The 57,671-nt window shown below is 72.1% G+C and carries 44 protein-coding genes and 1 pseudogene (2 of these 45 only partly in view); 22 read left to right on the forward strand and 23 right to left on the reverse strand.

The features are described 5' to 3' along the window. The 3 genes from ABEB03_RS04045 to ABEB03_RS04055 all read left to right on the forward strand — a co-directional run. Nucleotides 1–668 carry the 3' portion of a sodium:solute symporter family protein gene (locus ABEB03_RS04045; protein ID WP_345641224.1) on the forward strand. 793 nt of this gene lie to the left of the window's left edge, so 668 of the gene's 1,461 nt are visible here — the last part of the coding sequence; its start codon lies beyond the left edge, outside the window; its stop codon occupies nucleotides 666–668. 103 nt (nucleotides 669–771) lie between these two features. Beyond that, entirely contained in the window at nucleotides 772–1,740 is a 969-nt protein-coding gene (speB, locus tag ABEB03_RS04050) for an agmatinase (protein WP_028803529.1), read from the forward strand. After that, the gene (locus tag ABEB03_RS04055) at nucleotides 1,737–3,422 is read left to right on the forward strand and encodes a thiamine pyrophosphate-binding protein (RefSeq protein ID WP_345641228.1); all 1,686 of its coding nucleotides are present in this window, start codon (nucleotides 1,737–1,739) and stop codon (nucleotides 3,420–3,422) included. The genes speB and ABEB03_RS04055 overlap by 4 nt, the downstream gene beginning before the upstream one ends. Before the next feature lie 69 nt (nucleotides 3,423–3,491). On the opposite strand, the gene ABEB03_RS04060 is transcribed toward ABEB03_RS04055, so the two are convergent. After that, nucleotides 3,492–4,295, reverse strand: a complete 804-nt coding sequence (locus ABEB03_RS04060) for an endonuclease I family protein (protein ID WP_345641231.1) — start codon at nucleotides 4,293–4,295, stop codon at nucleotides 3,492–3,494. Between the two features lie 339 nt (nucleotides 4,296–4,634). Between ABEB03_RS04060 and ABEB03_RS04065 the strand changes: the two genes are divergently transcribed. Both ABEB03_RS04065 and ABEB03_RS04070 read left to right on the forward strand, forming a co-directional pair. Further along, nucleotides 4,635–5,570 carry a serine hydrolase gene (locus tag ABEB03_RS04065; RefSeq protein WP_345641234.1) on the forward strand — a complete coding sequence of 312 codons (936 nt, stop codon included), beginning with the start codon at nucleotides 4,635–4,637 and terminating at the stop codon, nucleotides 5,568–5,570. A gap of 194 nt (nucleotides 5,571–5,764) precedes the next feature. Beyond that, nucleotides 5,765–9,499, forward strand: coding sequence for an ABC transporter ATP-binding protein (locus ABEB03_RS04070; protein ID WP_345641237.1), 3,735 nt, complete (start codon nucleotides 5,765–5,767; stop codon nucleotides 9,497–9,499). A 42-nt stretch (nucleotides 9,500–9,541) separates the two neighbouring features. Here the strand turns inward: ABEB03_RS04070 and ABEB03_RS04075 are convergent, their stop codons facing one another. Further along, a complete protein-coding gene (locus ABEB03_RS04075) occupies nucleotides 9,542–10,018 on the reverse strand; it encodes a hypothetical protein (RefSeq protein ID WP_345641240.1) in 477 nt (158 codons plus the stop codon). A gap of 155 nt (nucleotides 10,019–10,173) precedes the next feature. Between ABEB03_RS04075 and ABEB03_RS04080 the strand changes: the two genes are divergently transcribed. Further along, nucleotides 10,174–10,563: a hypothetical protein gene (locus ABEB03_RS04080; RefSeq protein ID WP_028803535.1), complete on the forward strand. Its 390-nt coding sequence runs from the start codon at nucleotides 10,174–10,176 to the stop codon at nucleotides 10,561–10,563. Nucleotides 10,564–10,655: 92 nt separating this feature from the next. Beyond that, the gene (locus ABEB03_RS04085) at nucleotides 10,656–12,104 is read left to right on the forward strand and encodes a S28 family serine protease (RefSeq protein ID WP_345641243.1); all 1,449 of its coding nucleotides are present in this window, start codon (nucleotides 10,656–10,658) and stop codon (nucleotides 12,102–12,104) included. 28 nt (nucleotides 12,105–12,132) lie between these two features. On the opposite strand, the gene ABEB03_RS04090 is transcribed toward ABEB03_RS04085, so the two are convergent. From ABEB03_RS04090 to ABEB03_RS04100, 3 genes are all read right to left on the reverse strand, one after another. Next, on the reverse strand, nucleotides 12,133–12,771 hold the full coding sequence (locus tag ABEB03_RS04090; RefSeq protein WP_345641246.1) for a hypothetical protein: 639 nt from the start codon (nucleotides 12,769–12,771) through the stop codon (nucleotides 12,133–12,135). A gap of 166 nt (nucleotides 12,772–12,937) precedes the next feature. Beyond that, nucleotides 12,938–14,836 (reverse strand): glycoside hydrolase family 3 protein, encoded by a 1,899-nt coding sequence (locus ABEB03_RS04095; protein ID WP_425589177.1) that lies wholly within the window; start codon nucleotides 14,834–14,836, stop codon nucleotides 12,938–12,940. A gap of 437 nt (nucleotides 14,837–15,273) precedes the next feature. Then, entirely contained in the window at nucleotides 15,274–16,185 is a 912-nt protein-coding gene (locus ABEB03_RS04100) for a LysR family transcriptional regulator (RefSeq protein WP_345641249.1), read from the reverse strand. 87 nt (nucleotides 16,186–16,272) lie between these two features. Here ABEB03_RS04100 and ABEB03_RS04105 point away from each other — a divergent pair, with 87 nt between their 5' ends. Both ABEB03_RS04105 and aroA read left to right on the forward strand, forming a co-directional pair. Next, nucleotides 16,273–17,181 carry an EamA family transporter gene (locus ABEB03_RS04105; RefSeq protein ID WP_345641252.1) on the forward strand — a complete coding sequence of 303 codons (909 nt, stop codon included), beginning with the start codon at nucleotides 16,273–16,275 and terminating at the stop codon, nucleotides 17,179–17,181. 4 nt (nucleotides 17,182–17,185) lie between these two features. Next, nucleotides 17,186–18,421, forward strand: a complete 1,236-nt coding sequence (gene aroA, locus ABEB03_RS04110; RefSeq protein WP_345641255.1) for a 3-phosphoshikimate 1-carboxyvinyltransferase — start codon at nucleotides 17,186–17,188, stop codon at nucleotides 18,419–18,421. Between the two features lie 35 nt (nucleotides 18,422–18,456). On the opposite strand, the gene ABEB03_RS45280 is transcribed toward aroA, so the two are convergent. After that, nucleotides 18,457–20,103 carry a caspase, EACC1-associated type gene (locus ABEB03_RS45280; protein WP_425589178.1) on the reverse strand — a complete coding sequence of 549 codons (1,647 nt, stop codon included), beginning with the start codon at nucleotides 20,101–20,103 and terminating at the stop codon, nucleotides 18,457–18,459. Between the two features lie 206 nt (nucleotides 20,104–20,309). On the opposite strand from ABEB03_RS45280, the gene ABEB03_RS04125 reads away from it, so the two are divergent. Continuing rightward, nucleotides 20,310–20,954, forward strand: coding sequence for a GNAT family N-acetyltransferase (locus ABEB03_RS04125; RefSeq protein WP_345641258.1), 645 nt, complete (start codon nucleotides 20,310–20,312; stop codon nucleotides 20,952–20,954). Between the two features lie 77 nt (nucleotides 20,955–21,031). Here ABEB03_RS04125 and ABEB03_RS04130 read toward each other — a convergent pair whose 3' ends face one another. The 4 genes from ABEB03_RS04130 to ABEB03_RS04145 form a co-directional block, all read right to left on the reverse strand. Next, nucleotides 21,032–21,832, reverse strand: a complete 801-nt coding sequence (locus tag ABEB03_RS04130; RefSeq protein WP_345641261.1) for a sugar phosphate isomerase/epimerase family protein — start codon at nucleotides 21,830–21,832, stop codon at nucleotides 21,032–21,034. 55 nt (nucleotides 21,833–21,887) lie between these two features. Further along, complete coding sequence (locus tag ABEB03_RS04135; RefSeq protein ID WP_345641264.1) at nucleotides 21,888–22,820, reverse strand: bifunctional helix-turn-helix transcriptional regulator/GNAT family N-acetyltransferase; 933 nt, start codon at nucleotides 22,818–22,820, stop codon at nucleotides 21,888–21,890. 422 nt (nucleotides 22,821–23,242) lie between these two features. After that, a complete protein-coding gene (locus tag ABEB03_RS04140; RefSeq protein ID WP_095934487.1) occupies nucleotides 23,243–23,839 on the reverse strand; it encodes a dihydrofolate reductase family protein in 597 nt (198 codons plus the stop codon). 191 nt (nucleotides 23,840–24,030) lie between these two features. Beyond that, nucleotides 24,031–25,080, reverse strand: a complete 1,050-nt coding sequence (locus ABEB03_RS04145) for a LacI family DNA-binding transcriptional regulator (protein ID WP_345641267.1) — start codon at nucleotides 25,078–25,080, stop codon at nucleotides 24,031–24,033. 606 nt (nucleotides 25,081–25,686) lie between these two features. Between ABEB03_RS04145 and ABEB03_RS04150 the strand changes: the two genes are divergently transcribed. From ABEB03_RS04150 to ABEB03_RS04160, 3 genes are read left to right on the forward strand one after another with little or no spacing between them, the layout of a single operon-like run. After that, a complete protein-coding gene (locus ABEB03_RS04150) occupies nucleotides 25,687–26,838 on the forward strand; it encodes a Gfo/Idh/MocA family protein (RefSeq protein WP_345641270.1) in 1,152 nt (383 codons plus the stop codon). Further along, a complete protein-coding gene (locus ABEB03_RS04155) occupies nucleotides 26,835–27,989 on the forward strand; it encodes a dihydrodipicolinate synthase family protein (protein ID WP_345641274.1) in 1,155 nt (384 codons plus the stop codon). Before ABEB03_RS04150 ends, ABEB03_RS04155 begins: the two co-directional genes overlap by 4 nt. Beyond that, complete coding sequence (locus ABEB03_RS04160) at nucleotides 27,986–28,813, forward strand: sugar phosphate isomerase/epimerase family protein (RefSeq protein WP_345641277.1); 828 nt, start codon at nucleotides 27,986–27,988, stop codon at nucleotides 28,811–28,813. The genes ABEB03_RS04155 and ABEB03_RS04160 overlap by 4 nt, the downstream gene beginning before the upstream one ends. A 351-nt stretch (nucleotides 28,814–29,164) precedes the next feature. On the opposite strand, the gene rbsD is transcribed toward ABEB03_RS04160, so the two are convergent. The 5 genes from rbsD to ABEB03_RS04185 all read right to left on the reverse strand — a co-directional run bounded on the left by rbsD (nucleotide 29,165) and on the right by ABEB03_RS04185 (nucleotide 35,147). Continuing rightward, on the reverse strand, nucleotides 29,165–29,554 hold the full coding sequence (gene rbsD, locus ABEB03_RS04165) for a D-ribose pyranase (protein WP_345641280.1): 390 nt from the start codon (nucleotides 29,552–29,554) through the stop codon (nucleotides 29,165–29,167). Beyond that, on the reverse strand, nucleotides 29,551–30,453 hold the full coding sequence (locus ABEB03_RS04170; RefSeq protein WP_345641283.1) for a ribokinase: 903 nt from the start codon (nucleotides 30,451–30,453) through the stop codon (nucleotides 29,551–29,553). Before ABEB03_RS04170 ends, rbsD begins: the two co-directional genes overlap by 4 nt. A gap of 176 nt (nucleotides 30,454–30,629) precedes the next feature. After that, nucleotides 30,630–32,582: an ABC transporter permease/substrate-binding protein gene (locus tag ABEB03_RS04175; RefSeq protein WP_345641286.1), complete on the reverse strand. Its 1,953-nt coding sequence runs from the start codon at nucleotides 32,580–32,582 to the stop codon at nucleotides 30,630–30,632. Then, a complete protein-coding gene (locus ABEB03_RS04180; protein ID WP_345641289.1) occupies nucleotides 32,572–34,134 on the reverse strand; it encodes a sugar ABC transporter ATP-binding protein in 1,563 nt (520 codons plus the stop codon). The genes ABEB03_RS04175 and ABEB03_RS04180 overlap by 11 nt, the downstream gene beginning before the upstream one ends. Next, nucleotides 34,131–35,147 carry a LacI family DNA-binding transcriptional regulator gene (locus ABEB03_RS04185; protein ID WP_345641292.1) on the reverse strand — a complete coding sequence of 339 codons (1,017 nt, stop codon included), beginning with the start codon at nucleotides 35,145–35,147 and terminating at the stop codon, nucleotides 34,131–34,133. Before ABEB03_RS04185 ends, ABEB03_RS04180 begins: the two co-directional genes overlap by 4 nt. Before the next feature lie 278 nt (nucleotides 35,148–35,425). Here ABEB03_RS04185 and recD2 point away from each other — a divergent pair, with 278 nt between their 5' ends. Both recD2 and ABEB03_RS04195 read left to right on the forward strand, forming a co-directional pair. Continuing rightward, a complete protein-coding gene (recD2, locus tag ABEB03_RS04190) occupies nucleotides 35,426–37,678 on the forward strand; it encodes an SF1B family DNA helicase RecD2 (protein ID WP_345641295.1) in 2,253 nt (750 codons plus the stop codon). Between the two features lie 276 nt (nucleotides 37,679–37,954). Beyond that, nucleotides 37,955–39,244: a citrate synthase gene (locus ABEB03_RS04195; protein WP_028803556.1), complete on the forward strand. Its 1,290-nt coding sequence runs from the start codon at nucleotides 37,955–37,957 to the stop codon at nucleotides 39,242–39,244. 672 nt (nucleotides 39,245–39,916) lie between these two features. Here ABEB03_RS04195 and ABEB03_RS04200 read toward each other — a convergent pair. The 4 genes from ABEB03_RS04200 to ABEB03_RS04215 form a co-directional block, all read right to left on the reverse strand. Then, nucleotides 39,917–42,208: a heavy metal translocating P-type ATPase gene (locus ABEB03_RS04200; RefSeq protein WP_345641300.1), complete on the reverse strand. Its 2,292-nt coding sequence runs from the start codon at nucleotides 42,206–42,208 to the stop codon at nucleotides 39,917–39,919. A 110-nt stretch (nucleotides 42,209–42,318) separates the two neighbouring features. Then, nucleotides 42,319–42,558 (reverse strand): heavy-metal-associated domain-containing protein, encoded by a 240-nt coding sequence (locus tag ABEB03_RS04205; RefSeq protein ID WP_345641303.1) that lies wholly within the window; start codon nucleotides 42,556–42,558, stop codon nucleotides 42,319–42,321. A gap of 90 nt (nucleotides 42,559–42,648) precedes the next feature. Then, complete coding sequence (locus ABEB03_RS04210; RefSeq protein ID WP_345641305.1) at nucleotides 42,649–43,599, reverse strand: PrsW family intramembrane metalloprotease; 951 nt, start codon at nucleotides 43,597–43,599, stop codon at nucleotides 42,649–42,651. A gap of 331 nt (nucleotides 43,600–43,930) precedes the next feature. Further along, nucleotides 43,931–44,602, reverse strand: a complete 672-nt coding sequence (locus tag ABEB03_RS04215) for a TetR/AcrR family transcriptional regulator (protein ID WP_345644036.1) — start codon at nucleotides 44,600–44,602, stop codon at nucleotides 43,931–43,933. Nucleotides 44,603–44,774: 172 nt separating this feature from the next. Between ABEB03_RS04215 and ABEB03_RS04220 the strand changes: the two genes are divergently transcribed. Next, nucleotides 44,775–47,294, forward strand: a complete 2,520-nt coding sequence (locus ABEB03_RS04220) for an MMPL family transporter (protein ID WP_345641308.1) — start codon at nucleotides 44,775–44,777, stop codon at nucleotides 47,292–47,294. A gap of 42 nt (nucleotides 47,295–47,336) precedes the next feature. Beyond that, the gene (locus ABEB03_RS04225) at nucleotides 47,337–48,380 is read left to right on the forward strand and encodes a zinc-dependent alcohol dehydrogenase family protein (RefSeq protein WP_345641311.1); all 1,044 of its coding nucleotides are present in this window, start codon (nucleotides 47,337–47,339) and stop codon (nucleotides 48,378–48,380) included. Here ABEB03_RS04225 and ABEB03_RS04230 read toward each other — a convergent pair. The 4 genes and pseudogenes from ABEB03_RS04230 to ABEB03_RS04245 all read right to left on the reverse strand — a co-directional run bounded on the left by ABEB03_RS04230 (nucleotide 48,361) and on the right by ABEB03_RS04245 (nucleotide 51,825). Continuing rightward, the gene (locus ABEB03_RS04230) at nucleotides 48,361–48,954 is read right to left on the reverse strand and encodes a GNAT family N-acetyltransferase (RefSeq protein ID WP_345641314.1); all 594 of its coding nucleotides are present in this window, start codon (nucleotides 48,952–48,954) and stop codon (nucleotides 48,361–48,363) included. The genes ABEB03_RS04225 and ABEB03_RS04230 overlap by 20 nt on opposite strands. A gap of 48 nt (nucleotides 48,955–49,002) precedes the next feature. Beyond that, on the reverse strand, nucleotides 49,003–49,203 hold the full coding sequence (locus tag ABEB03_RS04235; protein ID WP_028803562.1) for a helix-turn-helix transcriptional regulator: 201 nt from the start codon (nucleotides 49,201–49,203) through the stop codon (nucleotides 49,003–49,005). A 582-nt stretch (nucleotides 49,204–49,785) separates the two neighbouring features. Continuing rightward, nucleotides 49,786–50,709, reverse strand: a pseudogene (locus ABEB03_RS04240) (helix-turn-helix domain-containing protein); the annotation flags it as partial. A gap of 162 nt (nucleotides 50,710–50,871) precedes the next feature. Next, the gene (locus tag ABEB03_RS04245; protein ID WP_345641324.1) at nucleotides 50,872–51,825 is read right to left on the reverse strand and encodes a sugar phosphate isomerase/epimerase family protein; all 954 of its coding nucleotides are present in this window, start codon (nucleotides 51,823–51,825) and stop codon (nucleotides 50,872–50,874) included. A 122-nt stretch (nucleotides 51,826–51,947) separates the two neighbouring features. On the opposite strand from ABEB03_RS04245, the gene iolC reads away from it, so the two are divergent. The 5 genes in view from iolC to mmsA are tightly spaced (at most 14 nt apart) and all read left to right on the forward strand, a layout consistent with a single transcriptional unit that may run on beyond the window. Beyond that, nucleotides 51,948–52,898 (forward strand): 5-dehydro-2-deoxygluconokinase, encoded by a 951-nt coding sequence (gene iolC / locus ABEB03_RS04250; protein ID WP_345641327.1) that lies wholly within the window; start codon nucleotides 51,948–51,950, stop codon nucleotides 52,896–52,898. Continuing rightward, entirely contained in the window at nucleotides 52,895–53,890 is a 996-nt protein-coding gene (locus tag ABEB03_RS04255; RefSeq protein ID WP_345641331.1) for a Cgl0159 family (beta/alpha)8-fold protein, read from the forward strand. Before iolC ends, ABEB03_RS04255 begins: the two co-directional genes overlap by 4 nt. Before the next feature lie 7 nt (nucleotides 53,891–53,897). Further along, nucleotides 53,898–54,731, forward strand: coding sequence for a 5-deoxy-glucuronate isomerase (iolB, locus tag ABEB03_RS04260; protein ID WP_345641334.1), 834 nt, complete (start codon nucleotides 53,898–53,900; stop codon nucleotides 54,729–54,731). Continuing rightward, nucleotides 54,728–56,611 (forward strand): 3D-(3,5/4)-trihydroxycyclohexane-1,2-dione acylhydrolase (decyclizing), encoded by a 1,884-nt coding sequence (gene iolD / locus ABEB03_RS04265; protein ID WP_345641337.1) that lies wholly within the window; start codon nucleotides 54,728–54,730, stop codon nucleotides 56,609–56,611. The genes iolB and iolD overlap by 4 nt, the downstream gene beginning before the upstream one ends. Before the next feature lie 14 nt (nucleotides 56,612–56,625). Further along, on the forward strand, nucleotides 56,626–57,671 hold the 5' portion of the coding sequence (gene mmsA / locus ABEB03_RS04270) for a CoA-acylating methylmalonate-semialdehyde dehydrogenase (RefSeq protein WP_345641340.1). Its footprint extends 457 nt past the window's final position; 1,046 of the gene's 1,503 nt are visible here — the first part of the coding sequence; it begins with the start codon at nucleotides 56,626–56,628; the stop codon falls past the right edge of the window.

The raw sequence follows: 57,671 nt of genomic DNA on the forward strand, positions 1-57,671 counted from the left end.
GCCTGGTCTACGCCCTGGCCGGCGCCGTCATCGGCACCGCCGCCAAGGTGATGTACCCCAAGCTGCCCAGCGCCGACACCGCCTTCGCGACCATCGTCAAGGACGAACTCCCCGTCGGTGTGCGCGGACTGGTGCTGGCCGCCGCCCTCGCGGCCGTCATGTCCACCTCCTCCGGTGCCCTCATCGCCTGCGCCACCGTCGCCAACAACGACATCTGGTCGCGGCTGCGCGGTGTCGTGCGGCGGGACGGCGAGGAGCACGACGAGGTCAAGGGCAACCGCGTCTTCATCCTCATCATGGGTGTCGCGGTGATCTGCACGGCCATCGCGCTGAACAACGTCGTCGAGGCGCTGACCGTCGCCTACAACCTGCTCGTCGGCGGCCTGCTCGTGCCGATCCTCGGCGGCCTGCTGTGGAAGCGCGGGACCGCGGCCGGCGCACTGGCGGCCGTCGCCGTCGGCGGCCTCGCGGTCATCGGCCTGATGGCGGGCTACGGCATCCTCGCCAACGAGCCCGTCTACTACGGCCTGCTGTCCTCGCTCTTCGCCTACGTGGTGGTCTCCCTGGCCACCAAGCCGACCGAGGCCGCCGTCCTCGCCGCCTGGCGGGAGCGCCTGGCCGGCCGGGGCGCCGAACCCCAGTCCGAGCCGGTCCCGGCTCACCAGTAGAGTCCTCGCAGTCGTACAAAGAAGTACATAGCCGTGCATACATGTACAGGACTGCGCATAGCTGTAAATACGCGATGACGCGTAAGAGGAAAGGCACTTCACCATGAGCAGCAACGAGACGCCCCGCGGTCCCGTCGACTCGTCCCGCATCCCGCGGTACGCGGGCCCCGCGACCTTCGCCCGGCTGCCGCGCCTCGACGAGGTCGGCACCGCCGACGTCGCCGTGGTCGGCGTGCCGTTCGACTCCGGCGTCTCGTACCGGCCGGGCGCCCGCTTCGGCGGCAACGCGATCCGCGAGGCGTCCCGGCTGCTGCGCCCCTACAACCCCGCGCAGGACGCCTCCCCGTTCGCCCTCGCGCAGGTCGCCGACGCCGGCGACATCGCGGCGAACCCGTTCAACATCAACGAGGCCGTGGAGACCGTCGAGGCCGCCGCGGACGAGATCCTCGGCACCGGCGCCCGCATGATGACCCTGGGCGGCGACCACACCATCGCGCTGCCGCTGCTGCGCTCGGTCGCCAAGAAGCACGGCCCGGTCGCGCTGCTCCACTTCGACGCGCACCTCGACACCTGGGACACGTACTTCGGCGCCGAGTACACGCACGGCACCCCGTTCCGCCGTGCCGTCGAGGAGGGCATCCTCGACACCGAGGCGCTCTCCCACGTCGGCACCCGCGGCCCGCTGTACGGCAAGCAGGACCTCACCGACGACGAGAAGATGGGCTTCGGCATCGTCACCTCGGCCGACATCTACCGCCGCGGCGCGGACGAGGTCGCCGACCAGCTCCGCCAGCGCATCGGCGACCGCCCGCTCTACATCTCCATCGACATCGACTGCCTCGACCCGGCCCACGCCCCGGGCACCGGCACCCCGGAGGCGGGCGGCATGACCTCCCGAGAGCTGCTGGAGATCCTGCGCGGACTGTCCTCCTGCAACCTGGTCTCCGCCGACGTCGTGGAGGTCGCGCCGGCCTACGACCACGCGGAGATCACCGCCGTGGCCGCGTCCCACACGGCGTACGAGCTGACCACCATCATGTCCCGCCAGATCGCGGAGGCCCGGAACAAGTGACCCACGACCACGACCTGGTACTCCGTCCGACGGCGGCACAGACGCAGGCCGCGCTCGACCCGCCCGCCGGCCGCAACGGCGGAGACCTGGTCGTGGAGACCCTCACGGGTCTCGGGGCGACCACCGTCTTCGGACTGCCCGGCCAGCACGCGCTGGGCATGTTCGACGCGCTGAGCCGTTCCTCGCTGCGGTACGTCGGCCTGCGCGTGGAGAACAACGCGGGGTTCGCGGCCGACGCCTACGGCCGGATCACCGGCGAGGCCGCGCCGCTGCTGCTGTCGACCGGCCCGGGGGCGCTGACCTCCCTGGCCGCGCTCCAGGAGGCGGCGGCGGCCTCCGCCCCCGTCCTCGCGATCAGCAGCCAGATCCCCACCGCGGGTCTCGGCGGCGGACGCCACGGCTATCTGCACGAACTCCCCGACCAGCAGGCGTCGTTCCGGGGCATCGTGAAATCGGTCCACACGGTCCGTACGCAGTCGCAGATCCCGTCGGCGATCGCGGCGGCCTGGAAGTCGGCGCTGACCGCTCCGCACGGACCGGTCTGGGTGGAGATCCCGCAGGACGTGCTCCTCGCCGGGACGGACCTGCCGGTGGTGACCGCAGTGGACGCGACCCCCGAGGACCTGGCGCCGCGCCCCGAACTGACCGCGGTGGCGGCCGACCTGCTGTCGAAGGCGGCCCGCCCGGCGATCATCGCGGGCGGGGGAGTGGTCCGTGCGGACGCCGCGGGCAAGCTGCTCCAGCTGGCGGAGCGGCTCCAGGCCCCCGTCGTCACGACCTTCGGCGGCAAGGGCGCCTTCCCCTGGGAGCACCCGCTCTCCCTCCAGTCCTGGCTGGAGGACCGCCACACCACCGACTTCCTGGAGGACGCGGACGTCCTCCTGGTCGTGGGCTCGGGCCTCGGCGAACTCTCCTCGAACTACCACACGTTCAAGCCCCGCGGCCGGGTGATCCAGATCGAGGCCGACCTCGGCAAGCTGGAGTCCAACCACCCCGCGCTCGGTGTCCACGCCGACGCCCGCCTCGCACTCCAGGCCCTGCTGGAGACGGTCGGGGAGCGCACGGACCCGACGGCCGCCGAGCGCGTGCGCGCGGTCCTCGACAAGGTCGCCGAGCGCATCGGCTCCCAGGAACTCGCCCTGGAGCAGCAGGTGCTGGCGTCGGTGCGCCGGGCGCTGCCGGACGACTCCCCGTCGTTCTGGGACATGACGATCCTGGCGTACTGGGCGTGGTCGGCGTTCGACGCGCGCGGCGCGAACACCATGCACTCCGCGCAGGGTGCGGGCGGCCTCGGCTACGGCTTCCCGGCGGCCCTCGGCGCGGCGGTGGCCGACCCCACCCGGCCGGTCCTCGCGGTCTCCGGCGACGGCGGCGCCCTCTACTCGATCGCCGAGCTCGCCGCGGCCCGGCAGCACGACCTGAACGTCACCTGGCTCATCGTCGACGACGGCGGGTACGGCATCCTCCGCGAGTACATGACGGACGCCTTCGGCCGGCCGACCGCGACGGAACTGTCCCGCCCGGACTACGTGGCCCTGGCCGAGTCCTTCGGGGTGCCGGGCGTGCGCACGAGCCCCGAGACCCTGGAGGAGGACCTGGCGAAGGCGCTGGCCACGCCCGGCCCGTCGGTGGTGCTGCTCCCCGCGGTCCTGCGGATGTTCGCGCCGACCCACCTGGGCTGACCGGCCGCGCCGGACGCCGAACGGCGGCGAACTCCCCCATGGAGAGGGGAGTTCGCCGCCGTCGTGCTGCTACCAGATCGCGTCGACCCACTCCGGGTGGTCGATGAACGGGTTGCGGTTGTGCTGGTACGTGTCGTAGATGACCTGGTTGCGCTTCTCCTCGAAGGCGCTCGGCGGGTCCTCGTCGTTCCACTGCTTGAGGACCGACAGCTTGCCGATGTACGGGTTGCTGCCGTTGTTGACCTTCTCGTTGGGCTCCAGGTCGGCGAAGCCGTCGCCCCCGTCGTAGCGGACCGCCATGTAGAGGATCATGCGGGCCACGTCGCCCTTGTCCGCGTCGCGCGGCTCGAAGGAGTCGGAGTCGGTGAGGCTGCCGCCCCCGCCGCTGACCGTGCTGCCGCCGTTGTCGAAGTCCTTGTTGCCGCGGATGCTGTTGACCTGGACGTCCGCGGGGCGCAGGTGGTGCAGGTCGGTGCCGGGTCCGGTCACCTCGCCGAAGTCGCCGTGCGACTTGGCCCACACGTGCTCGCGGTTCCAGTCGCCCGTGTCGCCGCCGTTGAGGGACTTGGCGCGCGAGACGCCGCTGTAGAGCAGGATCACGTTGTTGCTGTTGTTCGGGTCCTGGTCGGTGACCTTCAGCGCGTCCCAGACCGCCGCGTACGAGATCTTGCTCTGGCTGCTGATGATGGTGTGCAGCGAGGACTTGAGGCTCGCACCCGTCTTGCCGACGGCGTTCTTGTAGTACGTGCTGTCGTACGAGGTCGTCGTCGCGCTCGCCGGTCCGGCGGTCGCCGCGGGCAGCGTGAGGCCGACGAGCAGGGCCGAAACGGCCAGTGCCGGCGTCTTCCAGCGGTGCGTGTGCGTCACGGGCATGTGGGGGCCGTCCGATCTACGCGGGTTGATTGAGCGGGCAACCGGAGCGTGACATGGACATGTGTACGAGGTGGTGAAGGCGAGGTGACCGTTGTGTGTCGGAACCTCGCAAGTCGCCTGCTGTGAGGGCCCTTTGGCGCGCCGGCGGCCTCGTCCTTGAGCGCGACGGGGGACCCGCCCGGCAGGGTGGCCCGAGGCCCGCCGGGCGACGTGGCCGGGCGCCGGACAGGAACCACCCCGCGGGGAACGTCCGTACAACTTTCGGCCGGGTGTGTGAGTCAACAGAGGCGAGCGCGCCTCAGGCGCCCTCGTATCGGTTCAAGGGGATGGGAAGCCTCCATGACTCACCGGATATCCCGGGGTGCCCGTGTGCTCGCAGCGAGCCTCGGTGCCGCGGTGGTCGTGCCGTTCGTGGCGTCCGCCGCGCCCGCCGCCGCCGCGACGCCTCAGGTCAGTTGCACATCGGCCAAGGCGGGCCTGGCCGCCAAACTGCAGAGGGACATCACCGCCGCGCTCGCGGGCCGTTCGGGCACCGTCGCCGTCGGTCTCTACGACCGGACCACGAAGACGACGTGCTCGCTGCGTTCGAGCACGGCCTACGACTCCGCCAGCGTCGTCAAGGTGACCGTCCTCGCCACGCTGCTGTGGGACGCCAAGAAGCACAACCGCTATCTCACGCAGCGCGAGGCCGACCTCGCCAAGGCCATGATCACCAAGTCGGACAACAACGCGACCACGAGCCTGTGGAACCAGCTCGGCATGACGAAGATCAAGGGCTTCCTCACGGCGGCGGCCATGACCCAGACCAAGCCGGGCACCGGCGGTTATTGGGGCCTGACCCAGATCACCGTGACGGACGAGCAGAAGCTGCTCAAGCTCGTCACCGCCAAGAACACGGTGCTGAGCGACAACTCCCGGGCGTACATCCTCAAGCTCATGGGCCAGGTCATCTCCTCCCAGCGCTGGGGCACGCCGGCCGGGGCGCCCTCGTCCGTCGCGGTGCACGTCAAGAACGGCTGGCTGTCGCGGTCCACGCACGGCTGGCGGGTGCACAGCGTCGGCACGTTCAACGGCGGCGGCCACGACTACATGATCACCGTGCTCACCCACGGCAACAGCACCATGAACTACGGCGTCACCACCATCCAGAACGTCGCCAAGGTCATCCACAGGGACCTGGTCCCGACGACGTCCACGAGCAGCGCCACCGTCCAGCGGTACGTGCCGACCAGCACGCCCCAGGAGGCGTTCCCGGCGGTGCCGTCCAACGGCTGACCCGCCCCACAGGCCTCGGCGCTCGCGCGTCCGGCTCCTGCGCCCGGCCGGGATTCACCCGGCCGGGCGCATCTCTCTCGTCACCGAGCGTGACTCCGTCGTCGTCCCCGGCCCTGAATTGTTGCGGAGGGATGAAATCCGGTTGTTTCGGCGTTGGTCCTTCCGGCAGATCAGGACGGACGGAAGGCATCGGCGTGGAGACGCAGCGGGGATGGGCACGGCGGCTCGCCGGGTACGCGTGGCGATACCCGAAGGACGTCCTGCTCGCGCTCGGCTCCTCACTCGCGGGCATGGCGGTCCTGGCGCTGGTCCCGCTGATCACCAAGGTGATCATCGACGACGTCGTCGGTGACCACACCCGCGGCATGGCTCCGTGGGCCGGCGCGCTCATCGGCGCCGCCGTCCTCGTCTACGGCCTCACCTACGTCCGCCGTTTCTACGGCGGACGCCTCGCCCTCGACGTCCAGCACGACCTGCGGACCGAGATGTACGAGACGATCACCCGGCTCGACGGACGGCGTCAGGACGAACTGTCCACCGGCCAGGTCGTCGGGCGGGCCACCAGCGACCTCCAGCTGATCCAGGGCCTGCTCTTCATGCTCCCGATGACCATCGGGAACCTGCTGCTGTTCGTGATGTCTCTCGTGATCATGGCCTGGCTGTCCCTGCCGCTGACCCTGGTCGCGCTCGCCGTGGCCCCGGCCCTCTGGTTCATCGCCAAGCGCAGCCGCTCCCGTCTGCACCCCGCCACCTGGTACGCGCAGGCGCAGGCCGCCGCCGTGGCGGGCGTCGTCGACGGCGCCGTCACCGGCGTACGCGTGGTGAAGGGCTTCGGACAGGAGGAACAGGAGACCGGGAAGCTCCGCGAGGTCGGGCGCCGGCTCTTCGCCGGTCGCCTGCGCACCATACGGCTGAACGCCAAGTACACCCCCGCGCTCCAGGCCGTCCCGGCCCTCGGCCAGGTCGCCATGCTCGCGCTGGGCGGCTGGCTCGCCGTGCGCGGACAGATCACCCTCGGCACCTTCGTCGCGTTCTCCTCCTACCTCGCCCAGCTCGTCGGACCCGTGCGGATGCTCGCCGTCGTGCTGACGGTCGGGCAGCAGGCCCGCGCCGGTGCCGAGCGCGTGCTGGAACTGATCGACACCCGGCCCTCCATCCAGGAGGGCACCAAGACGCTGCCCGCCGACGCGCCCGCGAGCGTCGAGTTCGACGACGTGTCCTTCGGCTACGACAAGGGGCGGCCGGTCCTCGACGGGCTCAGCTTCGAGATCCGGCCGGGCGAGACCCTCGCCGTCGTCGGCTCCTCGGGGTCGGGCAAGTCGACGGTGTCGCTGCTCATGCCCCGCTTCTACGACGTGACGCACGGCGCCGTCCTCATCGGCGGGCACGACGTCCGCGAGCTGACGACCGAGTCGCTGCGCGCCGCGATCGGGCTCGTCCCCGAGGACTCCTTCCTCTTCTCCGACACCGTGCGCGCCAACATCGCGTACGGCCGCCCCGAGGCCACCCAGGACGAGATCGAGACGGCCGCGCGTGCCGCCCAGGCCGACCGGTTCATCGCCGAGCTGCCCGAGGGGTACGACACCAAGGTCGGCGAGCACGGCCTCACGCTCTCCGGCGGCCAGCGCCAGCGGGTCGCACTGGCCCGCGCCATCCTGACCGACCCCCGCCTGCTGGTCCTCGACGACGCCACGTCCGCCGTCGACGCCCGTGTCGAGCACGAGATCCACGAGGCGCTCAAGCAGGTCATGGAGGGCCGCACGACACTCCTGATCGCGCACCGGCGCTCCACCCTCAACCTCGCCGACCGCATCGCCGTGCTCGACGCCGGGCGCCTCGCCGACATCGGCACCCACGAGGAGCTCCAGGACCGCTCCCCGCTCTACCGGCGGCTGCTCACCGACCCGGACGAGCTCGGCGGGGTCTCGCCCGGCCACGAACTGCCGTCCGTCCCGCCGGAGGACACCTCCGTACGGGAGGAGCTGGACGCCGAGTTCGACGCCGAGCGTGGCGTCACCCCGCACCTGTGGACCGGCGACCGTGAGCCCAAGGACGACGCGCTCACCGGCATGCCCGCCACCCCCGAGCTCCTCGCCCAGGTGGAGGCCCTGCCGCCCGCCGTGGACGCCCCGCACGTCGACGAGGCCCGCGCCGTCACCCCCGAGGACTCCTACGGTCTGCGGCGGCTGCTGCGCGGCTTCGGGACGCCCCTCCTGGTGAGCCTCGGGCTCGTCGCCGTCGACGCGGGCATGGGCCTGCTGCTGCCCGTGCTGATCCGGCACGGCATCGACGAGGGCGTGACCCGCATGGCCCTCGGCGCGGTGTGGGCGGCGGCCGGCCTCGGACTGGTCACCGTGCTCGTCCAGTGGGCGGCCCAGATCGGCGAGACCCGGATGACGGGACGGACCGGCGAGCGCGTCCTGTACACGCTGCGCCTGAAGATCTTCGCGCAGCTCCAGCGCCTGGGGCTCGACTACTACGAGCGGGAGCTGACGGGCCGGATCATGACCCGCATGACGACCGACGTGGACGCCCTGTCGACGTTCCTCCAGACGGGCCTGGTCACCGCGTTCGTCTCGGTCGTCACCTTCTTCGGCATCATGGGCGTGCTGCTGGTGATCGACGTGCAGCTGGCGCTGGTCGTCTTCGTGACGCTGCCGCCGCTGATCGTCGCCACGTTCTTCTTCCGCCGGGCGAGCGTGAAGGCGTACGAACTCGCCCGCGAGCGCGTGTCGGTGGTCAACGCCGACCTCCAGGAGTCGGTGTCCGGACTGCTGATCCTCCAGGCCTTCCGGCGCGAGGGCTCCGGCGGGCGGCGGTTCGCCGAGCGCAGCGACAGCTACCGCCAGGCGCGGATCCGCGGGCAGCGGCTGATATCCGTGTACTTCCCGTTCGTGCAGCTGCTGTCGTCGGTCGCGGCGGCGGCCGTGCTGATCGTGGGCGCCCACCGGGTGGACGCGGGCACACTGACGACCGGCGCCCTGGTCGCCTATCTCCTCTACATCGACCTGTTCTTCGCGCCCGTCCAGCAGCTCTCCCAGGTCTTCGACGGCTACCAGCAGGCCACCGTCTCGCTCGGCCGTATCCAGGAGCTGCTGCGGGAGCCGACGTCGACGAAGACCGCCGACGCGCCGATGGAGGTGCGCTCGCTGCGCGGCGAGATCGCCTTCCAGGACGTCGACTTCGCCTACAACGCCGCCGACGGAAAGGACGCGGAGGAAGCCCTCAGCGGGGTGTCGCTGCGCATACCGGCCGGGCAGACCGTCGCCTTCGTCGGTGAGACCGGCGCCGGCAAGTCGACGCTGGTGAAGCTGGTCGCGCGGTTCTACGACCCGACGGGCGGGCAGGTCACCGTCGACGGCACCGACCTGCGGGCCCTCGACATCACCGCGTACCGTCACCGGCTCGGCGTGGTCCCGCAGGAGGCGTACCTCTTCCAGGGCACGGTCCGCGACGCCATCGCGTACGGTCGCCCGGACGCCGCCGACGCCGAGGTGGAGGCAGCCGCCCGCGCGGTCGGCGCGCACGACATGATCGCCACCCTGGAGGGCGGCTATCTGCACGAGGTCGCCGAGCGCGGCCGCAACCTGTCCGCCGGGCAGCGCCAGCTGATCGCGCTGGCCCGTGCCGAGCTGGTCGATCCGGACGTCCTGCTGCTCGACGAGGCCACCGCCGCGCTGGACCTGGCGACGGAGGCCCTCGTCAACCAGGCGACCGACCGGCTCGCAGGGCGCCGCACCACTCTGGTCGTCGCCCACCGGCTGACGACCGCCGCCCGCGCGGACCGGGTCGTCGTGATGGACCACGGCCGGGTCGTCGAGGACGGCACGCACGACGAACTGCTGCGGCAGGACGGCCGCTACGCCGAGCTGTGGCGGACGTTCGTGGGGGCGCCGGAGCCGGAGGAACCCGTGGGATCCACCGCCTGACGCCCCCGGCGGCGGGTGCCGGGGGCCGTCCGGTGCCCCGCGTCAGGACCTGGGCCTGATGTCGGAGATCTTCTTCGTGGCGAGGTCGGACTGCACCGTCAGATAGGTGTAGGTCGGGTGCTGGGCGGACCCCCAGGTCAGGCGGACCGTCGACCAGGTGTGGCCCATGCCGCTGTCCCCGGGCGTGACCTTCCAGGCGCGCGGCACGTCCTGGGCGCGCAGGACGCCGTCCGCGTGTTCGCGGTGCTCCCAGCCGGCCAGGCGCGAGCGGAGGCCCGAGGTCAGGTAGAAGCCGCGCAACTGGCTGTCGAGGCGGCCGGATCCGGAGTCGGTCACCGCGTCGATGTACGCGCCGTAGAAGTCGGCCACCCGGTCGTAGGCGGGGCCGTTGCCGCCACTGCGCGCCGGTGGCGCGGCGGTGGAACTGGCGACTGCGGGCACGGAGGCGCCGGCCGTGGCGAGGAGGGCCGCCGCGACGAGTGCGCGCGTGGTGGTACGAGAGGGCTTCATGCCGGTCATGGAGTACCGCCTTTCGTTTTCCGACCAGTTGGACCTCGGGTAAACGGGCACGGTTGCCCCAAACTCGGAAAAAACCTCTCATGGGCGAACGCAACCATCCGCCGTACGTCGTGCGTCCGTACACCAGTACGCTGATTGCTGCGGGAGGGACGACAGTGGACAGTGGTGCGATACGCCGACGGCTGGCGATCGGTATGGCCGTGCTGACCGCCTCCGGTCTGTTCGCCCTCGCGAGCCCCGGCAGCGCGCAGGCCGCCACCTCCTACTGCGCCGGACGCAAGGTCCGCACCCTGCCCTTCTCGACCGGTTCGGTACAGGTCTACAAGCGCGGCGGCTACGTCTGCGCCGTCACCTTCCCCAAGACGCAGGGCGGCCGCAGGACGATGTCCGTCAGCGTGCAGGCGCGCGGCAACCGGCCCGTGGTCGACTCCGGCCACTTCGCCCACCACGCGGGCCCGGTGACCGTGCACGCCGGCCACCGCTGCGTCCGGATCAAGGGCTCGGTGGGCTCGGGCTCGGTGAACTCGGGCTGGATTCTGTGCTGAGTCGCTGACGCATTGACGCAAGCACCCCTGGTGTCACGGGAGTTGCTCCGCTAGGTTCCGGCGGACATCTGCGTAATCCCAGGGGAGGGTGCATGCGCAAGGCGCTCAGATGGCTGCTGGCGCTCACGGTGCTCATAGGCACGCTGAGCACGGCCGGGGCGGCCACCGCCGCCCAGCCGGAGGCCACCGGCACCAGCGGCACGACCAGCGAGGACATCAAGGACCGGCTGCTCGCGATACCGGGCATGAGCCTCATCCAGGAGAAGCCCTACACCGGCTACCGGTACTTCGTCCTCAACTACACCCAGCCGGTGGACCACCGGCACCCGTCCAAGGGCACGTTCCAGCAGCGGATCACCGTGCTGCACAAGGACACCGCGCGCCCGACGGTCTTCTACACCGGCGGCTACAACGTCTCCACCACGCCCAGCCGCCGTGAGCCGACCCAGATCGTGGACGGCAACCAGGTCTCCATGGAGTACCGCTTCTTCACCCCGTCCCGTCCGGCCCCGGCCGACTGGTCCAAGCTCGACATCTGGCAGGCGGCCAGCGACCAGCACCGCATCTTCCAGGCGCTGAAGCCGATCTACGGCAAGAAGTGGATCTCCACGGGCGGCTCCAAGGGCGGTATGACCGCCACGTACTACGAGCGGTTCTACCCGCGCGACATGGACGGCGTGGTCGCGTACGTCGCACCCAACGACGTCGTCAACCAGGAGGACTCCGCCTACGACCGCTTCTTCGCGGGTGTCGGCACCAAGGAGTGCCGGGACAGGCTGAACGCCGTGCAGCGCGAGGCGCTGGTGCGCCGGGAGCCACTGGAGAAGAAGTACGCGGCCTACGCCGCCGACAACGGCTACACGTTCACCACCGTCGGCAGCCTCGACCGGGCGTACGAGGCGGTCGTGCTCGACTACGTGTGGGGCTTTTGGCAGTACAGCCTGCTGTCCGACTGCGACGCGATCCCCGCGGACGCCGCGCACGCCAGCGACGACGACATCTGGAACTCCGTCGACACGATCTCCGGCTTCTCGTTCTACACCGACCAGGGCCTGGAGCCGTACACCCCGTACTACTACCAGGCGGGCACCCAGCTCGGCGCGCCCACGATCCACTTCCCGCACATCGAGAAGAAGTACCTCCGGTACGGCTACCAGCCGCCGCGCAACTTCGTGCCGCGGTCCATCCCGATGAAGTTCCAGCCGTCGGCGATGCGCGACGTGGACACCTGGGTCCGCCACAACGCCCACCACATGCTGTTCGTCTACGGCCAGAACGACCCGTGGGGAGCCGAGCGCTTCCGGCTCGGTTCCGGCGCGCGCGACTCCTACGTCTTCACGGCACCGGGCCTGAACCACGGTGCCAACGTCGCCGGTCTCGTGGCCGACGAGAAGGCGCTCGCGACCGCGCGCATCCTGGAATGGGCGGGCGTGGCTTCCAGCACGGTCCTGTCGGACCCGTCGGCCGCGAAGCCGCTGGCCGCGTTCGACGCGAAGCTGGACCGGCGTGACGTGGAGCGGGAGCCCGCCCTGCGTCCGTGACCCGCGCCGCGTGGGCTGTGTCCGTCCGCTACACGGGGCGGGCGCAGCCCACCGGCCTGTCGCCGCCGAGCTGCACGTACAGCTCCGTGGACGCCGGGCACTTCGCCCGGGTGGTGACCGCCGACGTGACCTTGTACTCCGGGGGGTTCTTGCCCTTGCCGTCGCAGGCCGTCTCACGGACCTGCCCGGTGCCCGCGCCGTAGACGCAGTCGCCGACGACGGTGCGGGGACCTCCGCCGCCTCCCGGGTCACCGGGGTGCGGGGGTTCGAGCTTGCGCATGCAGGCGTAGCCCTGGGGGATGGCGCCGTCGCCGTCCTCGTCGGAGGAGGGCCGCGTCTCGCTGATGTGCAGGACGAAGTCGGTGGTCGCGGGGCAGGACGGCCCGTCCGCCACCTTGCCGTCGTAGCGGGCGACCACCCGAGCCGCCGCCCGTTCGCTGGAGCACGGCACCTCGGTGAAGCTGGTCGTGCCGAAGGAACTGCACTCGTCGCGGGCGAGGAACTCCGCCCCGTAGCCGGACGGCCGCTTCGACGCCGCGGCCGTGCCGGGCGTGTCCTGCGCGGAGCCGGAGTTGGTCCAGCGCTGGCAGCCGCAGAGCACGGCCAGGGCCAGCACGAGCGCGCACACCGCCCCGATGGAACCCCGACCCGACCCGCTGGCTCGCATGGCTTCCCCCCCCGATACCCCCGTCCAGCGTGACCCGCTGCAGCGGGCACACGCCAGACGTGCGGGGGCCTTTGCGCCAGTTGGGGGCGGGGCGCAGGTGGTACGGCGTAGCCGTCGTACGACGGATGGACCGGGTGTACGACAGCGGGTGTCCGACCCGATGACCCTAGAAGCGCAACCCGTAGCCGATCGGATAGAGCTCCTTCGTCGGATCGTCCGCCCGCTGGACCGGCACCGGCAGTTCACCCCGCGGACGCACCCGCCCGGCGATCACCCGTGCGGCGGCGCGCAGTTCGACGTCCGTCCAGGAGTAGGCGGCCAGACACGCGCCCACACCCGGGAGCTGGGCGACGTCGTACGGGTTGCGGATCGCGACGGCGATCACCGGGACGCCGGTGGCGACCAGCTGGTCGACGAGCGTCTTCTGACTGCCGGCCGCCGTCACGTTGTAGGTGCCGACGACCACCGCGTCCGCGTCCTTCGCCGCAGCGACCGCCTTGGCGATCGTCGCCGACGAGGGTGCCGTGCCGGTGGACAGGGCCGTCGCCGTGAAGCCCAGTTCGGTGAGGGCGCCCGCGAGGACCGTGGTGGGTGGTCCGTCCGACAGGGACGGCGAAGCCGGGTCCGCTCCCACGACCAGCACCTTCGGAGTGCGCCTGCGTGACAGCGGCAGCAGACCCTCCTTGTTCACCAGCAGAGTGGTGGTGCGCTCGGCGATCCGGTCGGCCTCCTTCAGGTGCGCCGGGATGCCCACCACGCGGTCGACACCGGCGTCGCTGACGTACGGGTCGGACAGCAGGCCCAGCTTCGACTTCAGCCGCAGGATGCGCAGGATCGACTCGTCGAGGCGCGCCTCGGTCAGCTCGCCGCCGCGCACGGCGTTCAGGACCGCGTTCCAGGCCACCTCCATCGAGGGCGGGTTGAGGAGCTGGTCGACGCCCGCCTTGAGCGCGAGGACCGGCACCCGGTCGTCGCCGTACTTCGTCCGGACGCCCTCCATGCCGAGCGCGTCCGTCACCACGACCCCGTCGTAGCCGAGTTCCTCACGCAGGATGCCGGTGAGGATCGGGTGCGAGAGCGTGGCGGGATCGCCCGCCGGGTCGAGCGCCGGGACCATGATGTGCGCGGTCATGATGGAGTCGATGCCGGCCCGGATCGCCGCGCGGAACGGCACGGCGTCCAGCGTCTCCCACACCTCGCGGCTGTGCGTGATGACCGGGAAGCCGAAGTGGCTGTCCACCGCGGTGTCGCCGTGGCCGGGGAAGTGCTTGGCCGTGGCCGCGACACCCGAGCTCTGGTACCCCTTCACCTCGGCGGCCACCAGGCCGGCCACCGCGTCCGGGTCGGCGCCGAAGGACCGTACGCCGATGACGGGGTTGGCCGGGTTGACGTTCACGTCGGACACCGGGGAGTAGTCCTGGCGGATGCCGATGGCGTGCAGTTCGGCGCCGCCGATGCGTCCCACCGTGCGCGCGTCGGACCGCGATCCGCCCGCGCCCAGCGCCATCGCGCCCGGGAACAGCGTCGCGGGCTTGCCCACACGTGCCACTATCCCGTGCTCCTGGTCGGTGGACACGAGGAGGGGCAGCCCGCCCGGTTGGTCCAGCGAGGCCTTCTGGAGGCCGTTGGAGAGCGCCGCGATCTGGTGCGGATCACGGGTGTTGTGCGCCCACGCGAAGTAGATGATCCCGCCGACGCGGTACTTGGCGATCAGCTCGGCGGCCGTCCGGATGCCGAGTTCCTTGAGGTTGGCGTCGATGTCGGCCTGGTCGGGCGCGGTGGCCGAGTGGCCGTACACCCGCGAGACGAAGACCTGTCCGACCTTCTCCTCCAGCGTCATACGGGAGATCAGGGCGCGGAGTTGCCGGTCGTCGTGCCGGCCCGCCGGGGCGGTCGTGCCGGCGGCCTGGGCGGCGGACGCGGTGGTGCCGGTGGCCAGGGCGCCGGTGACGCCCGCCGTCGCGGCGAGAACGGTACGCCGGGACGGTCTCGGCGTACCCGACCGCTCCGACGGTCTGTACGGGTCGTTCGGTCTTGCGGTGCTTCCCGTGCTGGAGTCGCGCACGTGCGCCCCTTCCCTCGTGAAGGAAACTTCCGAGGAGCCACGATTATCCGGAAAGTTTCTTCCAGTCAAGAGTGTGCACAGTAACCCGGGTTGGGGCCGCCACCGGCGCAGTTGGAGGGGGGCGCGCCGGTGGCGGCGTGCTGTCGGCCGCAGGCGGCGGAGAGGGTGGTCAGCGATCGCAGCCAGCAGCGAGGCCGACACCGCACTGCGGAGACTCGTCCGGCAGCACGCACATGGGACGAAGGCCGTACCTCCCGGGTTCCCCACTTCGCCCCCCACCCCCGGAAGTCGTGACACGGGTGCCCCAGGAGCCGAATGAGCCCACCGAAGGGGGTGCCGACGTCCGCCGGGCGGCAGGCCCGTGGACCGGACGGGGCGTCAGCAAGGTGCCCCGCCATGGGCAGAGGGCGGGACGGCGGCTCCGACGGGCCGTGGAATCAGGCGTGCTCCGAGACCAGAGGCCAGTGCGCCTGAAGCGTCCGCACCGTCTCCGCGATGGCCGGCCGCCGCGCCGCCCCCGCCCGCCACAGCGCGTACAGCCGCCGTACGGGCATCGGATCCAGCGGCACCTCCACGACCCCTTCCGGCAGGGCCCCGCGCCCGAGCCGCGGAATGAGCGCCACACCGAGCCCGGCGGCGACGAGCGCGACCAGCGTCGGGTTCTCGTCGGCCTGGTGCACGATGTCCGGCTCGCACCCCGCCGCCCGCAGCGTCCGCACCAGCCAGTCGTGGCACACCCGCCCCGGCGGCTGGCAGATCCACCGCTCGCCCGCGAGGTCCTCGCGCCGCACGGCGGCCCGCCCGGCGAACGGATGCCCCGCGGGGACGAGCAGGTCGCACAGGTCGTCCCCGATCACCGCCTGCTCCACCCCGGCCGGGGCGGGCAGCGGCGCGATGTCCCAGTCGTGCGCGACGGCCAGGTCCACCGCGCCCTTGGCGACCAGGTCGATGGACAGGTGCGGGTCGACCTCCGACAGCCGGGTGTCCAGCGCCGGATGCCGGACCGCGAGATCCGCCAGCACGCCCGGCATCAGTCCGCGCGCCGCCGAGGCGAACGCGGCCACGGTCAGCCGCCCCGCGGGCAGCCCCCGCCGCTCCTCCAGCTCGGTCTCGGCCCGTTCGACGAGCGCCATCAACTCCTGCGCGGTGGCGGCGAGTCGCTCGGCCTGCTCGGTGAGCCGCACACCGCGCCCCTGCCGCTCCAGGAGCACGGTCCTGGTCTCCCGCTCCAGCTTCGCGATCTGCTGGGACACCGCCGACGGGGTGTATCCGAGCGCTGCCGCGGCGGCGCCGACCGTGCCGTGCACGGAGACGGCGTGCAGGGCGCGCAGGCGTTGCAGATCGAGCACGGCCCGTCCCTTTCATTAGGAATGCTTCATCCCATCATGCAGCAGACTTTGCTGGTGCTTAACGGTCGGCCGGGTGATCCTCGACCCATGCGACCCGCCCACATCTGCCTCGCCGTCCTCGTCGCCGCCGTCTGGGGCGTCAACTTCACGGTCATCGAGGTCGGCCTCGACCACTTCCCGCCCCTCCTCTTCTCGGCGCTCCGCTTCCTGGTGGCGGCCCTGCCCGCGGTGTTCTTCGTGGGCCGGCCCAAGGTCGCCTGGAAGTGGATCGTGTCGGTGGGACTGGTGCTGGGCGTGGCGAAGTTCGGGCTGCTGTTCATCGGGATGGACGCGGGCATGCCGGCGGGGCTGTCCTCCCTCGTCCTGCAGATCCAGGCCGTCTTCACGGCGCTGATCGCCTTCGCGGCGCTCGGCGAACGCCCCACCCGCGTACGGCTGGCGGGCATGGCGGTGGCACTGTGCGGGGTGGGCCTTGCCGCCCTGGACGAGGGCGCGTCCGGCCCCCTCGGCGCCTTCGCCCTGGTCGTCGCCGCCGCGGCCTGCTGGGGCCTGTCCAACGTCCTCACCCGCAAGGCGTCCCCGCCCGACTCGCTCAACTTCATGGTGTGGGTGAGCACCGTCCCCGTCCTGCCGCTGCTCGGCCTGTCGCTGCTGACGGAGGGCCCGTCCCGGGACCTCGACGCGCTGCGCGCCCTGGACCCGCAGGGTGCGGCCGTCATCGTCTACGTCGCCTGGATCACCACGGTCTTCGGCTTCGGCGCGTGGGGCCGGCTGCTGCACCGGTACCCCGCCTCCACGGTGGCCCCCTTCTCGCTCCTCGTGCCGGTCTTCGGGATGTCCTCGGCCGCGCTCCTCCTGGGCGAGCCGGTCGGCCCGCTGCGGTGGGGTGCGGCGGCGCTGCTGGTCGCAGGCGTCGCGCTGACCTCGTTCGCGGCGCCGGCGCGGGTCCATCTGGCGGACGTTCCAGCGCAGGAGCGGGCGCGGGAGCCAGCATGAGGGCATGGCCGTCGTCGACATCCCCGGTTCCAAGTCCATCACCGCCCGCGCCCTCTTCCTGGCGGCGGCCGCCGACGGGGTCACCACCCTCGTGCGCCCGCTCCGCTCGGACGACACGGAGGGCTTCGCGGAGGGGCTGACCCGGCTCGGCTACCGCGTCGGACGGGCCCCGGAGGCCTGGCACGTGGACGGCCGCCCGCAGGGTCCCGCCGTCCCCGAGGCCGACGTCCACTGCCGGGACGGCGCGACCACCGCCCGCTTCCTGCCGACACTGGCGGCGGCCGGACACGGCAGGTACCGCTTCGACGCGTCGGCCCAGATGCGCCGCCGACCGCTGCTCCCGCTCACCCGGGCGCTGCGCGACCTGGGGGTGGACCTGCGGCACGAGGAGACCGAGGGCCACCATCCGCTGCGCATCGCGGCGGCCGGGGTGGCGGGCGGCGACGTGACCCTGGACGCGGGCCAGTCCTCGCAGTACCTGACGGCGCTGCTCCTGCTGGGCCCGCTGACCCGCGAGGGCCTGCGGATCGAGGTCACCGACCTGGTGTCGGCGCCGTACGTGGACATCACCGTCGCGATGATGCGCGCCTTCGGGGCGGACGTGCGCCGGGACGGCGACGTCTTCACCGTGCCGCCGGGCGGCTACCGCGCCACCACCTACGCCGTCGAGCCGGACGCCTCCACCGCGAGCTACTTCTTCGCGGCGGCCGCGCTCACCGGCGGCGAGGTCACCGTGAGGGGCCTCGGCGAGGAGGCGCTCCAGGGCGATCTGCGGTTCGTGGACGTACTGCGCCGCATGGGCGCGCGGGTGGACGTCGGCCGTGACGCCACCACGGTGTCGGGCACCGGGCGGCTGGCAGGGGTCACGGTGAACATGCGCGACATCTCCGACACGATGCCGACACTGGCCGCGATCGCCCCCTTCGCCTCCGGACCGGTGCGCATCGAGGCCGTCGCCAACACCCGGGTGAAGGAGTGCGACCGCCTCGAAGCCTGCGCGGAGAACCTGCGGCGGCTGGGCGTCCAGGCGCGGACCGGCCCCGACTGGATCGAGATCCACCCCGGCACCCCCGCTCCGGCCGAGATCAGGACGTACGGGGACCATCGCGTCGTCATGTCGTTCGCCGTCACCTCGCTGCGCACCGCCGGGATCACGTTCGACGACCCGGAGTGCGTCCGCAAGACGTTCCCTGCCTTCCACGACGCGTTCGCGCGGCTGCGCGCGGCACTGCCGGCCTGACGCCTCGGTCCGCGGCGCCGTCCGACCCCCGGGATTCAGCCGCGGATCTCGACACGCGCCAGGAGCGCGCCGCGGCCGCCGCCCTGCAGGTGCGTCACCCCCTGGCTCGGGAGCCGCAGGGTCCGGCCGTCCGGGAAGCCCTGGGGGAGGGCGACCGTCTTCCGGCCGTCCAGGGTGTCCACGGTGAGCTTGCCGCCCGTCGTCGCCAGGGCGCGGGAGACGGTCACGGTGCGGTGCAGGTCGTCGCCCACACGCCGGAAGACGGGGTGGGGGAGTTCCACGATCTCGACGTACAGGTCGGCCGGCTCGCCTCCGCCGGGACCGACCTCTCCCTGGCCGGCGAACTTGATCCGGGTGCCGTTGTCGACGCCCGCCGGGATCCGCACGGTGAGCGTGCGCCGGGAGCGGACCCTGCCGTCGCCGTGGCAGGCGGGACAGGGCGTGGGCAGGACCGTGCCGTAGCCCTCGCACGTCCGGCAGACGCGGGAGTCGGCGGCCTGGCCGAAGAAGCTCCGTCGCGGCCCGGTCTCGCCGCGGCCCCCGCAGGTGTCGCACCGGACGTGCCGGGTCCCCGGTGCCGTCCCCTCGCCCGAGCAGGCCGAGCACACCACGGCCGTGTCCAGCTGGAGTTCCCTGTCGACCCCGAACGCGGTCTCCTCCAGCGGGAGTTCGAGCCGGATCAGCGCGTCGGAGCCGCGGCGTCTGCGCGACCGGCGGCGGTCGGCCGTCCGTGTCCCGCTCCGTTTCCCCGCTTCGTCCGAGGCGAAGAACCGGTCCATGATCTCCGCCAGGTCCGCCTGCTCAGAGGACGCGGTCCCGGTCGTGGACGGAGCCCCGGACACGGGCGCCCCGGAGGCGTCCGGTGCGGGCGGCGGCGCGGCGAAGGCGTCCTGCGCGGGCGGTGTGCGCGGCATGGGCGGGATGCGGGTGTCCCCGGCGCGCGCCGTCCGCGCGATCGTCACCTGGTACTCCAGGTCGGCCCACATCCGCGGGGTCTGCTTCACCCCCGCGCCGCGCAGGGACTCGTACACGTAGTCGTACAGCTCGGTGACCGTGATCCGGCCGTCGCCGTTCAGGTCCGCCGCTCCGGTGCCCAGACCGTGGATCAGCGCGCCCGTGAACAGGGAGGGCTGGGGCGTCATGGACTCGACACGCTTGCCCTCCCACGCGTACTCGGTGCGGCTGGTCGCGGTCAGCACGACACGGCCGTGGCCGCCGAGTTCGTCGCGCAGGTGGACCTGGTCGTCCGCCGACTTCGCGCCGTGCAGGAAGGCGCCGCTGTAGCAGCAGTCGAGGAGTACGACGACCGTGCGGGCGCGGCAGCGTTCCATGCGGTCGCGCAGGAAGGCGGCCGGGACGGCGCTGGAGGCGGGCAGGTCGCGGTCCGTGTCGCGCGCGGCGAAGTACAGGCGCCCGTCGTCGTCCTTGATGCCGTGACAGGACACGTGCAGCAGGAGCAGGTCGTCGCGGCTGCGGTCCATGAAGAAGCGGTCCACCGCGCGCATCACCCGACTCGCCGACGCGTCCCTGACCTGATCGGTCCGGAAGTCGCCGATGCGGGGGTCGGACAGCACGCCGGCGAGGCCCGCGCAGTCCTGTGCGGGTGAGCGCAGTGCGTGGAACCTGCCGTCGTCGTACGCCCCGGTCGCGATCAGGAGGGCGTCCCTGCGGCCTGCGCCCATCTCGTCCCCCGTTTCCGAACTGCGCCCATTCTAGGGGTGAACACCCCTTCAGGACGCGGGAGTCGACCGAGGTCCCGTGGGGCACGCCGGTCCGCCCGGTTATTCCGTTCGACGGGTCCGGAGGCGTAGGGGAGACTCTGCGGGGCCGCGGCGAGCCGTTCGCCGGGCCGGCCGCGCGGCCGTGCGGGACGAAGGGGTGCCGGGCGTTGGGCTTTCATCTGGAGGGGCCGGTTCTCGAAGGCGCGCTCGTGCGTTTGGAGCCGCTCGGTCACGGTCACACCGCCGACCTCGTCGCGGCGGCGGAGGAGCAGCGCGACTCGTACGCGTTCACCTGGGTGCCCAGGGCCGCGGAGGTCGGCGACTACATCGACGCACAGCTCGCGCGTGCCGCCGACGGACGGCTCGCCCCCTACGCCCAGGTGTCCGTCGCCACCGGGCGCGCGGTCGGCGCGACCTCCTACTGGGAGCCGCGCTGCTGGCGCTCGGACGACCGGCTCGACGCGATCGAGGTCGGATTCACCTGGCTGGCCGCGTCCGCGCAGGGCACGGGCGTGAACGCCGAGGCCAAGCTGCTGCTGTTCCGGCACGCCTTCGAAGTGTGGGACGTCTCCCGCGTCGACCTGAAGACCGACGCGCGCAACAGCCGTTCCCGCGCGGCGATCGAGAGCGTCGGCGCCCGCTTCGAGGGAGTCCTGCGCAACTGGTCTCGCTCCTGGGCCCCGGGCGAGGACGGCCGGCTGCGGGACTCCGCGATCTACTCGATCACGGCCGACGAGTGGCCCGTATGCCGCGACCGGCTGGCGGAGCGGGTGCGCAGGGCGGTCCTGGCGGCCGGGGAGACCGTGGCGTAGCCGTACGCCGCGTCGCCGTACCGGCGGACGTGCCGGGGAGCGTCGGACGCGGCGGGGAGCCGGCGGGACCGCCGCTCTCAGGCGGAGTCGTTCAGCAGCCGGGCCAGGTGCTCACGGCCCGCGGTCAGCAGGTCCGGCAGCGGGGCCGCGCCCTCGTACCAGCGCTTCTCGTACTCCCAGCACAGCCAGCCGTCCCAGCCCCGGCGGGACAGCAGTTCCACGCACTCGGCGAGCGGCAGGGCGCCCGCGCCGAGCGGGAGCGGGGTGCTGTCCTCGGCCGACGCGATGTCCTTGACCTGGACATATCCGAGGTACGGGGACAGTGCCGCGTAGCTGTCCGCGGGCTGTTCGCAGCCGAGCCAGGTGTGCATCACGTCCCACAGCGCGCCCACCTGTCGGTGGCCGACCGGTCCGAGGATCCGGATCACGTCGGCTCCCGTGCGGTGCGAGTCGTGGGTCTCCAGGAGGATGCGGACACCGGCGTCGGCGGCGTGCTCCGCGGCCGTGCCGAGGCGACGGGCCGCCGTCGCGTCCCACTCGCCCGGATCCTGGTCCGCGTCGCCGCCCGGGAAGACGCGCACGAACGGCGCGCCCAGGTCGCGGGCCAGGTCGACCAGCTCGCGGATCTCCGCCAGTACGGGGGCGTCGTCGCCCGGCGCCGCCACCCGCGCGTACCCCGCGAGGCCCAGGATCTCGATGCCGAGGGACTTGAACGCGGCCGCCACGTCGGCCCGTTCGGCCGCGGTGAGGCCCGGGTGCACGGGCTCCTCGGGATGGGCGCGCAGTTCCACGCCGTGGTAGCCGTGCGCGGCGGCGAGCCGCACGACGTCGGGGACCGGGAGCCCGGGTACGCCCAGGGTGGAGAACGCCAGTTTCATGGGGCGGACCCTACGGGCTGGTGCTGCCTCGAGGAAGGCGGCCGTCGAGTCCCGGTCATTCGTGTCCGCCGTGCAGGTCCCGGCGCCAGTCCTGGCCGACGAGGTCCGCCCCGAAGGAGCGGTGGGGCTTCTCGGAGACCAGGACGAAGCCGTGGCGCTGGTAGAGCCGGCGGGCGGCGGACAGGACGTCGTTGGTCCACAGGACGAGCTCGCGGTAGCCGACACCGCGGGCGAAGTCGACGCAGGCGCCGACGAGCCGGTCCCCGATGCCGAGTCCGCGCGCGTCGGGCTCGACGAGCAGGAGGCGGAGCCGGGCCGTGCCGGGCGCGTCGTCCCGGACGCACATCACGCAGCCGACGGGCCGTCCGTCGAGCTCGGCGATCCATACGCGTTCCAGGTGCGGGTCGTGGTCCCCCGCGAAGTCGGCGACGATCCGCGCGACGAGGCTCTCGTAGTCGGTGTTCCAGCCGTACTCGGCCGCGTACAGCGCGGCGTTGCGCTGCACGATCCAGCCGAGGTCGCCGGGGCCCGGCTCACGCAGGACGACGTCCTCGGGGCCGGGGGAGCGGCCGTCCCCCAGGATCGTGCGCACCGTGCGCATCGCTTCGGCGAGCCGCGGCCGGTCGGCGGGCGGCACGGTCGCGAGCAGCGTGCCGACCGTCTCCCGGGCCCGCTCGTCGAGCAGGCCGGCGGCGTCCCGGCCGCGCGTGGTGAGGGTGATGCGGCGGCGGCGCGGATCCGTCTCGGAGGGCGCGCGCTCGACCAGCCCGTCCTGCTCGAACTTGTTGAGGATGCGGCTCAGATAGCCGGAGTCCAGCGAGAGCTCGGTACGCAGGTCGGCGGCGTCGGCGCCCTGGGAGTGGGCGAGCTCGTAGAGCACCCGGGACTCCGTGAGCGTGTACGGCGCGTAGAGGTGGCGGCCGTAGTCGAGCGCGCCGATGACGTTCGTGTAGAAGCGGTTGAAGGAGCGGATGTCCTGCACGGTCATGGTGGGCTCCGCGAGGTCTGTTCTGGGCGGTCCCTGGAGGATCGGCCCCCGGATGACTGACTCAGTCAGAGATGTCGACGCTCCGAGCATAGGCCGGACCCGCGCGCACCGCCTACCCCCGGGGCCCTCGGCCTCGGCCCTGCCACCGTGCACCGCTCGCCGCCGGGGCCCTCGTCCCCAGCCGGGCCGCCGGATACCGTCCGCCCCGGGAGTGTCCTTCCGCCGTGGTCGGGCCACCTGGACCGCTCACCCCTCGGGCCCTCGGCCTCGGCCGGATGGCGTCCGTCCCCGGGAGTGTCCTTCCGCCGTGGTCGGGCCACCGTGCACCGCTCGCCCCCGGAGCCTGCTACGGCCGGGCCGCCGTGCCCTCGGCGGCCCCGCCCCCTCGGCCGGGGTGGCGCACTCCGCCCCCCGGCGTGCCCTCACGCCTCGTCGGCCGGCCGGTACACGCACACTTCCACGCCGGTCTTGCCCGTGGCGGAGGAGACCAGTTCGAGCGGGCGCTTCACCCCGTCGACGGGGAAGATCGACTTGCCGCCGCCGAGGATCACCGGCATCCGGATGAGCTGGAGCTCGTCGACCAGACCCTCGCTCAGCAGGGTCCGTACGAGGGTGGGGCTGCCCATCATCGCCAGGTCCCCGCCCTCGGCCGCGCGAAGCTCCCGGACGCGGGCGACGGCCTGGTCGCCGGGGATCAGCGTGGTGTTGTTCCAGGTGAGGTCGGACTCGTCGAGCGTGCCGGACACCACGTACTTCGGGAGGGAGTTCATCCGGTCGGCGAACGGGTCGCCCGCGCGCTCGGGCCACGCCGCGGCCATCGTCTGCCAGGTGCGGCGCCCGAAGAGGAGCGCCTCGGCCTTGCCGAGCCCCTCGGCGAAGGCGCCGCCCACGACCTCCGGGTCGAAGTAGGGGTGGGACCAGCCGCCGTGCGCGAAGCCGCCGTCGGTGTCCTCCTCGGGGCCGCCGGGCGCCTGCACGACACCGTCGAGGCTGATGAAGGCGCTGATCACGATACGCATGGGAGGTGCTCCTCTTCGTCGTTCTTCGTCGTTCTTCATCGTTCGTTCCGTTACGGCAATGAAGACCGCGGTGCCGCCGAGAACTCATCGCTCCGCGCACCGCGTTCTGGAACGGGCCCCTCGCGGGGCGCCGGCCCCGTGGTCCGCGTGCGCTCCGAGCCCCGCGGCACCTCCGCGCACCCGGGGGTGCCTCAGGCCCGCGGCGCCCCCGTGGACCCGCGGACCATCAACTCCCCGCGCACCGTGGCGATCCCGCCCGGCGGCGGCTCCTCGCGCCCCATGGCGATCCGACCGGCTCGGGCGCCCGCCTCGGTCAGGGGGAGCCGCACGGTGGTGAGCGCGGGCACCGCGTCGATGCTGAACGGCAGGTCGTCGAAGCCCGCGACGGACACGTCGTCGGGAATGCGCAGACCGGAGTCGCGCAGCGCGGCACAGGCGCCGAGCGCGACCGTGTCGTTGGCGGCGACGACGGCCGTCAAGGACGGGTCGCGGCGCAGCAGTTCGAGGGTCGCCTCGTATCCCGAGCGGCGGTCGTAGCGGCCGTGCACGGTCCGCCGCGGATCGTCCTCGACGCCGTGCGCGGCCAGTGCGGCGCGGTGGCCCTCCAGCCGGTGCCGGGTGGTCGTGCGTTCCTCCGGGCCCGCGATGTAGCCGAGCCGCCGGTGTCCGAGGCCGATCAGATGCTCGGTGAGCTCCCGGCCGCCGCCCCGGTTGTCGAAGGTGAGCGCGATCGCGTCGGGGGCCTCGGGCGCGGGTGGGCGTCCGCAGAGGACGACCCGGGTGCCCGCCTCGGCCAGCCGGCGCAGCTTCGCGGAGACGGCCGCCGCGTGCGTGGCGTCCTCGATCGCGCCGCCGGTGAGGACGACGGCGGCGGCGCGCTGGCGCTGCAGGAGTGTGAGGTAGGTGAGCTCGCGCTCGGGGGAGCCGCCGGTGTTGCACACGACGCCCAGCCGCTCGCCGCCGGCGCGTCCGCCGGGTCCGCCGATCTCGGACTGGATCGCGGCCGCCATGATCCCGAAGAAGGGGTCGGCGATGTCGTTGACCAGGATGCCGACGAGGTCGGAGGTCGCCGCCGCGAGCGAGCTCGCGGGTCCGTTCAGTACGTAGTCAAGCTCGTCCACCGCGCGCAGTACCCGTTCGCGTGTGGACGCCGCGACGGGATAGTTCCCGTTCAGCACCCGGGACACGGTCGCGGGCGAGACCTGTGCGCGGGCCGCCACGTCCGCCAGGGTCACGGTCATCTCGTCGTCCTCCGGTCACGCATCTCGTTGTCCTCGTTCTCAGGGGTTCTCAGGGGTTCTCAGGAACGCGGACGCGCGTCATGCGGTCCGTGCCCATGCCCCAGCCCTACACCGCCGACCGCGGCAACCCGCACCGCAGCCGTACGCCGCCGACCGCGGCAATCCGCACCGCAGCCGTACACCGGGCAACCGCACCGCCGTACGCCCCGACGACGACGCCCGCCGTAACGGCATACGCCCGCACGCCGTGCGGCCGTCGGGCCGTCCGTCGTGCCGCCGTACGTCATTCCGTCGCACGCCGTGCGGCCGTCCGGCCGTACCTCGTGCGGCGGTCCCGGCCGCACGCCGTGCGGCCGTGCCCGTGGGCAGCCGCAAGGTCCCAGGTCCGTGGCCCGGACCGGTCACGCACGGCTGTCACGTGCGGGTACATCCGACCGTGCCCATGGCCTCCACGTCCAGCCGTCCGGAGGGTCGAACATCTCCTCGCCCGCGTGGTCTTGTCCGATCGGCCCGGCAGAGGCTAGCTTCTCTCTGGATAGAAAGCGCTTGCTGTTCTGCTCACCAGTAGGGCGTGACGGCGCGGAAATCGCGTACGAAGGGAATGACGTGACACGCAAGACGGTGCGGATCGCCATGAACGGCGTGACGGGACGCATGGGCTACCGCCAGCACCTCGTCCGCTCGATTCTCGCCCTGCGCGACCAGGGCGGCCTCGACCTCGGGGACGGCACCGTGCTGTGGCCCGAACCCGTCCTCGTGGGCCGCCGCGAGCACGCCCTGCGGGCCCTCGCCGAGCAGCACGGCCTCGAGCACTGGTCGACGGACCTGGACTCCGTCCTCGCCGACCCGGCGACCGACATCTACTTCGACGCTCAGGTCACCTCCGCCCGCGAGGAGGCCATCCGCAAGGCCGTCGCCGCCGGCAAGCACATCTACACCGAGAAGCCCACCGCCACCGGCCTCGACGGCGCCCTCGAACTGGCCCGGCTCGCCCACGAGAAGGGCGTCAAGCACGGCGTCGTCCAGGACAAGCTCTTCCTCCCCGGCCTGCTGAAGCTGAAGCGGCTCATCGACGGCGGCTTCTTCGGGCGGATCCTGTCCGTCCGCGGCGAGTTCGGCTACTGGGTCTTCGAGGGCGACTGGCAGAGCGCCCAGCGCCCCTCCTGGAACTACCGCGCGGAGGACGGCGGCGGCATCGTCGTCGACATGTTCCCGCACTGGGAGTACGTCCTGCACGAGCTGTTCGGCCGGGTGACCTCCGTGCAGGCGCTCACCGCCACCCACGTCCCGCAGCGCTGGGACGAGCAGGACAAGCCGTACGACGCCACAGCCGACGACGCCGCGTACGGCATCTTCGAGCTGGAGGGCGGCGCCGTCGCCCAGATCAACTCGTCCTGGGCCGTGCGCGTCAACCGCGACGAGCTCGTCGAGTTCCAGGTCGACGGCACCGAGGGCTCCGCCGTCGCGGGGCTGCGCAACTGCCGCGTCCAGCACCGGTCCGCGACCCCCAAGCCGGTCTGGAACCCGGACATCCCCGCCACCTACTCCTTCCGCGACCAATGGCAGGAGGTCCCCGACAACACGGAGTTCGACAACGGCTTCAAGGCCCAGTGGGAGCTCTTCCTCAAGCACGTCTACGCCGGGACGCCCTACCACTGGGACCTGCTCGCCGGCGCCCGCGGCGTCCAGCTCGCCGAGCTGGGTCTGAAGTCCTCGGCCGAGGGCCGCCGCCTCGACGTGCCGGAGATCTCCCTGTGACCCTCCGACTCCCGGACGCGGCCGGCCGGCTGAGGACGTACCGGCCGCGCACCGAGCCGCTCACCGTCACCACCGGGGCGCCGCTCGCCTCCCGCACGGTCTACTCGGCCGCGCACGTCGTCGCCGACCCGTACGCCGACGTCTCGCCCGACTCGCCCGCCGCGATCGACTGGGACGCCACCCTCGCCTTCCGGCGCCACCTGTGGTCGCACGGCCTCGGTGTCGCCGAGGCCATGGACACCGCGCAGCGCGGGATGGGCCTGGACTGGGCGGGCGCGGCCGAACTCGTCCGCCGCAGCGCCGCGGAGGCCCGCGCCGTCGGCGGCCGGATCGCTTGCGGAGTGGGCACGGACCAGCTGACGGGCCCGGCCTCCCTGGCGGAGATCCGCACGGCCTACGAGGAACAGCTCGCCGTGGCCGAGGAGGCGGGCGGCCGGGCGATCCTCATGGCGTCCCGGGCGCTGGCCGCGACCGCCGCCGGACCCGAGGACTACCTGGAGGTCTACGGCCATCTGCTCCGGCAGGCCGCCGAGCCGGTGATCCTGCACTGGCTGGGCCCGATGTTCGACCCGGCCCTGGAGGGCTACTGGGGCTCGTCCGACCTCGACGCCGCGACCGCCACCTTCCTGGAGGTCATCGCCGCCCACCCGGACAAGGTCGACGGCATCAAAGTCTCGCTGCTGGACGCGCGGCGGGAGGTCGACCTGCGCCGCCGCCTCCCGCACGGCGTCCGCTGCTACACCGGCGACGACTTCAACTACCCGGAGCTGATCGCGGGAGACGAGCGGGGCTTCAGCCACGCGCTGCTCGGCATCTTCGACCCGCTGGGCCCGCTCGCCGCGCAGGCGGTACGGGTCCTGGACACCGGCGACGTCAAGGGCTTCCGCGAACTCCTCGACCCCACGGTCGAGTTGTCCCGCCACCTGTTCCAGGCACCGACGCGCTTCTACAAGACGGGTGTGGTGTTCCTGGCCTGGCTGGCCGGCCACCAGGAGCACTTCACCATGGTGGGCGGACTCCAGTCGGCCCGCTCGCTGCCGCACTTCGCCCGTGCCTACGAACTGGCCGACGGACTCGGCCTGTTCCCGAACCCGGAGCTCGCCGAGGCGCGGATGAAGTCCCTGCTGGCCCTGTACGGAGTGACCCCATGAGCCTCGCCCGTTTCTCCATCAACCAGATGACGGTCAAGCAGCTGTCCCTGCCGGAACTCGTCGACGCCTGCCGGGAACTGGGCGTCTTGGGCGTCGGCCTGTGGCGCGAGCCCGTCCGGGCCCACGGACTGAAGGCCACGGCCGCGCTCGTCCGCGACGCGGGCCTGACGGTGACGACACTGTGCCGCGGCGGCTTCCTCACCGCGACCGACCCGGCCGAGCTCGCGCGGGCCCTGGACGACAACCGGGCCGCGGTCGACGAGGCGGCGACGCTCGGCACGGACACCCTGGTGCTGGTGTCCGGCGGTCTGCCGGCCGGCTCCAAGGACCTGCACGGCGCGCGGGAGCGCATCGCCGACGCCCTCGGCGAACTGGGCCCGTACGCCGCCGCCCGTGGCGTGCGCCTGGCCGTCGAACCGCTGCACCCCATGTACGCGGCGGACCGCTGTGTGGTGTCGACCCTCGCCCAGGCCCTCGACCTCGCGGAGCGCTTCCCCGCCGAGCAGGTCGGCGTCACGGTCGACACGTACCACCTCTGGTGGGACGACACGGCACCCGCCCAGATCGCCCGCGCGGGTGCCTCCGGCCGCATCCACTCCTTCCAGCTGGCCGACTGGACCACCCCGCTGCCGGAGGGCGTCCTCAACGGCCGCGGCCAGATCGGCGACGGCGCGATCGACATGCGCGAGTGGCGGTCCTACGTCGAGAAGGCCGGGTACGACGGCCCGATCGAGGTCGAGCTCTTCAACGACGCGCTGTGGGCGCGGGACGGGCGGGAGGTGCTGGCCGAGACCGCGGAGCGGTTCCTCACCCACGCCGTCTGAGGCGCCCGGCGCCCGGAACAGGCCATCGGAAAAAAATCTTGGAAAGCCCGTGCAACCCTCCCCATACCTCGCGGGTCGTACTTGGCATCAGGACTTCTGGAGGGGGGATCTGGGGGGATCCGCGGGGGTTCTGATACGGAGGGGAAAGCCGAGGGGCCCGGTCGACGGACCGGGCCCCTCGAAGTCTTCCGGCACGTCTTCCCGCGCATTTTCCGGGACCGATGTCCGCGCCCGCCGGCCCCGGCAGGCCCCCGCGGTCGGCGCCGGTGCGGCGCGCGCCCACGGTCCGCCGCAGCGCCCGTACATGCCGCCGCAGCGCCCGTACGTGCCGCCGGACGCCGCAGGACCGGCCTAGAAGAAGACCCCGCAGTGCAGCAGCACGTTCGCGTAGGGCCGCGCCTCGCCGGTGCGGACGATCAGCTTCGCGCCCGCCGACAGCGCCTTGAGCTCCTCGTGCGACACGAGTTCGAGGGCGGGGAAGTGCCCCGTGAGCAGCCGCGTCGCCGCCGGGTTGGCCTCGCGGACCTCGCGCGCGGCCGTCGCGCCCTCGATCACCAGCTCGTCCAGCAGACCTTCCAGGACCTCGGCGAAGGACGGCACTCCGGCCCGGAACGCGAGGTCGACGAGGAGCGGGCCGGCGGGCACGGGCATCCCCGCGTCGCACACCAGGACCCCGTCGCCGTGGCCCAGCCCGGCGAGCGCGCCCGCGAGATGACGGTTCAGGATTCCGGCCTTCTTCACAGCGCCGCGACCTCCTCGGCGGTGGGGAAGGACTCCTGCGCCCCCGGCCGGGTGACGGCGGCGGCGCCGACCCGGGCGGCGTACCCGGCCGCCTGTGCCAGCGACTCGCCGAGGCCCAGCCGCCAGGCCAGCGCCGCGGTGAACGCGTCGCCCGCACCCGTGGTGTCCACGGCCGCCACCGGCACGGACGGTACCCGGACCCGGGCGCCGGCGCGCTCGGCGACCAGCGCGCCCCGGGCGCCCAGCGTGATGACCACCGAACGCGGGCCGAGGGCCAGCAGGGCCTCCGCCCAGTCCTCGGGACGCTCCCCGAGCTCCGTGCCGGCGATCACCCGCGCCTCGTGCTCGTTCACGATCAGCGGGTCGCAGGCCGCGAGCACCTCGGCGGGCAGGGCCTGCGGGGGCGAGGGGTTCAGCACGAAACGACCGCCGTCCGCGAGATGCCGTACGGCCTCCGCGACCGACTCCAGCGGTACCTCCAGCTGTGCCGACACCACCCGGGAGGCCTGGAACAGGCTTCCCGCCGCGCGCACGTCCTCGGGCGTCAGTCGCCCGTTGGCGCCGGGCGAGACCACGATGCTGTTGTCCCCGGACGGGTCCACCGTGATCAGCGCGACGCCGGTGGGCGCCCCGCCGACCAGCACGCCGACGGTGTCGACGCCGGCCTCGCGCTGCGAGTCGAGCAGCAGCCGGCCGTGCGCGTCGTCGCCGACCCGGGCCAGCAGGGCGGTACGGGCGCCGAGGCGGGCGGCGGCGACCGCCTGGTTGGCGCCCTTGCCGCCCGGGTGGACGACGAGGTCGGAGCCGAGCACCGTCTCGCCTGCCGCGGGTCGCCGCTCGACCCCGATCACCAGGTCGGCGTTGGCCGATCCGACGACCAGAAGGTCGTAGTCGTACATGAACTGTCTCCCTGCTTGGGTGGGTCGGGCGGCGGTGCGGCATGGCGCCGACCGCCGTCAGATGGGCCGGGGCGGTGTCCCCGGGGGTTCCCGCACATGTCCGGGCGGGCTGCCCGGGGGACGGGGTGTACGGGAGGCCGGTGCGGCCTCCCGTACACCCGCCGTCCGTGGCCGGGTCAGCCGCCGAAGCCGGCCACGTTCTCCTTCGTGACCACCTTCACCGGCACCTTCACCGTCTCCTCGACCTTCTTGCCCTCGGCGGCCTTCAGGGCGTTCTCCACCGCGATCCGGCCGAGCTCCTTGGGCTGCTGGGCGACGGACGCGTACAGCGTGCCCGCCTGGACCGCCTTGAGACCGTCGGGGGTGCCGTCGAAGCCGATGACCGACACCGACTTGCCCGCCTTGGAACCGAGCGCCTTGATCGCGCCGAGCGCCATCTCGTCGTTCTCGGCGAAGACGCCCTGGACGTCGGGGTGGGCCTGGAGCAGGTTCGTCATGACGTCGAGGCCCTTGGTGCGGTCGAAGTCGGCGGGCTGCCGGGCGACGACCTGGATGCCGGGGTAGGCCTTGAGGCCCTCGGCGAAGCCCGCGCCGCGCTCACGGCTCGCGGATGTGCCGGCCAGACCCTGAAGGATCACGATCTTGCCCTTGCCGCCCAGCTTCTCGGCCAGCGCCTCGGCGCCCAGCTTGCCGCCCTCGACGTTGTCGGAGGCCACCAGCGCCGCCGTGTCCGCCTTGTTCACACCCCGGTCGACGCCGACGACGGGGATGTCGGCCTTGTTCGCCGAACGGACCGCCGGGCCCGCCGCGTCCGAGTCCACCGGGTTGACGATGATCGAACCGACGCCGGAACTGGTGAAGTTCTGGAGCTGGTTGGCCTGCTGCGAGGCGTCGTTCTGGGCGTCCGTGACGGTCAGGTCCGCGCCGAGCTTCTTCGCCTCCTGCTGCGCACCCGCCTTGATCTGGACGAAGAAGGGGTTGTTCAGGGTGGACAGCGACAGGCCCACCTTCTGCGTCGTCGACGAGGACGAACCGGTGTGCAGGAAGGACATCGCGCCGACGACGGCCGCCGCGACCACCGCGGCGATGACGTACGTCGCCGCCTGCTTGCCCTTGCCGCCCGGGGTGCCCGCCCCGGCGGCGACCGGAGTCGCCCCGGCCTTGCGCCGCACCGTGTCGAGCAGCACCGCCAGCGCGATCACCACACCGATGACGACCTGCTGCCAGAAGGCCGACACGGACAGGAGGTTGAGGCCGTTGCGCAGCACCGCCAGGATCAGCGCGCCGATCAGCGTGCCGGACGCCTTGCCCGTGCCGCCGGCCAGCGAGGCGCCGCCGATGACGACCGCGGCGATCGCGTCGAGCTCGTAGCCCTGCGCGGCCTGCGGCTGCGCGGAGGAGAGCCGGGAGGCGAGCACGATGCCCGCGGCGGCCGCGAAGAGTCCGGACAGGGCGTAGATGGCGAGCTTCTGCTTCTTCACACGCAGCCCGGACAGGCGCGCGGCCTCCTCGTTGCCGCCGATCGCGTACATGGAGCGGCCGATGTAGGTGCGGCCCAGGATCACCGCGGTGATCAGGCCCATCACGACCATCACCAGGACCGGGACGGGCAGCCAGCCGCCCAGGGTGTCACCGAGGTGCGAGATCGAGTCGGGGAACGGGATCGGGCTGCCCTGCGAGATCACCAGGGAGAGTCCGCGGCCCACCGAGAGCATGGCGAGCGTCGCGATGAACGGCGGCAGCTTCCCGTACGAGATCAGCACGCCGTTGACCAGGCCGCAGGCGATGCCCGTGGCGATCGCGAGGATCACCGCGATCCAGACCGGTACGCCCTGTGAGGTCGCCGTCCAGGCGAGGACGGTGGCGGAGAGCGCCGCGACCGAACCGACCGACAGGTCGATGCCCGCCGAGACGATGACGAAGGTGACACCGAAGGCGAGGATGGCCGTCACGGCCGCCTGGACGCCGATGTTGAGCAGGTTGTCCGTCGTCAGGAAGTCGCCGGACAGCGCCGACATCGCGATGACGAGGACGATGAGCGCGGTGAGCGCTCCGTTGTCGAGCAGGAGGCGGCGGACCGCCGAGGCGCCGCTGGCGCGCGATGTGCTCGTTTGCGTGTCAGTGGCCACGGGAGCCCTCCACAGCGGTTTCGGAGTCGGAGTCGGTAGTCGGAGTGCTGACGGCGAGCGCCATCACGGAGTCCTGCGTGGCCTCGTCGGCGGACAGTTCGCCCGCGATCCGGCCCTGCGCCATCACGAGGACGCGGTCGCTCATCCCGAGGACCTCGGGAAGGTCGCTGGAGATCATCAGGACGGCGGCACCGGCGGCGGTCAGTTCGTTGACGAGCTGGTAGATCTCGACCTTGGCGCCGACGTCGATGCCGCGGGTCGGCTCGTCGAGGATCAGCACCCTGGTCTCGGCGAGCAGCCACTTGCCGATGACGACCTTCTGCTGGTTGCCGCCGGAGAGGGTGCGCACATGCTGGCCGAGGCCCGCCATCCGGACACCGAGCTGTTCGGCGATCCGGGCGGCAGCGGTCCGCTGGCCCTTGAGGTCGACGAGCCCGCCGTGCGTGGCGGCGCGCAGGGTGACCAGGCCGAGGTTCTCCTCGACGGAGGCGTCGAGGACGAGGCCCTGGCCCTTGCGGTCCTCGGGGACGAGCCCGATGCCGGCCTCCATGGCGGCGTTCACGTCGTGCCGGCGCAACGCGGCCCCGGCGACCTTCACGGCGCCCTTGTCGTACGGGTCGGCGCCGAAGACGGCGCGCGCGACCTCGGTGCGGCCCGCGCCCACCAGGCCCGCGATGCCGACGACCTCACCGGCCCGCACCTCGAAGCTCACGTCGTGGAAGACACCGTCCCGGGTGAGCCCCTCGACGGTGAGCAGCGCGCCGTCGGCCGCCGCTCCGTCGCCGTCCCCGGACGCGGGGCGCACCCTCGGGTACTGCTGCTCGATGGAACGGCCCACCATCAGGCGTACGAGTTCGTCCTCGGGCGTGGACGCGGGCACCTGGCCCACGCTCTTGCCGTCACGGATCACCGTGACCCTGTCTCCCAGGGCGGCGATCTCCTCCAGGTGGTGGGTGATGAAGACGATGCCGACGCCGTCCTCGCGCAGGGCACGCACGATCGCGAAGAGCTTCTCGACCTCCTCGGAGGTGAGCACGGCGGTCGGCTCGTCCATGATCAGGACGCGGGCCCGCAGGCTCAGCGCCTTGGCGATCTCGACCATCTGGAGGCGGGCGATGCCCAGTTCGCGCACTCGTGCGCGGGGGGACACGTTCACGCCGACACGCCGGAGCAGCTCCGCGGCGTCCGCCTCCATCGCCTTGCGGTCGATCATCCCGAAGCGGCGCGGCTGCCGGCCCAGGAAGATGTTCTCGGCGACCGTGAGGTCGGGGACCAGGTTGAACTCCTGGTAGATGGTGGCGATCCCGAGGCGCTCGGAGTCCTGCGCCCCATGGATGCGGACCTCCTCGCCGTCGACGAGGACCCGCCCGGCATCGGGGTGGTAGGCGCCGGAGAGCATCTTGATGAGCGTGCTCTTGCCGGCGCCGTTCTCGCCGAGCAGCACGTGCACCTCGCCGCGGCGCAGGTCGAAGTCCACGCTGTCGAGTGCGACCACACCCGGGAACGTCTTGCGGATCCCTTCGATGCGCAGCAACTCGTCCTGGTTGCTCACGACTCGCTCCTGTTCGTTGCGGGGGACTCGCCGCACGAGCGGCGTACGACGAGCCGGGCGGGGAGGGTGACGGACTGTGGGGGCCGCCCCTCGATGCGGTCGACCAGGGCGCGTACGGCGGCCCGCCCCAGGTCTCCCGTCGGCTGCGCGATCGCCGTGATCGGCGGATCGGTGTGCACGAACCACGGGATGTCGTCGAACGCGGCGAGCGCGATGTCCTCGGGGACCCGCATCCCGCGCGCGCGGACGGCGTCCAGCGCGCCGAGCGCCATCAGGTTGTCGGCGGCGAAGACGACCTCGGGCGGCTCGGGCAGGTCGAGGAAGCCCTCGGTGACCCGCCGTCCGCTCTCGGCCTGGAAGTCGCCCTGCCCTATGTAGGCCTCCGGCAGCGGGAGTCCGTGCTCGGCGAGGGCCTCCCGGAAGGCGTGGACGCGCTCGCTGCCGGTGGTGGTGGCCGCGGGTCCCGCGATGATCGCGAGCCTGCGGTGTCCCAGCGCGTGCAGATGCGCCACGAGGTCCCGGACGGCCGAGCGGCCGTCCGCCCGTACGACGGGCACCTCGACGCCGGCGATCCAGCGGTCCACGAAGACCATCGGCGTCCCCGTGCGCGCGGCGTCCAGCATGCCGGGGGAGCCGCCGTCGGTGGGGGAGACCAGGAGTCCGTCGATGCGCCGGTCCAGCAGGGTCCGTACGTGGTGGTCCTGGAGGTCGGGCCGCTCGTCGGCGTTGCCGATGATGACGCTGTAGCCGAGGGCGCGGGCCTCCTCCTCGACGGACCGGGCCAGTTCGGTGAAGTACGGGTTGAGCACGTCGCTGATGACCAGGCCGAGGGTGCGCGTCTGGTCGGTGCGCAGTGAGCGGGCGACGGCGTTCGGGCGGTAGCCCAGGTTCTGTACGGCGGCCATCACGCGGGTGCGTGCCTCCGCGCTGACCGACGGATGGTCGTTCAGGACGCGCGAGACCGTGGCGACGGATACGCCGGCCTCGGCGGCCACGTCCTTGATGCTCGCCATCGCCGCTCCACCTCCTCGTGGAATCGATTACACGAGGGATTGGAAACGATTACACGCGTGGATACAACCCCCTGAGACCGGATCGTGATGCACGGAACACCGGCCCTGCACACCGCCGGCCAGGTGCTTCACGGGGCGGGACGTGATGCGCTCCCCGCACCACTGAGCCCGCCGTTCCCCGGTCCCTGGCCCCTGGTCCCCGGTCCTGTTCCCTGGTCCGCGGTTCCCGTCCCCGGGCACGCCCCACCCCTGTCACACCGCACCGGTACGGTCGGACCATGGCGCAGCAGGCGGGGAACCCATCGGCCGAGAGGCGGCTCGCCGTGCTCGAAGGCGTACTGGAACGCATCACGTACGCCAACGAGGAGAACGGCTACACGGTCGCCCGGGTCGACACCGGCCGGGGCGCCGGCGACCTGCTCACGGTCGTCGGCTCGCTCCTCGGCGCCCAGGTCGGGGAGTCGCTGCGCATGGAGGGCCGTTGGGGCTCCCACCCGCAGTACGGCAAGCAGTTCACGGTGGAGAACTACACGACGGTCCTGCCCGCCACCGTCCAGGGCATCCGCCGCTATCTGGGATCGGGCCTGGTCAAGGGCATCGGGCCGGTCTTCGCCGACCGCATCACCCAGCACTTCGGCCTGGACACCCTCCAGATCATCGAGGAGGAGCCGAAGCGGCTCATCGAGGTCCCGGGCCTGGGCCCCAAGCGGACCAGGAAGATCGCCGACGCCTGGGAGGAGCAGAAGGCGATCAAGGAGGTCATGCTCTTCCTCCAGAGCGTCGAGGTGTCCACCTCGGTCGCGGTCCGGATCTACAAGAAGTACGGCGACGCGTCGATCTCCGTCGTCAAGAACCAGCCGTACCGCCTGGCGGCCGACGTCTGGGGAATCGGCTTCCTCACCGCCGACAAGATCGCCCAGTCCGTCGGCATCCCGCACGACAGTCCGGAGCGCGTCAAGGCGGGCCTCCAGTACGCGTTGTCGCAGTCCACCGACCAGGGCCACTGCTATCTGCCCGAGGAACGGCTGATCGCCGACGCGGTGAAGCTCCTCCAGGTGGACACCGGCCTGGTCATCGAGTGCCTGGCCGAGCTGGCGGCACCGGCCGAGGACGGCGAGGACCCCGGTGTCGTCCGGGAGAAGGTGCCGGGCCCCGACGGCGGCGAACCGGTGACGGCGGTCTATCTGGTCCCCTTCCACCGTGCCGAACTCTCCCTGTCCGCCCAGTTGTTGCGCCTCCTGCGGGCCGGCCAGGACCGGATGCCGGCCTTCGGCGACGTGGCCTGGGACCGGGCGCTGGCCTGGCTGAAGGGGCGTACGGGCGCGGAGTTGGCCCCCGAGCAGGAGGCCGCCGTGCGGCTGGCGCTCACCGAGAAGGTCGCTGTGCTGACCGGCGGCCCCGGCTGCGGCAAGTCGTTCACGGTCCGCTCCATCGTGGAACTGGCCCGCGCCAAGCGGGCGAAGGTCCTCCTGGCCGCGCCCACGGGCCGTGCCGCCAAGCGCCTCGCGGAGCTCACCGGCGCCGAGGCCTCCACCGTGCACCGCCTCCTGGAACTCAAGCCGGGCGGCGACGCGGCCTACGACAAGGACCGTCCGCTGGACGCCGACCTGGTCGTCGTGGACGAGGCCTCCATGCTCGACCTGCTGCTGGCCAACAAGCTGGTCAAGGCTGTTCCGCCGGGCGCCCACCTGCTGTTCGTGGGCGACGTCGACCAGTTGCCCAGCGTCGGCGCGGGCGAGGTGCTGCGCGACCTGCTCGCCGACGGCAGCCCCGTCCCCGCGGTCCGTCTCACCCGCGTCTTCCGCCAGGCCCAGCAGTCCGGGGTGGTGACCAACGCCCACCGGATCAACTCCGGCCTGCACCCGGTCACCGACGGCATGAAGGACTTCTTCCTCTTCGTCGAGGACGACACCGAGGAGGCCGGCCGGCTCACGGTGGACGTGGCCGCACGACGGATTCCGGCCAAGTTCGGATTGGACCCGCGCCGGGACGTGCAGGTGCTGGCGCCCATGCACCGGGGCCCCGCGGGCGCGGGCCACCTCAACGGCCTGCTCCAGCAGGCGATCACACCCGGCCGCCCCGACCTCGCCGAGAAGCGCTTCGGCGGACGCGTCTTCCGCGTCGGCGACAAGGTCACCCAGATCCGCAACAACTACGAGAAGGGCGAGAATGGCGTCTTCAACGGCACCGTGGGGGTCGTCACCTCGCTCGACCCGGTCGACCAGCGGCTCACGGTCCTGACCGACGAGGACGAGGAGGTGCCCTACGAATTCGACGAACTCGACGAACTGGCCCACGCGTACGCCGTGACCATCCACCGCTCCCAGGGCAGCGAATACCCGGCGGTGGTGATCCCGGTCACCACGGGTGCGTGGATGATGCTCCAGCGCAATCTGCTCTACACCGCCGTCACGCGCGCCAAGAGACTGGTCGTCCTCGTCGGCTCGCGCAAGGCCATGGGGCAGGCGGTGCGCACGGTGTCGGCGGGGCGCCGGTGCACGGCCCTCGATCACCGGCTCGCCCAGCACTGAGACCGCCTGAAGCCCGTGCGCGCGCGACCATGGAGAGGCCCCTGCCGTCGCCTGGACGGCCCCCGTCACGAAAAATGATCGATCAAACGAGTCGTAAAGGTCACAGAGCACTTCCGGAACCGGCGCGAGGGGAGGCAGGATGTGCAGGTTGGCGGCACTGAGTGCCGCCAATAGGCCCAATGGTCGACCCCGAGTGCACTCTCCAGGGCCAAATGGGGGATGGTAGAGACAGTCAGGGCACCTCGAAGAAGAGGCACAACGTCGGTGAGGGATGACGTGAGCGACAACTCTGTAGTACTGCGGTACGGCGATGGCGAGTACACCTACCCGGTGATCGACAGCACCGTCGGCGACAAGGGCTTCGACATCGGAAAGCTCCGGGCCCAGACCGGGCTGGTGACGCTGGACAGCGGTTACGGGAACACCGCCGCCTACAAATCCGCGATCACCTACCTCGACGGTGAGCAGGGCATCCTCCGGTACCGCGGCTACCCGATCGAGCAGCTGGCCGAGCGCTCCACCTTCCTTGAGGTGGCGTACCTGCTGATCAACGGCGAGCTGCCGAACATCGACGAGCTCTCCACCTTCAAGAACGAGATCACGCAGCACACCCTGCTGCACGAGGACGTCAAGAACTTCTACAAGGGCTTCCCCCGGGACGCCCACCCGATGGCGATGCTGTCCTCGGTCGTCTCGGCGCTGTCCACCTTCTACCAGGACAGCCACAACCCGTTCGACGAGAAGCAGCGCAACCTCTCCACGATCCGCCTGCTCGCCAAGCTTCCGACGATCGCGGCGTACGCGTACAAGAAGTCGATCGGCCACCCCTTCGTCTACCCGCGCAACGACCTCGGGTACGTCGAGAACTTCCTGCGCATGACCTTCTCGGTCCCCGCGCAGGAGTACGACCTCGACCCGGTCGTCGTCTCCGCGCTCGACAAGCTGCTGATCCTGCACGCGGACCACGAGCAGAACTGTTCGACCTCCACCGTGCGCCTGGTGGGCTCCTCGCAGGCGAACATGTTCGCCTCGATCTCCGCCGGCATCTCCGCCCTGTGGGGCCCGCTGCACGGCGGTGCCAACCAGTCCGTCCTGGAGATGCTGGAGGGCATCCAGGCCTCCGGCGGCGACGTCGACTCCTTCATCCGCAAGGTGAAGAACAAGGAGGACGGCGTCCGCCTGATGGGCTTCGGCCACCGCGTCTACAAGAACTTCGACCCCCGGGCGAAGATCATCAAGGCGGCCGCGCACGACGTCCTCTCCGCGCTCGGCAAGTCCGACGAACTGCTGGACATCGCGCTCAAGCTGGAGGAGCACGCGCTCTCCGACGACTACTTCGTCTCGCGCAGCCTCTACCCGAACGTCGACTTCTACACCGGCCTGATCTACCGCGCCATGGGCTTCCCGACCGAGATGTTCACGGTCCTGTTCGCCCTCGGCCGCCTCCCGGGCTGGATCGCCCAGTGGCACGAGATGATCAAGGAGCCGGGTTCCCGCATCGGCCGCCCGCGCCAGATCTACACGGGCGTGGTCGAGCGCGACTTCGTCCCGGTCGAGGCCCGCTGAGCCGCTGACGAGCGACGCGTGACGGCCGGGGGCCCGCCTCCCGGTCGCCGTGACGGTCCCGGAGCCCGAGCCGAAGGGCGCACCGGAGGTGTTCCACACCTGCCGGGGCGCCCTTGAGCCGTTTCCGCCTGAACCGGAAGCGCTCCGCGGGCGAACCGGCCCCGGACAGACGGAAAGCGCCCTGCTGCCGGTCCCCCCACGGGCCGGCAGTCAGGGCGCTTTCCTTGTCCCGGTGCGGATTCCCCCCACGGGATCCGGCCGGGCGTCTGTGGGACAGCGCCTGAATCGCTGCGAGCAAAACGAGCAAAACCATCGGTACTGCGGTGCGTACCGCCTTGCGGTGCGATCTGCCGGGACCCGCACGACGGGAGGGCCGCTCAAAGCTCCCCGGTGTACGCGCCCCGGCACCGCAATTTCCGGGAACGTCCCCCAAGACATCCCCAGATGTCAGTCACGCCCCCCAAGACGCTTCTGACATCGCCAACTTAGACTCACGAACCCCTTCGATGGTTACGTTCACATCACTGTGATCTGCGTCTCTTGCATATGTCCCGAAGATGCGCAAGAGCCCCGGTACGTCAATGGGTGCCCAAGCGTAAGGAAGATGCGCGAGCCTTGTGAAGAGCTTATGTGAGGCTGCGGTTGGACTCTAGGGGGACTCTTACTCCGTCGTCATGAGAATGTCCTGAGCCGAAGACTGTTCGTCACCACGAACACCGAGGAGAAGGCCATCGCCGCCCCCGCGATCATCGGGTTCAGCAGTCCGGCGGCGGCCAGCGGCAGCGCCGCCACGTTGTACCCGAAGGCCCAGAACAGATTCCCCTTGATCGTCGACAGGGTCCGCCGTGCCAGCCGGATCGCGTCCGCGGCCACCCGCAGGTCCCCGCGCACGAGCGTCAGATCGCTCGCCTCGATCGCGGCGTCCGTGCCCGTGCCCATCGCGAGCCCGAGATCGGCGGTGGCGAGCGCCGCCGCGTCGTTGACCCCGTCGCCGACCATCGCGACGGTCCGGCCCTCGCGGCGCAGGCGCTCCACCACGGCGACCTTGTCCTGCGGCAGGACCTCGGCGATCACGTCCTCGGAGCCGATGCCGACGGCGCGTGCCACGGCCTGCGCGACCGCTCGGTTGTCACCGGTGAGGAGCACCGGCCTCAGCCCCAGGGCCCGCAGTTCGCGCACGGCCTCGGCGCTGGTCTCCTTGATCGCGTCGGCGACGGTCAGGACGCCGACCGCCACGCCGTCCCGGGTGACCACCACGGCGGTACGGCCCTCCGCCTCGGCGGCGTCCTTCGCACGGGCCAGCCCGTCCGGGAGCGGGTGCCCGTCGACGGCGGGCGCGTCGGGCAGGAGCCGGCCCACCGTGACCTCGTGACCCTGCACGTGCCCGCGCACTCCGCGGCCGGGCACGTTCTCGAACCGCTCGACCGGGGGAAGCGCTCCGGTGCGGTCCTGGGCGCCTGCCGCGATCGCCTGGGCGATCGGGTGCTCGGAGGCGTGTTCCAGGGCTCCGGCGAGCCGCAGGACGTCCTCCTCGGTGTCTCCCGCGACGACGTGGACCTCCTGGAGCCGCATTCTTCCCGTCGTCACCGTGCCGGTCTTGTCCAGGACGACCGTGTCGACGCGCCGGGTGGACTCCAGGACCTCGGGTCCCTTGATGAGGATGCCGAGCTGGGCGCCGCGCCCCGTGCCGACCATCAGGGCGGTCGGCGTGGCCAGGCCCAGCGCGCACGGGCAGGCGATGATCAGGACCGCGACGGCCGCGGTGAACGCGGCGACCGTGTCGCCGGTGACGCCGAGCCAGGCCCCGAAGGTGCCGACCGCGATCAGCAGCACGACGGGCACGAAGACGCCGGAGATCCGGTCGGCGAGGCGCTGCACCTCTGCCTTGCCGTTCTGCGCGTCCTCGACGAGCCGTGCCATCCGTGCGAGCTGGGTGTCCGCGCCGACCCGGGTCGCCTCGACGACGAGCCGGCCGCCCGCGTTGACCGTCGCGCCGGTCACCTCGTCCCCGACGGTGGCGTCCACCGGCACCGACTCGCCCGTCAGCATGGACGCGTCGACGGCCGAGGAGCCCTCCACGACCGTGCCGTCGGTGGCGATCTTCTCGCCGGGCCGTACGACGAAACGGTCGCCGACCTGGAGCTGTCCGACGGGGACGCGGACCTCGTGGCCGCCCCGCAGTACGGCCACGTCCTTCGCGCCGAGCTCCAGCAGGGCCCGCAGCGCCGCTCCGGCGCGCCGCTTGGAGCGGGCCTCCAGATAGCGGCCCAGCAGGATGAAGGCGATGACGCCGGCGGCGACCTCCAGGTAGAGCGTCGACGCGCCGTCCGTGCGGGAGACGGTGAACTCGAAGCCGTGCCGCATCCCCGGCATCCCGGCGTCGCCGAAGAACAGGGCCCACAGGGACCAGCCGAACGCGGCGAGGGTGCCGACCGAGACCAGCGTGTCCATCGTGGCGGCGCCGTGCCGGGCGTTCGTCGCCGCGGCCCGGTGGAAGGGCAGCCCGCCCCAGACCACGACGGGCGCGGCCAGCGTCAGCGAGAGCCACTGCCAGTTGTCGAACTGAAGGGCCGGGATCATCGACAGCAGGACGACGGGCAGGGCGAGCAGGGCGGAGACGAGCAGGCGTCCGCGCAGGGCGGCCAGCTCGGGGTCGTCGCCGGAATCCGCCGTCCGCGCCCGGTCGCCGTCCCCGGGGAGGTCCTCGGGGAGCGGGGGCGGCGGGGGTTCCTCCGCCGTGTACCCCGTCTTCACCACGGTGGCGATCAGATCCGCGACGTGTACCCCCTCGGGGTATGAGACCTTCGCCTTCTCCGTCGCGTAGTTGACGGTGGCGCTCACGCCGTCCATGCGGTTGAGCTTCTTCTCGATGCGGGCCGCGCAGGAGGCGCAGGTCATGCCGCCGATGGTGAGTTCGACTTCCGAGGTCGTGGCTATCGGTGTCGCAGCGGTGGTGCTCGTCACGTCCGTACTCCAGGGAGCGGACCGGGCCGCACGGAGCCAGTATCAGCTGGTCGGTACGGCCCGGTGGGGAGAGTTGCGTTTCAGAGTCGCGGGCAGGGTCCCGGCGCGGGTCAGGCCGGGCCGACGAGCTCGAAGCCGGCCTCGTCCACCGCGGCGCGGACGTCGGCCTCGGCGAGCGGGGCCGCGGAGACGACGGTGACCTCGCCGGTCGAGGCGACGGCCTTCACCGAGGTGACGCCTGCGATCCCGGAGATCTCGCCGCCGACCGAGCCTTCACAGTGTCCGCAGCTCATTCCGCTCACCTTGTAGACGGCGGTGACGGAACCCGGGGTTTCGGTCTGGGCGGTCATGTCGTTCTCCTCGTCTGGACCTGTGTGGTGTGCGTGTGCGGAGGGGGTCCTGTTGGGCCAGGTTCCCTCGATACTCACCACACTATACCCCTAGGGGGTATTTCTCCAAGCAGGTGCGCGGCGCGCCAGGGAACGCACCCAGGCGATTCCGGCGAGCGCGACGAGGACCAGGCCGCCGACCGAGAAGAGTGTGAAGAGGTGTCTCTGTTCGTCGGTGGACCACGGCAGGTGCCCCTGGGTGAACAAGGTCCGGTCCAGTCCCCTGGCGGTCAGCCGGGCCACCAGCCAGAGGGCGATGCCGTGCGTCGAGTCCCACAGTGCGTGCAGCAGGGCCGCCCCGGCCCAGGCGGCGACCACCGGCGAGGCGGGCCGGAAGCGCCCGTTCGGGCGGCGGCAGGCCAGTAGTGCGGCGCCGGTGACGGCCGTCCACAGGCCGTGTCCGAACGGGGTGAGCACCCCGCGAAGGATCTCGGTCTCCAGCAGTGCGCGCAGATCGATGCCCTGGAGCGAGACGGTGGCGTTGAAGGCGTAGCCCGCGCTCTCCAGGGCGGCGAAGCCGAACCCGACGCTCGCGCCCAGCACCAGGCCCGCTCGCGGCCCGCGCACGCGGGGGTGGCGGTGCAGCACGAACACCAGCGCGGCGAGCTTCGCCGCCTCCTCGATCAGCCCGGCGCCCACGTACATCCCCCACGAGGGGTGCAGCAGGTGGCGCTCCGTCATCGACGCGCCCACGACGCCGAGGGTCCCGCCGGTCAGGAAGCAGCCCAGGATCAGATGGACGCCCAGGTCGCGGCCGTGTCGCTGGTACGCCCAGAGCACGAACGCGACCGGGGTGAGGAAGCTGCCGAGCAGGATCAGGGTCGGCAGCAGGGCGGTGTCCCGTGTCGCGTACGTGACGGTCGCCGTCAGCGCCCAGAGCGCGAGCCCCACCGCCAGACAGTGCCGCCAGAGGCCGGGGCGCGGGCGGGGGTACGGCAGCGGGGGCTGTGAGGGGCCTGGAATGCGGGCCCGGCGCGCGCCGGGCGGCTGATTCTCGGTCACGGCTCATCCCTCGGGCTCGGGCAGTCTGATCCGACGTCAGTGCGATCCGATGCGGCGCGCGATGGGGGGCCGGGGGCCGATCTCCGCCGCGGCGCGCATCGATTCGATGAGTCGATTTGTCCGAACCTTATGGGAAATGCTCCCTATGTCGCAGGCCGGAACGCTCATTCTGATCACGGGCGTCGCGGCACCCGCTCCGTCGCCGGCGGTGGGCTTCGGCGGGGCGAGCGCGTGGCGGGGACCGGTCGGCCGGTCCGTGAGAGGCGTGGTGAGGGCGGTCGGCCGGCCGCTGAAGGGGGCGTGGTGAGGGCCGGCGGCCGGGATCGGTCCGTCAGCGGAGTGGGGGCGCGGCGAGGTCGGGGGCCGGTGCGGCACCGTCGCGCGTCAGGGGTTCGAGGTAGCGGAAGAGGGCGTTCTTCAGCTCCTGGACGTAGGCGCCGCGCTCGGCCTCCTCGTGGGCGAGGACCAGCTCCAGGCCGGCCTTGTACATGCCCAGGCACATCTGCGCCGTGCGCGTGACGTCGGCGTCCGGCGCGCCGGGCAGGAACGAACGGATCAGACCTTCGATCCGCGCGACCAGCGTCTGGTGCAGGGCGTCGTGCTCCTCCGTGATGCGGCCGGGGACGTCGGGACCGTGCATCAGGGCGAAGAACACCGGGTGTTCGCAGTTGAAGGCGATGAAGCGGTCCACGGCGGCGCCGACGGCCTGCTCCAGCGGTGTCGCCGGGTCGACCGGCGCGAGGGCCTCGCCGTACGTCTCGCGCATCTCGTGCATGAGCCGGTCGCCCAGCTCGATCGCGATGGCCTCCTTGTTCGGGAAGAACTGGTACAGCGTGCCCGGCGAGACGCCCGCCTCGCGTGCGATGGCGTTGGTGCTCGCGGCCGTGTAGCCGGTCGTGCAGAAGACGGCGGCGGCGGCCTCCAGCAGCTGGGCGATGCGGCGCTCGCCACGGGCCTGCCGGCGGCGCGGCCTCTCGTCGCCGGCCTGCTGCTTCTCGGGCATCTCGGGCACGAGTTATCCCCAGCTCTCCGAACGCGATTGACAAACGCGAGTGCTCGCTCGCATTCTGGTGAAACGCGAGCGATCTCTCGTGTTTGCCAGTCTATGGCAATGGTCGATCCATGCTGCCTGCTCGTCCGCAGGCAGCGGGTCACGGTGAAGGGGACACCGCACGATGACCGACGTCAAGAGCGCAGGTGAGGACCGCGGGAGGGGCGGCGACGACCGGGCGCCGAGCGTCGGTGCAAGCGGCGCCGACCCGGCCGACGCGAGCCGCGGGGACGACGGCGGGGACGGGGCGGGTCGCCGTGACGACGGCGGGGACGCGCTGAGCGGGGGCGGCGGCGACCGCGGGGCCGGAGCCGACGACGCATCGACGGCCGGCGCAGGTGACGGCACGTCGAAGACCGGTGCGGGTGACGGCGTACGGATCGGCGGCTGGACCCGGTTCGTGACCGCACGCCCCCGGCTCTCCCTGCTCGTCGCACTGCTGCTCACCGCGCTCGCCGTGGTCGCCGGCAGCGACGTCGCCGACCGGCTGGGCAGCGGAGGCTGGGAGGACCCGGCCGCGCAGTCGACGTACGCGACCAAGGCGCTGGAGCGGGAGTTCCCCGCCTCGCAGCCCAATCTGCTGCTCCTCGTCGACGCGGGCGGCGCCTCGGTCGACGACCCCGCGGTCGCCGCGGAGGCGAAGCGGCTCGCGGCACGGCTGGCCACCGAGCGGGGCGTCACCGGCGTCGGCTCCTACTGGCAGTCCGGTTCCCCCGCGCTGAAGGCGAAGGACGGGCACGAGGCGCTGGTCGCCGCGCGGATCACGGGCGACGAGAAGACGGCGGGCGAGACCCTGGACCGCCTCGCCCCCTCGTACCGCGGGAAGCACGGCCCGATCGAGATCGAGGTCGGCGGACCCGTGGCCGTACGGCACGAGATGCAGACGACCATCCGTGAGGACCTCACCCGGGCCGAGCTGATCGCCCTGCCCGTGACCCTCGTGCTGCTGGTGATGGTCTTCGGCAGCGCGGTCGCGGCCCTCCTGCCGCTCGGCGTCGGCATCATCGCGATCCTCGGCACGAACGCGGTGCTGCGCGGCCTCACCGAGTTCACCGACGTCTCCGTCTTCGCGATGAACCTCACCACGGCGCTGGGGCTCGGCCTCGCGATCGACTACGCCCTGTTCATCGTCCGCAGGTTCCGTGAGGAGCTGGCCGCCGGTTCCGTGCCGCTGGCGGCCGTCGCCACGACCCTGCGCACCGCGGGCCGTACGGTGCTGTTCTCGGCCCTCACCGTCGCCGTGTCGCTGGCCGCGATGCTGCTCTTCCCGCAGTACTTCCTGCGCTCCTTCGCCTACTCGGGCATCGCCGTGGTGCTGCTGGCCGCGGGCGCGGCCCTGATCCTGCTGCCCGCGGCGCTGATCCTGCTCGGGGCCCGGGTGAATTCCCTGGACCTGCGGCGCCTGTTCCGCCGGGGCGAGCGGCGGACGACCGGAGGCGGAGCCGCCTGGGGACGCATGGCCTCTCTCGTGATGCGCCGGGCCCCGCTCTTCGCGGTGGCCACCACGGTCGGCCTGATCGTGCTCGGACTGCCCTTCCTGGGCGTGAAGTTCGGCACGGCGGACGACCGGCAGCTGCCCTCGGACGCCGAGTCCCATGTCGTCCAGCAGCACATCCGCGACGGGTTCCCCGGCAGCCCCGGCGGCGGCCTGGAGATCCTCGCCGAAGGACCGGCGACCGAGACCCAGTACGCGCAGTACAAGGCCCGGATCGCCGCGCTGCCCGAAGTGCTCCGCGTGGACGGACCCCTGGTGCAGGGCGACTCGGCGTACTTCACGGTGCTGCCGAAGGGCGAGGCCGTGGACGAGGAGGCACAGCACCTGGTCGGTGAACTCCGGTCGGCGGACGCGCCGTTCGACACGTCGGTCACGGGCACCGCCGCCGTCCTGGTCGACTCCAAGCACGCGATAGCCGAGCGGCTTCCCTGGGCCGCGGCGTTCATCGCCGTCGTCACCCTGTTCCTGGTCTTCCTGCTGACCGGCAGCGTGCTCATCCCCGTCCAGGCGGTCCTGCTCAACGCGCTCAGCCTGACGGCGATGTTCGGCGCCGTGGTCTGGGTCTTCCAGGACGGCCATCTCTCCGGACTGCTCGACTTCACCAGCCCGGGTTCCATCGAGACGACCCTCCCGGTGCTCATGTTCTGCGTCGCCTTCGGCCTCTCGATGGACTACGGAGTCTTCCTCCTGTCCCGCATCAAGGAGGAGTACGACCACACCGGCGACCACCGGGAGGCGGTCCGCTTCGGCCTCCAGCGCACCGGCGGTCTGATCACCGCGGCGGCGGTCATCCTCGCGGTGGTGATGGTCGCCATCGGCACCTCGCGGGTGACCAACACCAAGATGCTCGGTCTGGGCATCGCCCTCGCGGTGCTGATGGACGCGATGGTCGTCCGCAGCCTGCTGGTTCCGGCGGTCATGCGCCTCACGGGCCGCGCCACCTGGTGGGCGCCGGGACCGCTGCGGCGGTTCCACGACCGGTTCGGACTCAGCGAGGGCGGGTCCCCCGCGGAGCCCGCACTGGACGGGGACGGACACACCCGCCGGGCCGACCCGGAGGAGGACGCCGGGCGCCGGGGCGGCGAAGAGGAGCAGGGGAGCGAGGAGCAGGAGGGCCGGGACCGGGACAAGGTCGAGGCGCGCGGCTAGCGTTCGCTGCGGAAGCTGATCTCCGGGCGGAGGGCGAGACGGATGCGGGCAGTGGTGTTCGAGCGGTACGAGGAACCGGCCGAGGTACGCGAGGTCGCGGACCCGGCGCCCGCGGAGCACGGGGTCGTGGTGCGCGTCGAGGCCACCGGGCTGTGCCGGAGCGACTGGCACGGCTGGATGGGCCACGATCCCGACATCACCCTGCCGCACGTGCCGGGCCACGAACTCGCCGGAGTCGTCGAGGCGGTGGGTGCCCGGGTGACCGGCTGGCGTGCCGGCGACCGGGTCACCGTTCCGTTCGTGTGCGCCTGCGGAAGCTGCCCTTCGTGCGCGGCGGGCGACCAGCAGGTGTGCGAGCGCCAGACCCAGCCGGGCTTCACGCACTGGGGCTCCTTCGCCGAGTACGTGGCACTCGACCACGCCGAGGTGAACCTGGTCGCGGTGCCGGACGAGCTGTCCTTCGCGACGGCCGCCTCGCTGGGCTGCCGGTTCGCCACGGCCTACCGCGCGGTGGTCGCGCAGGGCCGGGTGGCGGCAGGGGAGTGGGTCGCCGTGCACGGCTGCGGGGGCGTCGGCCTGTCGGCGGTGATGATCGCGGCGGCGTCGGGGGCGCGGGTCGTGGCCGTCGACGTGTCGCCCGCGGCGCTGGACCTGGCACGGAAGTTCGGGGCGGCGGAGTGCGTGGACGGGTCCCGGACCGGGGATGTCGCCGAGGCCGTCCGGGAACTGACCGGCGGTGGCGCCCACCTGTCGCTGGACGCCCTCGGCTCCGAGGCCACCTGCGCGGCCTCGGTGCACGGGCTGCGCCGCCGCGGCCGGCACGTCCAGGTCGGTCTGCTGCCCTCGCCGACCGGTGCCACCCCGGTCCCGATGGCCCGCGTGATCGGCCTGGAACTGGAAGTGCTGGGCAGCCACGGGATGGCCGCGCACGCCTACCCCGGCATGCTGGAGCTGGTCCGCGCGGGTGTGCTGCGGCCCGACCTCCTGGTCACCTCGACGATCCCGCTGGACGCGGCGCCGTCCGCGCTGGCGGCGATGGGCACGGCACCGGGGTCGGGGGTGACGGTCATCGAGCCGTGGAGCTGACCCGGCCCTCCGGGTGGCCTTTGTGGGCGGCCCACTCGTGGTCGAGGATCGCCATGAGCACCTCGTCGACCCATTCACCGTCACGCAGCGCGGCCTCGCGCAGGACGCCCTCGACCACGAAACCGACCTTCTCGTACACGCGCCGGGCACGGTGGTTGTTGCCGTAGACGCCCAAGGAGATCCGGTGCAGGCCGAGTTGTTCGAAGCCGTGGCCGACGATGAGACGGACCGCCTCGGTGCCAAGGCCCCGGTCCCGGCCGCGGGGTCCGATGAGTGTGCGGAAGGAGCAGCTGCGCTGGACGGGGTCCCACTCGTTGAGGACGACCTCGCCGACGAGTTCGCCGGTGGCGGGGTCGGTCACCGCGAGGTCGAGTCGGTCGGGCTGGGTGGCGCGGGCGCCGTAGACGGCCCGCAGGTGTTCCAGGGTGAAGAGGGTGCCCGGCTGCGACGGGAAGGTGAAGCGAATGACGTCGGGGTCGTCGAGGATCTCCAGGATCGCCTCCGCGTCGTCCGCGGTGAACGGGCGCAGCACGGTCTTCTCGCCGGTGAGGACGGGTTTCATGGAGAAGTTCATGCGAAGAAGGGTGCCCCACCCGGAGGTGGGGCAGCCGGGCGGGGCGGCTCAGTCGTCTCGGCGGCCCCGGTTTCCCGGGCGGGAGGCGACCCAGGCCCGGACGGTGTCGGCGTACCAATAGGGCTTTCCCCGCTCCACGTGGTCGGGTGCCGGCAGCAGCCCGTGCTTGCGGTACGACCGGACGGTGTCCGGCTGCACCTTGATGTGCGCCGCGATCTCCTTGTACGACCAGAGCCTACGGTCGGTCATGAGTGGCACCTCCCTGCGCGCACCGCGGCGGCGGCCGGGGGCGGCCGTCGGGGGAGCCGGGCGCTGCGCTGGCGATCACAAAGCCTGTGCTCCGTGAACGACGCGGCGTGAGCACCGGGCAGTGGCTGTGAACCGGGTGTGACGCAAGACCCGCGTACACGCGACATGTGTGACAGGGGGGTGGTTTTTGTGACACGAGTGACGCATTGGCGAACGAGCGAAGAGGTGTACGCCAGGTGGCCGTGGGCATCAAGTGCCTTTTGAGCACAGGACGCTGACGAACACGCGGAGCGGATCCGTCGGCGGGCCGGGCCCCTGTCCCCCGGGGCTCTCCCACCGTGTTCGCGCGGGAGCCGCCCTTGCCGGGCCCGGCCCACCGGCTCCCCGCATCCCCCCTGGTGCGTGGCCGGAAGGATCAGCGTGCCGTCAGCGCGTCCCGCGGGTCTTGGAAAAAATCGCACTCGGGTCGATCACGTTCCGGCGGACTGCCGTTCCCCCGGAGCGGTCCGGGCCCGGTCGGGAGGGGGCCGGTCGGGAGGAGGCCGCGCGTCGGCCGTGAGGAGCGGTGTCCCCGTCGGCGGTGAGGAGCAGGCTGGTGGCCTCGCCCGCCATCCGGTCCGTTCCCGGAGGACCGGGCGGAGCCACGGGAGGAGCCACCCGCGCCGCCGTGAACTCACCCGGTGTGCAGCCGGTCATCGTCCTGAACTCCCCGCTGAGATGAGCCTGGTCGTAGAACCCGCACGCCGCCGCGGTCTCCGCCTGCGAACGCCCCGCCGCGAGCAGCCGCCGTGCCCGTTGCAGGCGCAGCACCCGGGCGGCGGCCTTCGGGCCGAGTCCGATCTGTTCCCGGAACCGGTTCTCCAACTGCCGTACGCTCCAGCCGACCTCGTCGGCGAGCCGGGGTACGGGGACGGCGCCCCAGGTCCGCTGGAGCCGGTCCCAGGCCCGTACGACCCGCGCCGAGCTCGGCGGCCCCGCCGCGGCCCACCGTGCGAACACGTCGTCGAGCAGCCGGAACCGCTCCGCCCAGCCGGGCAGCGCGGCCAGTGCGGCGGACAGTTCACCGATGCTGCCCCAGCGATCCCGGCCCGCCGCCGCGCCCGGCGGGCACGGCAGTTCGTCGGGGTCCACCGTCCGGTCGGCGAGTTCGTACTGGGGTGTTCCGAACAGCGTGAACGCGGCCCACGGCGCGAGCATGACCTCGATGCCCGCCAGCCGTCCGCCGTGCTCGCCGACGGCCGAAGTGGTGGTCGGCCCGGAGAACACCGACACGAGTGTGGCGGGGGGCCGGCCCGCCCGGGAGACGCGCAGGGGCTGGTCGAAGCCGAGGAGCAGGGTCGCCGCGCCGATCGGCGCCTCCAGCCTGCGCCGGGGGCCGTCGAGGGCGAGCCGGATGCCGCGGTAGCTGAGCACGCCCGGCCGTAGTCGTGGATGGGGCGACGCGAGCGCGGTCTCCCAGGTGCCGCCGGGTCCGCACCCGGCCCGCGAGACGATTCCCGTCGTCATCCATGCCTCCCGCCGTCCGTCAGCACCGGGGAAACCCCCATCGTGCAACGCGGCCCCACCGGCCGGAAGGCCCGTCTCACCCCGCGCTCCCGACGGGGCGAGCGCGCCGCTGCGCCCCGCGGGGCCCGTCCCGCTGCCCGTTCCCGACGGGCGAGCGCGTCGCTACGCCCCGCACGACCTCAGGAACGCCCGGGTCCGCCGGGCGATCGGCAGCGGCTTGTCCGGCGGGCACGGGTACATGTCCTGCTCGACGATGGCGAAGAGTTCGACGCCGAGCTGCTGGGCGGCGGCGAGCACGGGCTCCAGCGCCGGTACACCGGACGGCGGTTCGCACATCACGCCGCGGGCCACGGCGGGCCCGAACGGCACCTCGCCGGCCCGCACCTCGGCCAGCACCAGCGGGTCCACCTGCTTGAGATGGAGGTAGCCGATGCGCTCGCCGTACGTCTCGATGAGCTTGACGCTGTCCCCGCCGCAGTAGGCGTAGTGGCCGGTGTCGAGGCACAGGGACACGAGCGAGGAGTCGGTCGAGTCGAGGAAACGCGTCACGTTCTCCTCGCTGTCGATGTGTGTGTCGGCGTGCGGATGGACGACGATCCGCAACCCGAAGCGTTCGCGCACCTCGTGGGCGAGCCGCTCCGTCTGCGCGGTCAGGTTGCGCCACTGCGTGGGGGTCAGCGTGCTGTCCTCCAGCACCGCGCCGGTCTTGTCGTCGCGCCAGAAGGCGGGAATGACGACGAGGTGCTCGGCGCCCATCGCCCGGGTGAGTGCGGCGATGTCCGCGACGTGCGCCCAGGTGGACTCCCACACCTCGGGCCCCTTGTGCAGTGCGGTGAAGACGGTGCCGGCCGAGACGGCGAGCCCGCGTCGCGCCGTCTCCTCCCTCAGGACGCCGGGATCGGTGGGCAGATAGCCGTACGGGCCGAGTTCGATCCACTCGTACCCGGACTCGGAGACCTCGTCCAGGAATCGCCGCCAGGGGATCTGCCGGGCGTCGTCGGGGAACCAGACGCCCCAGGAGTCGGGAGCCGAACCGATTCGGATGCGGGACAGTGAGGACGAAGGCGGCGACTGCGGCGACGGGCGAGGCGATGACTGCGGCGGCAACGACGTCATGGGCGTCAGCTTCGGGCGGCCCCGGAAAGCTGTCAAGCCATCGTCCGAATGTCTGGACAAAACGTTGACAGGGTTCCCCGCGCGGGACTAGACCTGGGTTCAGCCGTAGCGAAGGGAAGGCGATGGCGTACGACCTGATCACCATGGGGCGGATCGGTGTGGACCTCTACCCGTTGCAGACGGGGGTCACGCTGGCCCGGGTGACGTCCTTCGGGAAGTTCCTCGGCGGCTCGGCGACGAACGTGGCGGTGGCCGCCGCCCGGCTCGGACGGCGTACGGCGGTGATCACACGGACGGGTGAGGACCCGTTCGGCGCATACCTCCACGAGGCGCTGCGCGGTTTCGGGGTCGACGACCGCTGGGTCACGGCGGTTCCCGGACTGCCCACCCCCGTCACCTTCTGCGAGGTCTTCCCGCCCGACGACTTCCCGCTCTACTTCTACCGGCAGCCCAAGGCCCCGGACCTGGAGATCCACGCACGGGACCTCGATCTGGAGGCCATCCGCGCGGCCCGTCTGTTCTGGGTGACCGGCACGGGCCTGAGCGAGGAGCCCAGCCGCACCGCGACCCTCGCGGCCCTCGCCCACCGCGCCCGGTCCGCCGCGACGGTCTTCGACCTGGACTGGCGGCCCATGTTCTGGAAGGACCCCGGGGCGGCCCGGCCGTTCTACACCGAGGCCCTGCGCCACACCACCGTCGCGGTCGGCAACCTCGACGAGGTCGAGATCGCGACCGGCGAGCGCGAACCGGACGCCGCCGCCCGCGCCCTGCTGGACGCGGGGGTCGAACTCGCGGTGGTGAAGCAGGGACCCAAGGGTGTCCTCGCCGTCCACCGCGACGGCTCCCGCGCCGAGGTCCCGCCGCTGCCGGTCGACGTCCTCAACGGCCTCGGCGCCGGCGACGCGTTCGGCGGATCCCTGTGCCACGGACTGCTCGCCGGCTGGGACCTGGAGCGCGTCATGCGGCACGCCAACGCGGCCGGAGCGATCGTCGCGTCCCGCCTGGAGTGCTCCTCCGCGATGCCGACACCCGAGGAGATCGAGGACGCGATCACGGCGGGAGAAGTGCGATGAGAGCGGGCCATGTCGGGGGCGCCCGGCACGAGCAGGGCGGCGACGCGACCGGCCCCGCCGGCGCGGCCACCGGTGCCCGCGCCGTCCACGGCGAACTCCGCCCGCCGTACCGCACGGTCGACCTCGCCGGACTCGTCCGCACCCGCGCCCGGCAGCCCGAGGCGATCGCCGAGGCCGCCGCCCGCCGGGTGCGCCGTCCCCTGGTGGGCGACTCCGGACGGCTGATGATCGTCGCGGCGGACCACCCGGCCCGGGGCGCACTGGCCGTCGGCGACCGCAGGCTCGCCATGGCCGGCCGCGCCGACCTCCTGGAGCGGCTCTGCCTCGCCCTGTCCCGTCCCGGTGTCGACGGTGTGCTCGCCAGCGCCGACGTCCTCGACGACCTGCTGCTGCTCGGCGCGCTCGACGACAAGGTCGTCCTCGGGTCGATGAACCGGGGCGGACTCGCGGGCGCCTCCTTCGAGTTGGACGACCGGTTCACCGGCCACCGGCCACAGGACATCGAGCGGCTCGGTTTCGACGCGGGCAAGCTCCTGTTGCGCATCGACTACGACGATCCGGGCTCCCTGCGCACGCTGGAGTCCACCGCCCGGGTGATCGACGAGATGGCCGAGCGGCGGCTGCCGGTCTTCGTCGAGCCGTTCCTGTGCCACCGCCGCGACGACGGCACGCTGCGCAACGACCTGAGCGCCGAGGCCGTCACCAAGTCCATCGCCATCGCCAGTGGTCTGGGCGGCAGTTCGGCGTACACATGGCTGAAGGTTCCCGTCACGGACAACCCCGACGACATGGCCCGGGTCATGGAGACCTCCACCCTGCCCGCAGTCCTCCTCGGCGGCGACGTCGCGGAGGACCAGGAGGGCGCGTACGAGAAGTGGCGCGGCGCGCTCCAACTGCCCACCGTGCGGGGCCTGGTGGTGGGCCGCTCCCTGCTCTACCCGGCGGACGGCGATGTCGCCGCGGCCGTGGACACCGCCGTAGGACTCCTGTGAGGGCCGCATGAGCAAAGAGCTGTACGTCCCCCGAGGCGCCACCGCCGACGCGCACTACGCGCTCGACATCGACCCCGAGCGGGCCGGCTGGACCCATGCGAGCCTGCGGGTCGTCGAACTGCCGCCCGACGGCACCCACACCTTCACCACCGGTGACAGCGAGTGGATCGTGCTTCCGCTCGCCGGCGGCGGCACGGTCCGCGTCAAGGACGGCATCGAGGAAGCAGAGTTCCCCCTCCTGGGCAGGGAAGACGTGTTCGCCGGAGTCTCCGACTTCGCGTACGTGCCCCGCGACGCCCGGGTCCAGATCGCCTCCGGTGCGGGAGGCCGCTTCGCCCTGGCAGGAGCGAAGTGCGAGCGCCGACTCCCCGCCCGCTACGGCCCCGCGCCGGAGGTTCCCGTCGAAGCCCGCGGCAGCGGCAACTGCGCCCGCCAGGTGCGCAACTTCGCCTCCGCGGACGCCTTCGACTGCGACCGGCTCATCGCCGTCGAGGTCATCACCCCGGGCGGCAACTGGTCCTCGTACCCGCCGCACAAGCACGACGAGTACCGGCCGGGCGAGGAGAGCGAACTGGAGGAGATCTACTACTTCGAGATCGACGGCCCGAACGGTTTCGGCTATCAGCGCGTATTCCCTTCGCGCGAGGGTGGCTCCGACGTCCTCGCCGAGGTCCGCACCGGCGATGCCGTCCTCGTCCCCGACGGATGGCACGGCCCGTCCGTCGCCCAGCCCGGCCACACGATGTACTACCTGAACGTCATGGCCGGACCGGGCAAGGACAGGGAGTGGCGGATCTGCTTCCACCCGGGACACCTAGAGACCACAGAGGGATACCGATGACCTCAACGACGAGGCTGACGGTCGCACAGGCGCTGGTGCGCTTCCTGGCAGCCCAGTACACGGAACGGGACGGCGACCGGCAGCGGCTGATCGGCGCCACCTGGGGCATCTTCGGTCACGGCAACGTCGCCGGGATCGGCCAGGCACTCGTCGAGTACGGCGACGCCATGCCCTACCACCAGGGCCGCAACGAACAGGCCATGGTGCACGCGGCGGTCGGCTACGCCCGCCAGTCCGGCCGGCTGTCCACGCACGCCGTCACCACCTCCATCGGCCCCGGCGCCACGAACCTCGTCACCGGCGCGGCCCTCGCCACCGTCAACCATCTCCCGGTCCTGCTGCTGCCCGGCGACGTCTTCGCGACCCGCCCCGCCGACCCGGTCCTCCAGCAGCTCGAAGTCCCCTACGCGGGCGACGTGTCGGTCAACGACTGCCTGCGCCCGGTGTCCCGGTACTTCGACCGGATCACCCGCCCCGAGGCGCTGATCCCGGCCGCCCTCCAGGCGATGCGTGTGCTCACCGACCCCGTCGAGACCGGCGCCGTCACTCTCGCGCTGCCGCAGGACGTGCAGGCGGAGGCGTACGACTGGCCGGAGGAGTTCTTCGCCGAGCGGACCTGGGCGGTGCGCCGCCCGGCGGTCGACCAGGCCGAGCTGGCCGCCGCCGTGCGGGCGATCCGTGAGGCCCGGCGTCCGCTGATCGTCGCGGGCGGCGGCGTCCACCACAGCCGTGCCGAGGGGGCGCTCGCCGAGCTGGCCTCCGCCACCCGCATCCCGGTGGCCTCCACCCAGGCGGGCAAGGGCTCGCTGCGCTGGGACCACCCGCAGGACGTCGGCGGCATCGGCCACACCGGCACCGCGACCGCCGACGAGCTGGCCCGCACCGCCGACCTGGTGATCGGCGTCGGCACCCGCTACACCGACTTCACCACCGCCTCGGGCACCCTCTTCGGCGGCTCGGACGTTCGTTTCCTGAACCTCAACATCGCGCCGTACGACGGCCACAAACTCGGCGGCCTCCCGCTGGTCGCCGACGCCAGGGCGGGACTCGAGGAACTGACCGAGGCGCTGCTGCTGCACGACCACCGCGCCGAGCCGGCCTACGTCACCGAGTACACGGACGACAAGGAGCGCTGGGAGTACCGTGTCGAGGCGGCCTACGAGGCCGAGGACGACGACATACGCCCGACCCAGCCGCAGGTCCTCGGTCTGCTCGACGAGCTGGTCACCGAGGACGACATCCTGATCAACGCGGCCGGCTCGCTCCCCGGCGACCTGCACAAGCTGTGGCGCACCCGGTCCCGGGACCAGTACCACGTCGAGTACGGCTACTCGTGCATGGGCTACGAGATCCCGGCGGCGATCGGTGTGCGGATGGCGGCCCCGGGCCGCCCGGTGTGGGCGCTGGTCGGCGACGGCACGTATCTGATGATGCCGACGGAGATCGTCACCGCCGTGCAGGAGGGCGTCGCCATCAAGGTGCTGATCCTGCAGAACCACGGGTACGCCTCGATCGGCGGTCTCTCCGAGGCCGTGGGCGGCGAGCGGTACGGCACGGCGTACCGCTTCCGGGCCGAGGACCGCACGTACACGGGCGCTCCGCTGCCCGTCGATCTCGCGGCCAACGCGGCCAGCCTGGGGATGCGCGTCCTACGCGCGAAGACCGTGCGTGACCTGCGGGCCGCCCTGGCCGAGGCGCGCGCGGCGGACACTCCCACATGTGTCTACGTCGAGACCGAAACGGCAGACACAGTGTCGGGCGCGCCCCCGGCGCAAGCCTGGTGGGATGTACCTGTGGCCGAGACCGCGACCCGATCGTCGGCGGTCAAGGCGCGCGAGGAGTACGACCGGCACGTCGCCGCCCGACGCCGCCATCTGTGAAGGAGTTTTTGGCCATGACGAAGACCGTCAACCACTGGATCGGTGGCAAGACCGTCGAAGGTGCGTCGGGTACGTACGGGCCGGTGACCGACCCGGCGACCGGCGCCGTGACCACGCAGGTCGCCTTCGCGACCGTCGACGAGGTGGACGCCGCGGTCGCCGCCGCGAAGGACGCGTACGCGACCTGGGGCCAGTCCTCGCTGGCCAGGCGGACCACGATCCTGTTCAAGTTCCGCGCGCTGCTCGACGCCCACCGCGACGAGATCGCCGAGCTGATCACCGCCGAGCACGGCAAGGTGCACTCGGACGCGCTCGGCGAGGTCGCCCGCGGCCTGGAGATCGTGGACCTGGCCTGCGGGATCACCGTGCAGCTGAAGGGCGAGCTGTCGACCGAGGTGGCCTCCCGGGTCGACGTGTCGTCGATCCGCCAGCCGCTCGGCGTCGTCGCGGGCATCACGCCGTTCAACTTCCCGGCCATGGTGCCGATGTGGATGTTCCCGATCGCCATCGCGTGCGGCAACACCTTCGTGCTCAAGCCGTCCGAGAAGGACCCGTCGGCGTCGATGAAGGTCGCCGAGCTGCTGGCCGAGGCCGGTCTGCCGGACGGCGTCTTCAACGTGGTGCACGGCGACAAGGTGGCCGTCGACCGCCTCCTGGAGCACCCGGACGTCGCCGCCGTCTCCTTCGTGGGCTCGACCCCGATCGCCCGCTACATCCACACCACGGCCTCGGCGAACGGCAAGCGCGTCCAGGCCCTGGGCGGTGCCAAGAACCACATGCTGGTCCTCCCGGACGCGGACCTGGACGCCGCGGCGGACGCCGCCGTGTCGGCCGCCTACGGCTCGGCCGGTGAGCGTTGCATGGCCATCTCGGCCGTGGTGGCCGTCGGCTCGGTCGGCGACGAGCTGGTCGCGAAGATCCGCGAGCGCGCCGAGAAGATCAAGATCGGTCCCGGCAACGACCCGACCTCCGAGATGGGCCCGCTGATCACGGCCGCGCACCGCGACAAGGTCGCGTCGTACGTGGCCGGCGCGGCGGCCCAGGGTTCCGAGGTCGTCCT

Origin of the sequence: Streptomyces siamensis (assembly GCF_039543605.1) — a bacterium.
Classification (GTDB): Bacteria; Actinomycetota; Actinomycetes; order Streptomycetales; family Streptomycetaceae; genus Streptomyces; species Streptomyces siamensis.

Excerpts from the sequence above, each read along its gene's own strand:
- speB (WP_028803529.1), top strand. The coding sequence starts at position 772 with ATGAGCAGCAACGAGACGCCCCGCGGTCCCGTCGACTCGTCCCGCATC.
- ABEB03_RS04060 (WP_345641231.1), bottom strand. The coding sequence starts at position 4,295 with ATGCCCGTGACGCACACGCACCGCTGGAAGACGCCGGCACTGGCCGTT.
- ABEB03_RS04065 (WP_345641234.1), top strand. The coding sequence starts at position 4,635 with ATGACTCACCGGATATCCCGGGGTGCCCGTGTGCTCGCAGCGAGCCTC.
- ABEB03_RS04075 (WP_345641240.1), bottom strand. The coding sequence starts at position 10,018 with ATGACCGGCATGAAGCCCTCTCGTACCACCACGCGCGCACTCGTCGCG.
- ABEB03_RS04085 (WP_345641243.1), top strand. The coding sequence starts at position 10,656 with ATGCGCAAGGCGCTCAGATGGCTGCTGGCGCTCACGGTGCTCATAGGC.
- ABEB03_RS04090 (WP_345641246.1), bottom strand. The coding sequence starts at position 12,771 with ATGCGAGCCAGCGGGTCGGGTCGGGGTTCCATCGGGGCGGTGTGCGCG.
- ABEB03_RS04105 (WP_345641252.1), top strand. The coding sequence starts at position 16,273 with ATGCGACCCGCCCACATCTGCCTCGCCGTCCTCGTCGCCGCCGTCTGG.
- aroA (WP_345641255.1), top strand. The coding sequence starts at position 17,186 with ATGGCCGTCGTCGACATCCCCGGTTCCAAGTCCATCACCGCCCGCGCC.
- ABEB03_RS45280 (WP_425589178.1), bottom strand. The coding sequence starts at position 20,103 with ATGGGCGCAGGCCGCAGGGACGCCCTCCTGATCGCGACCGGGGCGTAC.
- ABEB03_RS04130 (WP_345641261.1), bottom strand. The coding sequence starts at position 21,832 with ATGAAACTGGCGTTCTCCACCCTGGGCGTACCCGGGCTCCCGGTCCCC.
- ABEB03_RS04135 (WP_345641264.1), bottom strand. The coding sequence starts at position 22,820 with ATGACCGTGCAGGACATCCGCTCCTTCAACCGCTTCTACACGAACGTC.
- ABEB03_RS04140 (WP_095934487.1), bottom strand. The coding sequence starts at position 23,839 with ATGCGTATCGTGATCAGCGCCTTCATCAGCCTCGACGGTGTCGTGCAG.
- ABEB03_RS04145 (WP_345641267.1), bottom strand. The coding sequence starts at position 25,080 with ATGACCGTGACCCTGGCGGACGTGGCGGCCCGCGCACAGGTCTCGCCC.
- ABEB03_RS04160 (WP_345641277.1), top strand. The coding sequence starts at position 27,986 with ATGAGCCTCGCCCGTTTCTCCATCAACCAGATGACGGTCAAGCAGCTG.
- ABEB03_RS04170 (WP_345641283.1), bottom strand. The coding sequence starts at position 30,453 with ATGTACGACTACGACCTTCTGGTCGTCGGATCGGCCAACGCCGACCTG.
- ABEB03_RS04185 (WP_345641292.1), bottom strand. The coding sequence starts at position 35,147 with ATGGCGAGCATCAAGGACGTGGCCGCCGAGGCCGGCGTATCCGTCGCC.
- recD2 (WP_345641295.1), top strand. The coding sequence starts at position 35,426 with ATGGCGCAGCAGGCGGGGAACCCATCGGCCGAGAGGCGGCTCGCCGTG.
- ABEB03_RS04205 (WP_345641303.1), bottom strand. The coding sequence starts at position 42,558 with ATGACCGCCCAGACCGAAACCCCGGGTTCCGTCACCGCCGTCTACAAG.
- ABEB03_RS04215 (WP_345644036.1), bottom strand. The coding sequence starts at position 44,602 with ATGCCCGAGAAGCAGCAGGCCGGCGACGAGAGGCCGCGCCGCCGGCAG.
- ABEB03_RS04220 (WP_345641308.1), top strand. The coding sequence starts at position 44,775 with ATGACCGACGTCAAGAGCGCAGGTGAGGACCGCGGGAGGGGCGGCGAC.
- ABEB03_RS04225 (WP_345641311.1), top strand. The coding sequence starts at position 47,337 with ATGCGGGCAGTGGTGTTCGAGCGGTACGAGGAACCGGCCGAGGTACGC.
- ABEB03_RS04230 (WP_345641314.1), bottom strand. The coding sequence starts at position 48,954 with ATGAACTTCTCCATGAAACCCGTCCTCACCGGCGAGAAGACCGTGCTG.
- ABEB03_RS04235 (WP_028803562.1), bottom strand. The coding sequence starts at position 49,203 with ATGACCGACCGTAGGCTCTGGTCGTACAAGGAGATCGCGGCGCACATC.
- ABEB03_RS04245 (WP_345641324.1), bottom strand. The coding sequence starts at position 51,825 with ATGACGTCGTTGCCGCCGCAGTCATCGCCTCGCCCGTCGCCGCAGTCG.
- iolC (WP_345641327.1), top strand. The coding sequence starts at position 51,948 with ATGGCGTACGACCTGATCACCATGGGGCGGATCGGTGTGGACCTCTAC.
- ABEB03_RS04255 (WP_345641331.1), top strand. The coding sequence starts at position 52,895 with ATGAGAGCGGGCCATGTCGGGGGCGCCCGGCACGAGCAGGGCGGCGAC.
- iolB (WP_345641334.1), top strand. The coding sequence starts at position 53,898 with ATGAGCAAAGAGCTGTACGTCCCCCGAGGCGCCACCGCCGACGCGCAC.
- iolD (WP_345641337.1), top strand. The coding sequence starts at position 54,728 with ATGACCTCAACGACGAGGCTGACGGTCGCACAGGCGCTGGTGCGCTTC.